The organism is Mariniflexile aquimaris (assembly GCF_042676825.1).
GTDB classification, from domain to species: domain Bacteria; phylum Bacteroidota; class Bacteroidia; order Flavobacteriales; family Flavobacteriaceae; genus Mariniflexile; species Mariniflexile aquimaris.
Genome location: NZ_JBHTIB010000008.1, coordinates 115344 through 173014 on the forward strand (window position 1 = coordinate 115344; position 57671 = coordinate 173014).

The 57671-nt window shown below is 33.6% G+C and carries 49 protein-coding genes (2 of these 49 cut by a window edge); 22 read left to right on the top strand and 27 right to left on the bottom strand.

Annotated features, from left to right (window positions below):
- Window positions 1-12 carry the final stretch of a polyprenyl synthetase family protein gene (locus ACFQ0I_RS05515; protein ID WP_379940188.1) on the top strand. Its footprint begins 966 nt before the window's first position, so only the last 12 of its 978 coding nucleotides appear in the window; the start codon falls outside the window, past its left edge; the stop codon is at window positions 10-12.
- Window positions 13-39: 27 nt separating this feature from the next.
- Here ACFQ0I_RS05515 and ACFQ0I_RS05520 read toward each other — a convergent pair whose 3' ends face one another.
- The 5 genes from ACFQ0I_RS05520 to ACFQ0I_RS05540 all read right to left on the bottom strand — a co-directional run bounded on the left by ACFQ0I_RS05520 (window position 40) and on the right by ACFQ0I_RS05540 (window position 5545).
- Entirely contained in the window at window positions 40-414 is a 375-nt protein-coding gene (locus tag ACFQ0I_RS05520; protein ID WP_379940190.1) for a DUF7670 domain-containing protein, read from the bottom strand.
- Between the two features lie 31 nt (window positions 415-445).
- Complete coding sequence (locus ACFQ0I_RS05525; RefSeq protein WP_379940191.1) at window positions 446-2017, bottom strand: outer membrane protein assembly factor BamB family protein; 1572 nt, start codon at window positions 2015-2017, stop codon at window positions 446-448.
- A gap of 145 nt (window positions 2018-2162) precedes the next feature.
- Window positions 2163-3140, bottom strand: a complete 978-nt coding sequence (locus tag ACFQ0I_RS05530) for a transglutaminase family protein (RefSeq protein ID WP_379940193.1) — start codon at window positions 3138-3140, stop codon at window positions 2163-2165.
- 15 nt (window positions 3141-3155) lie between these two features.
- The gene (locus tag ACFQ0I_RS05535) at window positions 3156-4082 is read right to left on the bottom strand and encodes an alpha-E domain-containing protein (RefSeq protein WP_379940195.1); all 927 of its coding nucleotides are present in this window, start codon (window positions 4080-4082) and stop codon (window positions 3156-3158) included.
- Window positions 4083-4102: 20 nt separating this feature from the next.
- Window positions 4103-5545 carry a circularly permuted type 2 ATP-grasp protein gene (locus ACFQ0I_RS05540; RefSeq protein ID WP_379940197.1) on the bottom strand — a complete coding sequence of 481 codons (1443 nt, stop codon included), beginning with the start codon at window positions 5543-5545 and terminating at the stop codon, window positions 4103-4105.
- A gap of 334 nt (window positions 5546-5879) precedes the next feature.
- Here ACFQ0I_RS05540 and ACFQ0I_RS05545 point away from each other — a divergent pair, with 334 nt between their 5' ends.
- The 3 genes from ACFQ0I_RS05545 (at window position 5880) to ACFQ0I_RS05555 (ending at window position 8365) form a co-directional block, all read left to right on the top strand.
- Window positions 5880-6479, top strand: a complete 600-nt coding sequence (locus ACFQ0I_RS05545; RefSeq protein WP_379940199.1) for an RNA polymerase sigma factor — start codon at window positions 5880-5882, stop codon at window positions 6477-6479.
- Window positions 6466-7167 carry a hypothetical protein gene (locus ACFQ0I_RS05550; RefSeq protein ID WP_379940201.1) on the top strand — a complete coding sequence of 234 codons (702 nt, stop codon included), beginning with the start codon at window positions 6466-6468 and terminating at the stop codon, window positions 7165-7167. Before ACFQ0I_RS05545 ends, ACFQ0I_RS05550 begins: the two co-directional genes overlap by 14 nt.
- A gap of 103 nt (window positions 7168-7270) precedes the next feature.
- The gene (locus ACFQ0I_RS05555) at window positions 7271-8365 is read left to right on the top strand and encodes a hypothetical protein (RefSeq protein WP_379940203.1); all 1095 of its coding nucleotides are present in this window, start codon (window positions 7271-7273) and stop codon (window positions 8363-8365) included.
- A gap of 196 nt (window positions 8366-8561) precedes the next feature.
- On the opposite strand, the gene ACFQ0I_RS05560 is transcribed toward ACFQ0I_RS05555, so the two are convergent.
- The 5 genes from ACFQ0I_RS05560 to ACFQ0I_RS05580 all read right to left on the bottom strand — a co-directional run bounded on the left by ACFQ0I_RS05560 (window position 8562) and on the right by ACFQ0I_RS05580 (window position 15264).
- Entirely contained in the window at window positions 8562-10742 is a 2181-nt protein-coding gene (locus ACFQ0I_RS05560) for a peptidase domain-containing ABC transporter (RefSeq protein ID WP_379941041.1), read from the bottom strand.
- Window positions 10743-10770: 28 nt separating this feature from the next.
- The gene (locus ACFQ0I_RS05565; RefSeq protein ID WP_379940205.1) at window positions 10771-12966 is read right to left on the bottom strand and encodes an outer membrane beta-barrel family protein; all 2196 of its coding nucleotides are present in this window, start codon (window positions 12964-12966) and stop codon (window positions 10771-10773) included.
- Between the two features lie 178 nt (window positions 12967-13144).
- Window positions 13145-14653, bottom strand: coding sequence for a radical SAM protein (locus ACFQ0I_RS05570; RefSeq protein WP_379940206.1), 1509 nt, complete (start codon window positions 14651-14653; stop codon window positions 13145-13147).
- A 47-nt stretch (window positions 14654-14700) separates the two neighbouring features.
- Window positions 14701-14949: a hypothetical protein gene (locus ACFQ0I_RS05575; RefSeq protein ID WP_379940208.1), complete on the bottom strand. Its 249-nt coding sequence runs from the start codon at window positions 14947-14949 to the stop codon at window positions 14701-14703.
- 81 nt (window positions 14950-15030) lie between these two features.
- Entirely contained in the window at window positions 15031-15264 is a 234-nt protein-coding gene (locus ACFQ0I_RS05580; protein WP_379940210.1) for a helix-turn-helix transcriptional regulator, read from the bottom strand.
- A gap of 187 nt (window positions 15265-15451) precedes the next feature.
- On the opposite strand from ACFQ0I_RS05580, the gene dnaG reads away from it, so the two are divergent.
- Window positions 15452-17410 (top strand): DNA primase, encoded by a 1959-nt coding sequence (gene dnaG / locus ACFQ0I_RS05585; protein ID WP_379940212.1) that lies wholly within the window; start codon window positions 15452-15454, stop codon window positions 17408-17410.
- Here dnaG and ACFQ0I_RS05590 read toward each other — a convergent pair.
- Together ACFQ0I_RS05590 and nadE are read right to left on the bottom strand one after the other, a co-directional pair.
- A complete protein-coding gene (locus ACFQ0I_RS05590; RefSeq protein ID WP_379940214.1) occupies window positions 17405-18037 on the bottom strand; it encodes a response regulator in 633 nt (210 codons plus the stop codon). The genes dnaG and ACFQ0I_RS05590 overlap by 6 nt on opposite strands.
- Window positions 18038-18154: 117 nt before the next feature.
- The gene (gene nadE / locus ACFQ0I_RS05595; protein ID WP_379940216.1) at window positions 18155-18943 is read right to left on the bottom strand and encodes an NAD(+) synthase; all 789 of its coding nucleotides are present in this window, start codon (window positions 18941-18943) and stop codon (window positions 18155-18157) included.
- Window positions 18944-19034: 91 nt separating this feature from the next.
- Between nadE and gldB the strand changes: the two genes are divergently transcribed.
- Window positions 19035-19997, top strand: a complete 963-nt coding sequence (gene gldB, locus ACFQ0I_RS05600; protein WP_449288674.1) for a gliding motility lipoprotein GldB — start codon at window positions 19035-19037, stop codon at window positions 19995-19997.
- On the top strand, window positions 19997-20335 hold the full coding sequence (gldC, locus tag ACFQ0I_RS05605; protein WP_379940218.1) for a gliding motility protein GldC: 339 nt from the start codon (window positions 19997-19999) through the stop codon (window positions 20333-20335). The genes gldB and gldC overlap by 1 nt, the downstream gene beginning before the upstream one ends.
- A gap of 41 nt (window positions 20336-20376) precedes the next feature.
- Here gldC and def read toward each other — a convergent pair whose 3' ends face one another.
- From def to ACFQ0I_RS05645, 8 genes are all read right to left on the bottom strand, one after another.
- Complete coding sequence (gene def / locus ACFQ0I_RS05610) at window positions 20377-21003, bottom strand: peptide deformylase (protein ID WP_379940220.1); 627 nt, start codon at window positions 21001-21003, stop codon at window positions 20377-20379.
- A 26-nt stretch (window positions 21004-21029) separates the two neighbouring features.
- Window positions 21030-22304 (bottom strand): rod shape-determining protein RodA, encoded by a 1275-nt coding sequence (gene rodA / locus ACFQ0I_RS05615; RefSeq protein WP_379940222.1) that lies wholly within the window; start codon window positions 22302-22304, stop codon window positions 21030-21032.
- A 40-nt stretch (window positions 22305-22344) separates the two neighbouring features.
- Window positions 22345-24327: a penicillin-binding protein 2 gene (gene mrdA / locus ACFQ0I_RS05620; protein WP_379940224.1), complete on the bottom strand. Its 1983-nt coding sequence runs from the start codon at window positions 24325-24327 to the stop codon at window positions 22345-22347.
- Window positions 24324-24830 carry a rod shape-determining protein MreD gene (locus tag ACFQ0I_RS05625; RefSeq protein ID WP_379940226.1) on the bottom strand — a complete coding sequence of 169 codons (507 nt, stop codon included), beginning with the start codon at window positions 24828-24830 and terminating at the stop codon, window positions 24324-24326. The genes mrdA and ACFQ0I_RS05625 overlap by 4 nt, the downstream gene beginning before the upstream one ends.
- A complete protein-coding gene (gene mreC, locus ACFQ0I_RS05630) occupies window positions 24823-25647 on the bottom strand; it encodes a rod shape-determining protein MreC (protein ID WP_379940228.1) in 825 nt (274 codons plus the stop codon). Before mreC ends, ACFQ0I_RS05625 begins: the two co-directional genes overlap by 8 nt.
- Before the next feature lie 11 nt (window positions 25648-25658).
- Window positions 25659-26687, bottom strand: coding sequence for a rod shape-determining protein (locus ACFQ0I_RS05635; protein WP_132217861.1), 1029 nt, complete (start codon window positions 26685-26687; stop codon window positions 25659-25661).
- 327 nt (window positions 26688-27014) lie between these two features.
- The gene (gene purH / locus ACFQ0I_RS05640; protein ID WP_379940230.1) at window positions 27015-28547 is read right to left on the bottom strand and encodes a bifunctional phosphoribosylaminoimidazolecarboxamide formyltransferase/IMP cyclohydrolase; all 1533 of its coding nucleotides are present in this window, start codon (window positions 28545-28547) and stop codon (window positions 27015-27017) included.
- A 130-nt stretch (window positions 28548-28677) separates the two neighbouring features.
- Window positions 28678-29136, bottom strand: coding sequence for a GAF domain-containing protein (locus ACFQ0I_RS05645; protein WP_379940232.1), 459 nt, complete (start codon window positions 29134-29136; stop codon window positions 28678-28680).
- 94 nt (window positions 29137-29230) lie between these two features.
- Between ACFQ0I_RS05645 and xrtF the strand changes: the two genes are divergently transcribed.
- The 9 genes from xrtF (at window position 29231) to ACFQ0I_RS05690 (ending at window position 42355) form a co-directional block, all read left to right on the top strand.
- The gene (gene xrtF, locus ACFQ0I_RS05650; protein ID WP_379940235.1) at window positions 29231-29773 is read left to right on the top strand and encodes an exosortase family protein XrtF; all 543 of its coding nucleotides are present in this window, start codon (window positions 29231-29233) and stop codon (window positions 29771-29773) included.
- A 2-nt stretch (window positions 29774-29775) separates the two neighbouring features.
- Window positions 29776-30204: an exosortase F system-associated membrane protein gene (locus ACFQ0I_RS05655; RefSeq protein WP_379940237.1), complete on the top strand. Its 429-nt coding sequence runs from the start codon at window positions 29776-29778 to the stop codon at window positions 30202-30204.
- 58 nt (window positions 30205-30262) lie between these two features.
- Window positions 30263-30676, top strand: coding sequence for an HYC_CC_PP family protein (locus ACFQ0I_RS05660; RefSeq protein WP_449288675.1), 414 nt, complete (start codon window positions 30263-30265; stop codon window positions 30674-30676).
- Window positions 30677-30754: 78 nt separating this feature from the next.
- Complete coding sequence (locus tag ACFQ0I_RS05665; RefSeq protein ID WP_379940240.1) at window positions 30755-33250, top strand: heavy metal translocating P-type ATPase; 2496 nt, start codon at window positions 30755-30757, stop codon at window positions 33248-33250.
- 5 nt (window positions 33251-33255) lie between these two features.
- Entirely contained in the window at window positions 33256-35532 is a 2277-nt protein-coding gene (locus tag ACFQ0I_RS05670; RefSeq protein WP_379940242.1) for a TonB-dependent receptor, read from the top strand.
- A 49-nt stretch (window positions 35533-35581) separates the two neighbouring features.
- Entirely contained in the window at window positions 35582-35935 is a 354-nt protein-coding gene (locus ACFQ0I_RS05675) for a heavy-metal-associated domain-containing protein (RefSeq protein ID WP_379940244.1), read from the top strand.
- Between the two features lie 152 nt (window positions 35936-36087).
- Window positions 36088-38301 (top strand): S9 family peptidase, encoded by a 2214-nt coding sequence (locus ACFQ0I_RS05680; RefSeq protein WP_379940246.1) that lies wholly within the window; start codon window positions 36088-36090, stop codon window positions 38299-38301.
- A gap of 127 nt (window positions 38302-38428) precedes the next feature.
- Window positions 38429-40294: a DUF4139 domain-containing protein gene (locus ACFQ0I_RS05685; protein ID WP_379940249.1), complete on the top strand. Its 1866-nt coding sequence runs from the start codon at window positions 38429-38431 to the stop codon at window positions 40292-40294.
- A 219-nt stretch (window positions 40295-40513) separates the two neighbouring features.
- Window positions 40514-42355, top strand: a complete 1842-nt coding sequence (locus ACFQ0I_RS05690; RefSeq protein ID WP_379940251.1) for a glycoside hydrolase family 2 protein — start codon at window positions 40514-40516, stop codon at window positions 42353-42355.
- A gap of 80 nt (window positions 42356-42435) precedes the next feature.
- Here ACFQ0I_RS05690 and groL read toward each other — a convergent pair whose 3' ends face one another.
- The 7 genes from groL to miaB form a co-directional block, all read right to left on the bottom strand.
- Window positions 42436-44064, bottom strand: coding sequence for a chaperonin GroEL (groL, locus tag ACFQ0I_RS05695; RefSeq protein WP_379940253.1), 1629 nt, complete (start codon window positions 44062-44064; stop codon window positions 42436-42438).
- Window positions 44065-44164: 100 nt separating this feature from the next.
- Window positions 44165-44440, bottom strand: a complete 276-nt coding sequence (locus tag ACFQ0I_RS05700) for a co-chaperone GroES (protein ID WP_379940255.1) — start codon at window positions 44438-44440, stop codon at window positions 44165-44167.
- A 170-nt stretch (window positions 44441-44610) separates the two neighbouring features.
- Window positions 44611-44961, bottom strand: coding sequence for a preprotein translocase subunit SecG (secG, locus tag ACFQ0I_RS05705; protein ID WP_379940258.1), 351 nt, complete (start codon window positions 44959-44961; stop codon window positions 44611-44613).
- Window positions 44961-45905, bottom strand: a complete 945-nt coding sequence (locus tag ACFQ0I_RS05710; RefSeq protein ID WP_379940260.1) for a hypothetical protein — start codon at window positions 45903-45905, stop codon at window positions 44961-44963. The genes secG and ACFQ0I_RS05710 overlap by 1 nt, the downstream gene beginning before the upstream one ends.
- Before the next feature lie 4 nt (window positions 45906-45909).
- Window positions 45910-46419: an LptE family protein gene (locus ACFQ0I_RS05715; protein WP_379940262.1), complete on the bottom strand. Its 510-nt coding sequence runs from the start codon at window positions 46417-46419 to the stop codon at window positions 45910-45912.
- 120 nt (window positions 46420-46539) lie between these two features.
- Window positions 46540-47808: a sigma-54 interaction domain-containing protein gene (locus ACFQ0I_RS05720; protein ID WP_379940264.1), complete on the bottom strand. Its 1269-nt coding sequence runs from the start codon at window positions 47806-47808 to the stop codon at window positions 46540-46542.
- 43 nt (window positions 47809-47851) lie between these two features.
- Entirely contained in the window at window positions 47852-49300 is a 1449-nt protein-coding gene (gene miaB, locus ACFQ0I_RS05725) for a tRNA (N6-isopentenyl adenosine(37)-C2)-methylthiotransferase MiaB (RefSeq protein ID WP_379940266.1), read from the bottom strand.
- A 152-nt stretch (window positions 49301-49452) separates the two neighbouring features.
- On the opposite strand from miaB, the gene ACFQ0I_RS05730 reads away from it, so the two are divergent.
- The 6 genes from ACFQ0I_RS05730 to porK all read left to right on the top strand — a co-directional run.
- Entirely contained in the window at window positions 49453-50148 is a 696-nt protein-coding gene (locus tag ACFQ0I_RS05730; RefSeq protein WP_379940268.1) for a hypothetical protein, read from the top strand.
- Window positions 50149-50173: 25 nt separating this feature from the next.
- A complete protein-coding gene (locus ACFQ0I_RS05735) occupies window positions 50174-51415 on the top strand; it encodes an LVIVD repeat-containing protein (RefSeq protein ID WP_379940269.1) in 1242 nt (413 codons plus the stop codon).
- A 136-nt stretch (window positions 51416-51551) separates the two neighbouring features.
- The gene (locus ACFQ0I_RS05740) at window positions 51552-52319 is read left to right on the top strand and encodes a hypothetical protein (protein WP_379940271.1); all 768 of its coding nucleotides are present in this window, start codon (window positions 51552-51554) and stop codon (window positions 52317-52319) included.
- Between the two features lie 136 nt (window positions 52320-52455).
- Window positions 52456-54960 carry a type I DNA topoisomerase gene (gene topA / locus ACFQ0I_RS05745; RefSeq protein ID WP_379940273.1) on the top strand — a complete coding sequence of 835 codons (2505 nt, stop codon included), beginning with the start codon at window positions 52456-52458 and terminating at the stop codon, window positions 54958-54960.
- A 169-nt stretch (window positions 54961-55129) separates the two neighbouring features.
- Window positions 55130-56296 carry a formimidoylglutamase gene (locus ACFQ0I_RS05750; RefSeq protein WP_379940275.1) on the top strand — a complete coding sequence of 389 codons (1167 nt, stop codon included), beginning with the start codon at window positions 55130-55132 and terminating at the stop codon, window positions 56294-56296.
- Window positions 56297-56458: 162 nt separating this feature from the next.
- On the top strand, window positions 56459-57671 hold the 5' portion of the coding sequence (porK, locus tag ACFQ0I_RS05755; protein WP_449288677.1) for a type IX secretion system lipoprotein PorK/GldK. The gene runs 149 nt beyond the window's last position; only the first 1213 of its 1362 coding nucleotides appear in the window; its start codon is at window positions 56459-56461; the stop codon falls past the right edge of the window.

The following is a 57671-nucleotide window of genomic DNA, read 5'->3' on the forward strand; positions in this document are numbered from 1 at the left end:
AGAAAGAAATAGTGCTTTATAATTCAAGGGTTTAGCCTGCTAAAGATTCTTTTTTCGATGACTTTTTATAAATAGAATTTCCACTAAAACAAAAGGAAGCGTAATCATGCAAATAATGCCTAGACTTAGCCATACAGAATGGTTTATATTGTAATTAATTTTAAAAACTATCGGACTAAACCCTAGCGCAATTAAGATAAATAGTATTCCGCCAATATATTCCCATTTCCAAGCTATCATGAGTATGGCAATTAAAATAAATGATGGTATAAGATGAATTAAAAACCCAGTCCATTGTTGCCAAAAACTTAGTGTAGAATTAAAAGAATCAAAAGCAAATAAACTAATAAATAGGATTGCGATGATACATATAATTCGAGGTAACCAATGATAAACCTGGACAGACTTTTTCATGTTAATTAAATTTTGATTAACAAACACTTACTTAAGGATTGGGTTTTGCTCCAAACAGATCATCTAAATTAACTACAAATAAACTATTGTCTTTAAAGTCGTAAAATGTGTTTCCAACAATAACAGAATTATAGGATAAATCTAACCTTGCCATTTCTTGATTTGTTTCGTCCAAAATTATGGTTTGATCGTCTTTAGCTAATAACAAACATTTATTGATTGTGCCGTAGCTGTAATAGAGATCATCAAAATCAAATTGCTTAGTAATAGTTAAGTTTAAATCCAGCATAAGCGCCTTTCTATTGCTGGTTTGAATAAAATAGTTCGTTGAATCTAATGTTATAAGTTGGCTGAAGCTGTTATTGTTATCTTTTATGTAAATGTGATTGCCAATAAAATATTTAAGCTCTCCAAGGTTATCAGTATCAAAAATCTTTGAATTTATTTCAGAGCCGTCGCGTAAGGAGTATGTGCTTAGTTTGTTTTTAAATGAAATTACTAAGGTGTCATGATGGGTTTTAAAATCAGAAATGGGCTCGTTTTTCTCGCTTATGGTGTTATAAAAAATTTGTTCTCCAGTGTTTTTGTTCACACCCATAATAAACGGAACGCCAAAATCTATTTTTTTATTACCCCAATACGCATAACCATAATTAACCATATATAACAAACTGTCTTTAATGAATATAGAAGATTTACTGGTTGCGTCTTCAGGCAACGGATTTGTCCATGCTATTTCTCCGTTGTGCTTATAAATGTTAGAAATGCTTTCTTTGGAAGCAACATAAATAGTAGAACTATCAATAATGATATTAGAGACTACATCTCTCACAACATTGGGTCCAGATGATGTTACATAGGTACCAGTTAAAATTCCTAAAGTAACACCCGTAATATTTTTAGCAATGGTTTCTGTATAGTCTTTTTTCCCGGTTACCGTGGTATAATCCCAACCAGAACCATTGTTTAAATTAATGCTGTGTAATCCTGAAGATGCAATAAGTAAGGTAGAATCATTTAATTTTATTATTTTGTTCCAACCAAATGTTCTGTTCAATTCTTTCTCCCAAAGGGCATTGCCATTCGTTAAATTTATTGCTTCAAGCGTATGGATATTTCCTGCTAAACCTTTGTATTGATAACCAATGCCAATTTTTTTAATAGGGTCCACATAATACAAGTCGTTTTTTATATCCCAATTATGTTCTCCGGTATTGTTGTTTAAGTTTATTAATTTATTTCCAACATACTGGGTAATAATAGTGCCATACTGATGGATGTTACCTTGAGAAAAATCAACTTTTTTATCCCATTTTACCTGCTTGTTGTTAAGGTCAAAAACCAAAATGTCTCCAGTGGTACTTAGTATTTTGCCATTTTTGCTAAGTTTTCTCAACTTTAATGTCATGTAATTCGATATCGTGTCCAGATATATTTCATGAATTCTATTTGGAAATATATATTCTTTCGCAATGATGTTTTTTTGAGATTTAATATCGAGGCCAATAGCCTTGTCATTATAGGACACCTTAACCTTTGAAGACTGAGCCATAGATGTTATGGCAATCAGAATCAATAACCCAAATAATAGTCTATTTTTCATAATGCTAAATTTTACTTGTTTAAAGGGTCAATTTTAATAAGGCGTATGGACCATTAATGAGAAAAATTAAAACTAAAATCCCTAATACACAATGATATAAATCATTATGCATCAGGGATTTTCTAGTTGTTTATTACCGCTAAAGTTATTGCTGCTGCTGCTGGTTTTGTTGAACCTGCTGTTGCTGATGCTGTATGCGGTCTAAATTACGCTGATAACTGTTGTTGGTTTTAGAGCCTGTAAAAGTATTAGGTGGCACTTCAATAGCTTCCTTAGTTTTTGTAGAACTAATTTCTACATTAACAAACAGGTCAGATTCTACTTTTCTTTTAAATACACCTTTTACGGGCGAACAATCGGCATAGCTTCGTCCGACGGCTAAGCGCACATGGTTTCCGTTAGCAATGGCATTGTTTGTTGGATCGACTCCAAACCAGCCATAAAACGGGATGTAGGCTTCAATCCACGCATGGGTGGCGCCTAAACCTCGTGTATTATCTTCTGCAGGGCATATATAGCCACTAACATAACGCGCAGGAATACCAGCCATTCTTACCATTTGGAGCAAGATATTTGTAAAATCTTGACAAACACCTGCTTTTAATTCCCAGACCTCGTCTAAAGTAGAATCTACATTAGTGACGCCTTTAGTGTATTTAAAGTTATTATAAACATAATCGCAAAGTTCTAAAACGACTTTATAAGGTGTTTTTGTAGCGAGATTTTTTGAATTTATTAAGTTTAACACTTCTTCAGAGCCACTAAAAGGCGCGGGTTTTACAAAATCGATAATATCCGCATCGTATTTTTTAGTTTTTAACTCCTCCCATTGTGTAGTTGCGTCAACGGTATCTTCAGGAAATATTTTGTCGTAAATTATTACTTCAACATCCGAAGTGATTGTTAATTCGTCATGAGGTTCCGTAATCAAAAAAGTGCCAACGCGATTGTTATAAAAATCGTTAAACGTTTCTACATACGGATTGTTTGTAACCGAAATAAAATGGGATATAACTTTTTGATACTCATCATTTATAGGGTGCAATCTAATTAAATTGGCACCGTCAATTACAGTATTGCTATAACTGAATTTAGTAACATGTTTGATAAAAAATGTTCGCATAATTTATTTTTAAAATCAGTTAATGTTTGAAAGGTATACGGCATTAATATTCATAGATATATTTCTAATATCTTGTTTAATACCATCTATATAATTATGTAAACCTTGTTCTTTTATACTTTCAATAGTGGTATATTTAATAGTACTTTCGAGCTTCCCGATTAAAAATTCCAGATTGGTTTTTTCAAGTTCATCGGCATCAATAAGTTTTTCAATATACCAGCTTAATTTTTTTACACAATAATAAACCGATCTGGGGAATAGCTTATCTTGAAAAACCATGCGAATAACGTGTTCTTCGTTGAACGTCGATTTATGAGTTTTTAAATATAACTGATATCCACCAATAGAAAGTAATAGGTTTTTCCAGTAGAAACTTTTTTCTAAGCTATCGGAAGAACTTCCAATTTCCATAAGTTTAAAAGATGTAAAATCTGATATTTGAATAACACGTTCTAAAAATTTACCAATACTCATAAAATAATAGGAAGGCCCACGTTCTTGAGTTACTTCAGAAGTGCCATAATATATTAAATGATGTTTTCTTAAGTCTTCTAAAAACTGCACAGGATCTTCTTCTCTTAACCTTCTGGGTAAATCTTTATCTGTAAGGTATAAATAGTAATTATTAATACAGAGCCAAAGTTCTCTCGAGATGTGTTCTTGCACACTTCGGGCGTTTTCTCTTGCTTTTGTTACAATATTTAAAATGGAATTAGAATTTCCAGTATTAAACACCATAAAGTCGATACACTCAATAGCATCTTCAGTATAAAATTCGTTTTCTGAAGTGGTGAAATTTTTAATTATTGGTGTCCATGAAAATAGTTCGGGAGAGTCTTGATTTGCAATAAAATTTACTTTTAGTAAACTTAAAATTCCGTTGCCTCGCTCCATATATCGGTCTAACCAAATAAGGTTATTTGCTACTCTACTTAACATATTTTAAATGTTTTTTTAAATTATTGTAATACCCATGTGTCTTTACTGCCGCCTCCTTGTGAACTATTTACAACCAACGAGCCTTTTTTAAGGGCGACACGGGTTAAACCACCAGGACAAATATCGATACCATCTTTTCCAGAAAGCGCAAACGGACGTAAATCGATGCATCGAGGTGATAATTGACCGTTTATATAACACGGCGCTGTAGATAATCTTAAAATAGGTTGCGCTATAAAATTTTCTGGTTTCTTTTTTACATTATCCAGATAGTCCTTTATTTCAGCTTCACTCGCTTCATGCCCCATTAACATACCATAACCACCGCTGCCATCGGTTTTTTTAATTACCATATCTTTTATGTTTTTGGTAACATAATCTAACTCGTCTGGTCTGCCTAATTGGTAGGTTTCAATGTTTTTTAGTATTGGTTCTTCGTTCAGATAATATTTTATCATGTCTGGCACATAAATATAGATGGCCTTATCATCTGCAATTCCAGTTCCAGGAGCGTTTACAATATTTACGTTGCCTTTTCTGTAGGCAGCCATAATACCTGCGACACCTAAAACACTCTGTGCGTTAAATTCTAAAGGGTCTAAATAATCATCGTCAACACGTCTATAAATAACATCCACTTGTTTTAAGCCGTTAGTGGTTTTCATGTAAACAAAATGATTTTTCACAACCAAGTCACTTCCTTCAACCAACTCTATACCCATTAATCGGGCTAACGTGGTATGCTCGTAATACGCCGAATTATAAATACCAGGAGTTAAAAGCACAATATTTGGGTTTTCTTTATTAGAAAGCTCTTTTAACTTTTTATAAAGCATGTTGGGATAATTGGATACCGATCGCACCTGATTTTTTGGTAAAATACCAGGAAATAGTCGTTTAGATATTTCTCGATTTTCGAGCATGTAACTAACGCCAGAAGGTGTTCTTAAATTATCTTCAAGTACATAAAACTCCCCATCGTTATTTCTTATTAAGTCTACCCCAGAAATATGCACATACACATCATAAGGCACTTTTACGCCTTTCATTTCCCGTAAAAAATTAGGGCACGAATAGATTAAATCGGCAGGAATAAGGCCGTCTTTTATAATGAATTGCTCATTATAAATATCTTTAATAAATAAGTTTAAAGCTTTAAGACGTTGCTTGATGCCGCGTTCAATTTTATCCCATTCTTCGGCAGTTATTATTCTAGGAACAATATCGAACGGAAATATTTTTTCAATACCTTCATTGTCATTATAAACTGTAAAGGTAACACCTTGACTCATGAATAATTGCTTAGAAAGGTCTTCTTTTTTTGTTAGTTTTTCTGGTGATGTTTTTTTTAGATACTCAATAAATCCTGAATATTGACTTCTAAATTCTTCATTGTCAGAGTACATTTCATCCCAAGTGCTTGGAAGTTTTTCGTAAGTAGAGAATAGGTCAGTGTTTTTCATATGTTACAGCTATTAAACCAAATATAGTAAATTGTTAAAAAATATTGATTGATTTAACTTTTTAAGTAAATATAAATTAAGCTTTATTTTAATTTGTTAAAAATTATTCGAAATTTTATTAAGAAACTCTTTTTTTTGGTGTTTAATTGTGTACTAAATAATTTGTAGGATTAAATGTGCGTGATTAATTTACTGTTTTTTTTAAAATTAATAGAGTATCAGGCAACCATGCGCATAAAAATAGCGTCTTTACAAGTAGAAGGTTAAATGAAACATTCCTAATTAAGAATTGTAATGACAAAAGAAATAACGACATGAATGTTAATTCTAACCTATGAAAAGCAATATTAATCAACAGATAAAATCATTTTTGAAGGTTATACAACTCCATAACAACGAATCGGCTCTCATAGAAAGAGCCATTAAAAACGATCGAGAAGCACAACGCGTTTTGTATGACATGTATGCATCAAAAATGTTGAGTGTTTGCCGGTATTATATTAAAGATATGCAACATGCTGAAGAGGCGATGCTAAACGGATTTTTTAAAGTATTTTCAAATTTAGGGAGTTTTAGATTTGAAGGAAGTTTTGAAGGTTGGATACGACGTATTATGATACGCGAATCTATTTCGTTTTTGCGGCAACAAAAACATATTGAGTTTCCTGTTGAAGATATTGAATATAATAACGATTACGATAACACGCTACAAATAAATGTTGAGGTAGACCAATTACAACACCTTATAGATTCACTTCCTGAAGGCTATAAAATGGTGTTTATAATGTATGCCATAGAAGGGTATAAGCATCACGAAATTGCGAGTGTGTTACAGATTACAGAAGGTACCTCGAAATCGCAATTGTATAAAGCGCGAAAAATGCTTCAGGAAAAATTACAGCAATTAAATAAAACAAGCTATGGAACAAAATAAATTTGATGAACAGGTAAAAGCAAGTCTAGAAAACAGGAGGTTGCAGCCATCAACCGATGCTTGGGAAAAACTTTCAAACCGTTTAGATGCAGGCGCTAAAAAGAAACATAACAATGCTTTCTGGTATATAGGAATTGCAGCAAGTATTATTGGAATTTTATTAGTAGCACTTCCCATTTACAACACAAAGCCGGTGGTTGTACCTGTAATAGTAGACACGCCGCTTGAAAAACAGATAAAGCGTTCAGAAGTTGCCGTTGAAGCTATTCAAGTTGCAAACGATGTTTCAAAATCAACAAAACCAATAGAGCAGGTAGATAGGGTTAATGATAATTCGGTTTTGAATGAAAGTGAAACTACTAATGTAGTCACCAAGAAAACAGTATTGAAGCAGGAAGTTTTAACTTTTGAAGACCAAAAAATAAATGAAGTGGTAGCTAAAGTTGAAGATTTAAAATCAAAAAATCAAGTAGTTACAGACGAGGTTATTGATGCCTTGCTACTTGAGGCTCAAAAGCAAATCAGGTTTAAAAAATCATATAATAATAGTACTGGAATTGTGGATGCTAACATGCTGCTACAAGAGGTGGAAACCGATTTAGATCAATCGTTTAGAAGCAAAGTTTTTGATGCTATAAAAGCCAGTTTCGGAACCGTAAAAACAGTAGTAGCACAACGCAATGATTAGTTGTCATTCCTACGAAAGCAGGAATCTCATTAATAAAAAATAAAAATTTTCATCAATAAATCAATCATTAATTAACACCCGAAAGGGCAAAAAACGAACAGTTATGCAAACAATTATTAAGTATTTAGCTTTAATCACGCTAATTTTAAATGTGCAACTAATCAAGGCGCAAGACTCGATTCAGAATCCAAACAATAAAAACAAAATTGAAACTTTACAGAAAATTAAGGAGCAAATTCAAAATGAAGAACGCGACTATTTGAAAGTAGAAGTAGAGGCTATAAACAGTCGTTTGGAAAAAGGCGAAATTACGAACGCAGAAGCAGAACTATTAAAAAAAGAAGTGGCGAAAAAGCGTGCGTTAAATATTGAAAATAGAATTGCTATTATAGAAAATAAATATGCGCTTTCAGAACGTAATGAAGAAGGCTATGAATTTGTAGGTGAGCATGCTATTAATGGAATTGTAAGAGTTGGAGGCGCTAACGAGAACACAAGCGAAAGCTTCATTTTTGTCGGTGATAAAGCAAAAGACAAACCAAAAAATTTAAAATATGATCGACGTACTACCAGCGATTTTGTGCTAGCCTTTGGCCTTAACAACGCCATAATAGAGGGCGAAAAGTTAGATGATTCTCCCTATAAATTTGGAGGTTCACGCTTTTTCGAAATCGGGTGGGCGTGGAAAACCCGCGTGTTTAACGAGTCTAATTTCATGCGTTTAAAATATGGATATTCATTTCAGTTTAATGGATTAAAACCAACCGACAATAATTATTTTGTGCAAGATGGAAACCAAACGATTTTACAAGAATTTCCCGAAGAACTAAAAAAATCAAAATTGGCAATTACCAATTTAGTATTTCCTGTTCATTTTGAATTTGGACCTTCTAAAAAAACAGAAAAAGACACCTATTTTAGATATTCAACCGATAATCAATTTAAAATTGGTATTGGTGGGTATGGCGGATTTAATATTGGAACCCGTCAAAAATTAAAATACGAGTTTGATGGCGAGCGCATTAAGGAAAAGCAAAAACAAAGTTTTAACACCAGTAATTTGGTATATGGTTTAAGTAGTTATATTGCTTTTGACGATGTGGCATTGTATGTTAAATACGATTTGTCGCCCATTTTTAAAGACCAAGCAATTAAACAAAATAACATATCAATCGGGTTAAGATTTGATATGGATTAGTAATCAGTAAGTAAAAAAGAGACTGTCTGAAAGGAATTTTTTCAGGTGGTTTTTAATATTTTGAAGTTGATTTTTGGGTTCAAAAGTGTAGCTTAAAAATTGTTATTTGAACCTAGATGTTTTTTTTCATATTCTTTCTAATTCATGCTATATTGAATGTTTTAAAATTAACGATGAAAATAGTTGATTTTAGTGTTTAATTCCCAAGTTCAAGTTGATTTTTAACAAGATTATAATATTCAGTCTTTTTGTTTATTAACGTTTGATGTGAACCTTGTTCTACTATTTCTCCTTTTTTAAGCACTACAATATTATCTGCATTTTTGACAGTACTAAGGCGATGTGCAATAATGACTACAGTTTTATTCTTAAAAAATTCTTGTAAATTGTCATGGATTATTTTTTCGTTTTCGGCATCAAGAGCAGAGGTTGCTTCATCAAAAAATATAAAATGTGGATTTTTGTAAACAGCTCGTGCAATGAGTATTCTTTGTTTCTGACCACCTGAAAGACCATTTCCTGCGGCTCCAATTTTTGTATTATATTGTAAAGGTAATGTTTCTATATATTCTTTAATATGAGCAATTTTAACTGCTTTGTTTAATTTTTTATTATCAATTTGTTTGTCTTTTGTGGCGATATTTCTTTCTATAGTGTCTGAAAATATAAAACCATCTTGCATTACTATACCTGTATTTTTTCTGATGCTCTCTGGAGAGAGTGTTAAAATATTTTCTTTGTTGTAGTAGATTTCTCCCTGAATAGGATTGTAAAACCTTAGCAATAGTTTCATGAGGGTTGTTTTTCCACTGCCACTGGCACCGACAATAGCCGTTATTTTACCATCGGGAATGAATAAGTTAATGTTTTTTAAAACAAAAGGAGAATTAGGTCCTTCGTATTGAAAGGAAAGGTTTTTTAAAGTAATTCCGATTTTATTGTCTTTTTTTGGAAGATCATTTTGAATACTTAATTGTTTTAATTTTTCTGATTCTTCCAGTTGATGATTTTGAACTTCATTAAGTCGCTCTAAACTCAATTTGGCATCTTGTAATGAACGAATAAAGCCGATTAGTTGATTGACCGGAGAGTTCATCTGTCCAATAATATAAGATATGGAAAGTAACATACCCAAAGTCATTTTACCTTGTACTACATAGGTTGCAGCAAGAAATGTAACTAAAATGTTTTTGAGTTGATTGAAAAATTCAAATCCTGATAATTGAATTTGGTCAAGTTTTAAAATTCTTGTGTTAAGTCTGAATAGTTTTTGTTGGATATTCTCCCATTCATTTATCTTAAATTCTTCAAATTGATTCAGCTTCATCTCTGTAACACCGTTGAGCATTTCGTAGATAGATTCTTGATTTTCACTACGATGTTGAAAACGAAAATAGTCTAAAATTTTTCTTTTTCTCAACCAGTAGAATGACCAAATAATTGAAATGATAGTTAGGGTCAGATATACAATCAAAATTTTAAAGTCATAATACCATAATACTCCAAAAAAAACTGAAAAGGTAATAATGGAAAAAAAGGTTGTTAAACTTTGTGAAGTAAGAAATTCTTCTATACGGTCGTTATCTTGAATGCGTTGCTGAAAGTCTCCCATTAATTTTGTGTCAAAGAACTTGATAGGGAGTTGGAGCATTTTTTTAAGAAACTGTGAAATAATAGTAATACTCAAATGAGTACCTACATATAACATGAGCCAGTTGCGAAATATATTAATAATAATTGACCCGAGAAACAAAGTAAGTTGAGCTAAAAGTATTAGGAAAATAAAATGGAGGTCTTTTGCATTTACTCCTTTATCTATCAATGCTTCTGTAAGAAATGGAAAAATTAAGGTTAAACCACTTCCCAATAAAAGCAACAAAAACATGATGATAAGTTGCTTTTTATAAGGCTTTAAGTAATTAAGTAGAAATTTTATTGTTAGTTTTTCTTCTTTTTGCGGTTGTTCTTTGTAGAATTTTTCTGTTGGATTAAGAAACAAGGCTACGCCATGTTCATCATCGGAAAGCCAAGATTTTTCAAATTTTTCTTGGGTTAATTTTATTATTCCGTGGGCAGGGTCTGCAATGTGAAATACTGGTTGTTTTGTGAATAGTGTTTTTGATATTTTATAAAGAACTACAAAATGGTTTTGATTCCAATGTAGAATAGCGGGGATGTTAGATTTGCTTAAAATTAAGTCTGATACTGAAAGTTTTAAGGTTACTGACTCTAAACCAATCTTTTGAGTAGCCTCCGAAATTCCAAGTAGAGAAACTCCGTGGCGAGTTAAAAAGGAGTTTTCTCTTAAAAACTGAATTGAGTACTGTTTACCATAATACGATGAAATCATAGCTATGCACGCCGGACCACAGTCCATTTGGTCATGTTGTGGATAAAATTTTATGCTATTCCACATTTTTCCCCATTCTGTTTTTTTCGTTTTCAATAATGGATTCTTTCTGTTCTAAATCTCTTTCTTTGCCTGATTGGAAAGAATAACTAATACTAAATATAAACCTGTGAGTATTGATTTTAGAGTAAATGGTTTTTTCTATTCCGAGAAAATCATAGTGGTAGTTTGTTCTACTCGTATCAAAAATATCATTAAGTCCAAACGACATTTTTAAATTTTCATTAAAAATAGGAATATCTATATAGGTATTAGCTACAAAGTTCTCTTTGTAGTCGTAACAAATATTTTGGTTTGGGTTAGTATAATTCCAGTTAAAGTTAAGCTTTATCCCGTTTGGGAAATTTATCAAGTTGGTCGAATTTATGTTAAATCTAATACCTTCATAATTTTGATTATCTAGAGAATACTTTGCATATGATGTTGTTATTTTATTTTGAATATTCCACCAGTTTGCTATTTTTATAGGTAAACTTGCATAAAATTTAAGAATAGATAAAATACCTTCATTTTGATAAGTGGAGGTTGTTATACCTGTTTGATTATCGTAAATAGGTTTTGCAAAAAAGTAATCGTTAGAGTAGGTGTAGGATAATTGACTCACATATTTTGACTTATAAGCGTATTGAATCCCAGTTCTGTAATTCGTATAGGCTTTTATGTCTGGATTTCCTTTATATTGATTGGTTGCATCGATAATAGATAGCGTTGGATTAAAATAGTAATAACTTGGTCTTTCTATATATAAATTAGTAAACAATGTTAGTACTTTAGTATTTTCGATAAACCTTTTATAATTAATGCTTGGTATTAAATTGTTATAACCTGATTTAGTATCGGGTTGTTCAAGGGTGGTAAAAGTATTATGGGTATATTCGTCTCTTATTCCAAAATTCCAAGCATTTCTTTTATTTATTACATTATAACTTGCATAAAAGGAAGTGATTACTTCTGAAAATTTAAAACTATCTGAGTATTCATCAAGTATGGACCAATTATTTGATATGTTCTCTTCTGTTAAGGAATTATTAGATATTTTAGTATTAACTATTTTAATCCCTAAGTTTAAATTGTTATCATTAAGAAAGATTTTACTTAAATCGGCTTGTAAAGAAAATATTTGGTTTTGAGTATAGTTATCTGTCCTTAATTCTTCCGAATCGAAGAGAGTATTACTTTTATAATATTGATTATTAATGTTTAACGGGCTTTTCTCTGTATTGTACGCGTAGGAAGTGGTTAATACAAAATTGCTTTCTAAAGAATCCAATTTTCTTTCGTAAAAGGCAGAATAGGTATGGTACAAATCTTTTGAACTCGCTAATTTTTGGGTAAGAATAGAATCCAATGTTTGGGAGTTTGTAATGATGTTTTTTTCAATAGGGTTTAAATCTAACGCAACATCATAGAAATAATTATAAAGAATGCTTATAGTGTTTTTATCGTTTAACAAATAATCAATACCTAAATCTGCTGCCAGTTCTCGTCTTTTAATATCTGGTGTATTTCTATTAATTGTGTATATAATTTTGTCAGGGAAAAGGTCTGTTTCGTTACCTATTATTTGATGGTTGTGTCTTCGGGTATAAAAATCTGTTGAAAACCTGAACTTATTGGTTCTATGATAAATAGAGATGTCTCCTCCACTGTTTTCAGTAAATTTATCCGCAAGATTTAAATTGATATAATTCAAATCTATGTTGGTTCCCACATCCTTTTTTAAAATAATGTTTACAAAGGCATCTGTTTCAGCATCCATTTCGGCCATTTTCACATCTGTGATAACAATTTTTTGGATATTGCTGGGATCTAAATTGTTAAGGTAATTAATCAAGGCTTGGTCTGAAATTATTAATTCTTTATTGTTTACCTTTACAATAACTTTATTACTTCCCAAAACAGACAAACCTTCATGCGTACTGACTGTGGGGGCATAATTTAGAACTTCCATGGCGCTTTTCTTATTGGATAGTTCTGTTCCTTCTACATTCAATGTATTTCCTGTTGCTGTGAACTGAACGGTTTTTTTAGCACTAATCACAACTTCGCCAAGTGATTCAATGGGTTTTAGTTCTATATCATGGAAAATGTAATCGTCTTTGACCCCAAATTCAAATTCAAAAGATTGAAAATTGGGGTCTTCAATGTTTATAACATAGTTACCGTTATTAATGGATTTGAATACAAACACACCTAGGCTGTCAGTTTGGGTATATGACAGTAATTTGTTTTGAGAGAATAGTTTAATGTATATTTCGTTAAGGGGTTGTTTAGTTTCTGAATTGATCAAGTTTCCTTTTATTGAATTTTGGGATAAGGAAAAAAAAGGAATAAGTAAGATAAGTATGTAGTATATCTTCATAGTTAATTTATTCGTGATATAAACTATAGATGGGTTTAGGGGCATTTGGGCATGCTGGGTCTGGGAAATCCCAATTGTTTTCTCCATAAGCTTGCAAAACTTCACTATAACAAACACCTAATCCATTTCTGCATTTTTCAAATTCAGAGCAAGTTTTACAGGGGCTTTGATTGGAAAAATCAATTCTTTTTAAATCATTTAAATCCTTGGCTTTGCGAGAGTTCCAAACGCTTTTAATGCTTTCCTCTAGTACATTTCCTATAATAAAGTTTTCATTCCAATATAGTTGGTCGCAAATTGATACATTCCCATCGGGTAAGATATGTATTTTACTTAAATTCGCACTACAATAAATTCTACCTTCAAATTCGCTTTTTTTTAATTCAATATCTTGAACATATCTTTCTCTGGTGTTTAATCCAGATACAATTATATTAAAATGATAATCTTCAATATTTTTTTGGTTATTAAAGTAATTTTCTAATTTATTATAAGATTCTAGAGAAATTTTAAAATTGTTAAATTCAGATTCACCTTTATAAATGGACCTGCCAGCAGGATTAAGTGAAATCTCATAAACTGAAGGGAATCCTTTTAAAAAGTTTAAAACATTTACTATTTCTTCAATACTATCATTGTATTTTGTAAGCACAATATTTACTCTTAATTTGAAGCCGTGTTTTGTAAATTTTGATATGCTTTCTCTTATTTTATGAATATAATTACTATTTAGAATTCTATTAATCTTTATAATTTTTGAGGAATCAATGGAGTCAATAGAAAATTGAAATCTTTCAAATCCGAGATGTTTAAGTTTGATAATATCTTCCTCTCTCAATGGTATTTTTGTTGATAGGTACGGTTTATATCCAACAGAACTTAATGTTTCTAAAAATTCATACCAATATTTATATAAGAAAAGTTCAGTTCCAGAAATATCAAAATTCGAAACACCCAAACTTTTTGCTTCATATATAAGTTCTTTAAGCCTGCTAATAGGAAAGATTCCATTGTTTTTTTTTCTGTTATCAACATAACAATAGATACAATCTGTAACACAATTTGTGTTTATTAACATTTGAATTTCAGTAGGGCCGATAAAATTTCTTTTAGAAAATATATCAATGTCATTGAAATTATATTTTTTTAGGTCAATAATATCTCTTTTACTCTTATTTGGGTTTTTTAATAAAGTGTTTTTTGGGAATGCAAATAAAGAGTTATCGTATTCAATCCAAACTCTTTCATTATTTTCAAGTAAAGGTTTAATTGCTTGCAATATTTCAGTCTCATTTATATCCATATGTGTAGAAATATCTTTTAAAGTGGCTTTTAAGTTTTTAGCTCCTGTAAAAAAGGAAAGAATGATAGCATATGCAGGATGAATTTTTGATTCAAAACTTGTTTCAGCTATGCCGTCTTCTTGGAACTGATTTTGTGGTGCATGCAATAAAACTCTTTTTTCATCATAAAATAATGAATAAAATTCATTTAGTTTGTAGTACTGATTTAACATTTCTAGAAATTATTTAAAGAGCCCTATGGTGATAGGGCTCTATTTAATTAAAGATTATTATTAATTGTATCTCCTTTTTTAGAAGTTACACATACTCGGCATTGTGTACAACCATCTGGTTCAGCCGTTCCTCCAAAGATTTCTTTTGCTTGTATTTTTGTTAAAACCTTTGCCGTTGTTAATTTAGGGAAATTCATGATTAAATATTTAAATTTACGAAAAAACTCTTCATACATTGCGTGAAGTCGCACAATTTGATCAAACTCAAACAAAGTAAATAATATAGAATTAAGCATACCATACCTTTTTTTTCTAAATTATACTTGTGTAGTATAAAGCGTAAACTTATTAATTAATTAAAACGAAGTATTTACCTACTATTCAATAGAAGTATTGCAGTTGCAATAATTCGATAGAGGACATATTGTATCTGGAGTTGTATCAAGTATTCTTGCTAGCGAAAGTATCGTAGAATGTTTTAGTTCAGTTTTTCCATTTTCAATATCAGAATATGATTTTTGCGAAATACCAAGTTCAAAAGCAACATATTCTTGCGAAAAATATTTTTGAAGTCGAAGACTTCTTAGTTTGTTAGGTTTATTTTTTTTCATTACAATTTAGTTTTTTGGGGTAGATTAAGACTTTGTTTTTCTTTACGAGGCTTACATTTTATAAAATCTTTGATTGCAATTATTTATGTTGATACTTAAACGAAATTAACTCTTTTTTCTTACAAATACAAATTTCAAAAATCAATAGTTTATAATTATCTTTACATTCAAAAATAATTTTCCAAAATTGATTTCACAATCATCCATAGATCTAGTTTTTGAAACCGCTCGGGTAGAAGAGGTTATTGGCGATTTTGTAAATCTGAAAAAATCGGGCAGTAACTTTAAAGGCTTAAGTCCGTTTAGCGACGAGCGTTCACCAAGTTTTATGGTGTCGCCCGTTAAGCAGATTTGGAAAGATTTTTCCAGTGGCAAAGGCGGTAATGTTGTGGCCTTTTTAATGGAACACGAACATTTTACCTATCCGGAAGCTATAAAGTATCTTGCTAAAAAGTACAATATTGAGATAGAAGAAACAGAGCAAAGTAACGAGCAAAAAGATCAGGCAAACGAGCGCGAAAGTTTGTATTTGGTAAGTGAATTTGCAAGTTCGTATTTTCAGAAAATATTGCATAAAACAGACCAAGGAAGGTCGATAGGCTTAAGTTATTTTAAAGAGCGCGGATTTACAGAAGAAACTATAAAAAAATTCGATTTGGGTTACTCGCTTAACGAGTGGCAAGCGTTTACCGACGAAGCTTTAAAACAAGGCTACAATATCGATTATTTAGAGAAAACTGGCCTTACCATTGTTAAAGAAGATAAACGATTCGATAGGTTTAAGGGGCGCGTTATGTTTCCTATAAAAAGTATGAGCGGTCGTGTGTTGGGTTTTGGCGGGCGTATATTAATTAACGACAAAAAAGCGGCTAAATATGTAAACTCACCAGAAAGCGATATTTATCATAAAAGTAATGTTTTGTACGGTATTTTTCATGCCAAACAAAGTATTGCCAAAGAAGATAACTGTTATTTGGTGGAAGGATATACAGATGTTATTCAGTTTCATCAAACGGGAATAAAAAATGTGGTATCTTCTTCCGGAACTGCCTTAACATCAGAACAAATACGCCTTATAAACCGACTAACAAAAAACATCACAGTACTTTTTGATGGTGATGCGGCGGGTTTAAGAGCCTCACTTCGAGGTATCGACCTTATCTTAGAACAAGGTATGAATGTAAAGGTTTGTACATTTCCCGAAGGAGAAGATCCAGATAGTTTCGCGAAACAAAATACCCTTGAAGAGCTATCCATTTATTTAGAAAATAACGCCAAAGATTTTATACAATTTAAAGCCTCTGTGTTATACGAAGAATCTAAAAACGACCCTATAAAAAAGGCCGAAACGGTTCGCGAAATTGTTAATAGCATAGCTAAAATACCTGACCGAATTAAGAAGGAAATCTATATACAGGAGTGTGCCCGTATTATGGATATTAGCGAGGAAGTGTTATTTAGCACCCTTGCTCAAATTAATAAAAAGGAGTTTCAAGAAGAAAATAAACAATTTAAAAGCGAGCAAAAAGCATTTGAAGTTATTAGACATCAACAACCTGTAGAGAAAGTTAATGTTCAGTATATTTTAGAGAAAAAAATAATAGAAGTGTTATTGCTCTATGGGAACAAAACCGAACGTTTTGAAGATTTAGTTTTAAAAGAAAACGAGCAAGGAAATTTGGTATTAGAGCCAGTAGTTAATGAAGCTAAAGTATTCGAAAAAGTGTTTTTAGATTTGCAGGAAGATGAAATGGAATTTACGAATGCCAATTTTAAAACATTGTATTATACCATTATAGATAAGCTTAATCAAAACCCAGATTTCGAGCTTAAAAACTTTATTAATTCTGTCGATGCAGAAATGGGTAACGAAATATCACATATCTTAATGGAAGATGAGCGTTACACTTTAGATAACTGGCAGCGCATGAACATCTACCCAAAAGAAAAAATGCACAGTGTAGCACAATTGGTAAGCGAGACCATATTAAGTCTTCGCTGTTTTTTAATCGACCAAAAGGTTAAGGAGTTTCAGCAGGAAACATTACACAAAAAGATAGACACGAATAGAAATATACTTGAAGAAGTAAAAGACTATTCGGGTCTAAAAATGTTGTTGTCTAGAAAACTTAATCGTGTATTATAACAACGATTCGTTAAGTTTTGCTTGATTTACTAAATCAACTAAATTAGTAACTTTTAATTTACGCATTAAACGTGCTTTGTAAGTACTAACTGTTTTCTCGTTGATGTCTAGCTCTTTCGAAATTTCTTTGTTTTTTCTTCCAATAGTTAGAAGTTTTAAAACTTCTGCTTCTCTGGTAGAAAGTTTTTTGTAAAAAGTACCGCTTTTATTAACTCTGTTTCCAAAAGCTAATTGTTGCGTTAAATCGTTACTTAAATAAATACCGCCATCATTAACTTTTAAAATCGCTTCATTAATAGTTATTACATTAACCGATTTGTGAATAAATCCATGCGCACCAGCTTTTATGGCGTTAATGGCATACACTTCTTCTGGTTGTGCACTAAAAATAATGGTTTTAATGTTAGGGTAATCGTGTTTTAAGTGACGTAAAACTGTTAAGCCGTTTAATTTAGGTAGGTCGGCTTCAGTTAAAATAATGTCTACAGGGTTATTCTTGATGTATTCTAAAATGGCTTCGCCATTATCAACACTCGCTACAATTTTGATGTTTGACGAGGCCGAAAATAATACTTCAAGTCCTTTTCTTGTGATTGGGTGGTTGTCTGCTATTAATAATTTAATCATAATGTTTTTAAGCTTATATTTTATGGTTTATTGTTAGAGAGATAATTATTGAGAGATAATTATTTGAGAGAATAAGCTTGCTGCGAAAGTAGTAAATTTTTAAATAATATGCAAAAATTATAGTAAGTTCTTGGGAATTTCGCAAACAGGTATGGGAATCATTTTATGTTTGTTGGCGGAATTAAATCGTTTGTATATTTTAAAAACTTCCAGGTCTCTGCCACTAAAGTCTTCAGCCTTTTTGCCTGCATCATGCATTTTCATAGCCCATTCAAGTTCGGGATAAGTGGCGCCAATTTGGTCTTCGTCTGTTCTGTCGTCGCCCCATAAACCGTCTGTTGGAGCAGCTTTTATAATCTCATTATTAATACCTAAATGTTTTGCAATCGTGTAAACCTCAGTCTTAAGTAAATCCGCTATCGGACTTAAATCAACTCCGCCATCGCCATATTTGGTATAAAAGCCAACACCAAAATCTTCAACTTTATTACCAGTTCCTGCTACTAAATAACCGTTTAGTGCAGCAAAATAATATAAAGACGTCATACGTAATCGAGCTCTCGTATTTGCTAAAGACATAAAGCGATCTTCTTCGTTATCCACTTTAGGCAATGCAGCTACTAAACTATCGAAAACTGGCGTTAAGTTCACTTGAGTCATGCTAACTTTTGGATATTGCTTCTTTAACCAATCAATATGGTTTAATGCTCTGTTTACTTGAGATGGTGCCTGATGTATAGGCATTTCTAAGCAAAGAAGCGGGAATCCCGTTTTTGCACATAAGGTAGATGTTACGGCAGAATCTATACCACCAGAAATGCCAATAACAAATCCTTTAACACCTGCATTTGTAGCATAATCTTTTAGCCAGTTAACTATATAATTTATAACTTTTTCTGTATGCATAATAAATGAATTTAATTCTAAGAATAGTACCTTTGCTAACAAAAATAAACGAAACACTCAATTAATAAAAATTTATAGCCTTAAGTTTTGTATGAAAAATGTATTATTTTTTTTAGTTTTTACAATGTTGTTTTTTTCGTGTAAAAATGAGAGCAAATTAGAAAGTACAATAGCCAAGATTAATACAAAGGTTAAAGTAGAAAGATTCGATTTGTTATTTGCGAATATTACTTATAAAACGTTGCCGGATTTAAAAAAAGCATATCCGTTTATGTTTTCAGAAAAATATACGGATACCTTCTGGATTGCTAAAGTTTCAGATACTTTGCAAAGACATTTGTTTAAAGAAGTTGAAAAAACATTCGTAAATTTTGATGACACTCAACATGATATTGAATCTTTGTTCAATCATTTAAAATATAATTTCTCTGAATTTAATCCGCCAAGAGTTATCACTACAACAAGCGATGTTGATTATAGAAACCGGGTTATTGTAACCGATACGATTGTAGTAATTGGATTAGATAATTATTTGGGATCGAATCATGAGTTTTACGAAAATATTCCAAAATATATTCGTGAAGACTTAAAAAAGGAACAAATTGTAGTTGATTTAGCGGGTGCATATGCTGAAAGATATATTTATCAAACTCAAAGTAAAACCTTTTTAGATGAAATGATTTATTTTGGAAAGCAGCTATACTTTAAAGATGTGATGATTCCTTTTAAATCGGAAGCTTCTCGTATTGGCTATACCCAAGCGCAAATAGACTGGGCCATAGCCAATGAAAATGATGTTTGGCGTTATTTTGTAGAACGCGAATTGCTATTTAGTACCGACACCAAATTATCAGGACGGTTTATTACACCGGCGCCATTTTCTAAATTTTATCTAGAAGATATTGATGGCGAATCGCCAGGGCGTTTGGGTCAGTATATAGGTTGGCAAATTGTAAAGGCGTATATGGATCGTAATGAGGTGGAGTTAAAAGATATGTTAATTACAGATGCTGAAGAAATATTTAATAACTCGAAATTTAAACCGCGGAAATAATGTCTAAAAAAATATCTTCCAAAATTGAATTAAATGTTGAACTCGATGAAAATCGTATACCAGAAAAATTATTTTGGACTGCAGAAGATGGTGGCATCACTAATGAAGAAGCAAAAGCCATGATGCTTGCCGTTTGGGATTCTAAAGCACAAGAAACCTTGCGTATCGATTTATGGACAAAAGATATGCCTGTTGATGAAATGAAAGTGTTTTTTCATCAAACCTTGGTAGCTATGAGCGACACATTTAATAGAGCGACTCAGGATGAAAAAATGACAGCCACTATGAAAGATTTTTGTGATTATTTTGCTGAAAAGCTGGAGATTAAAAGAGATTAAACAAAAGTCAGGTCGGGCGTAGTCGAGACCTATTTACTTGTTTATTTTGTAGCATCATTTATTTCCTTTTCCAAATGGTCTAAATACAAAATACCATTTAAATGGTCTATTTCGTGCTGGAAAATAACCGCTGTAAACCCGTCCACAGTTTCACTTAAGTGTTCTCCTTGCATAGTATCATAACTTATAGAAATAAATAATGCTCGAGAATTTACAATGTCGGAGCGGTTTGGAATAGATAAACAGCCTTCTTTATATGTTTGTTTTTCTTCAGAATATTCAGAAATAATGGGGTTTAAGTAAACTTCAAACGGAAAATCCTCCTTGTCGAATCTTTGAACCCAAATAATATTCTTTAAAATCCCCACCTGTGGCGCAGCAATACCAACGCCTAAAGACGAACTATCTCTTACAGTTTTGTAGAGTCTGTTTACAAATTTTTGTAAAAGCTTGTCTTTCGGGTCTGCTTTAATATAGTCGCTTTTCGTTCGTAATAAGAGAGAATCCGTTTTACTTGTTATTTTAAAAACGCGCATAGATGTGAGCGAATCGGATGCATTAATAAGAGAAATCTGGTCTTTTGTAAAGGAATTAGATTTTGAGGCCTTTATCGCAGAACATCCGCAAAAAAGCAACAACAACAGACCAAGAGTATTGGTTGTTTTCATTAAAACAATTCGTTTTAAAGGTGTGGTTACCATTGGTTAATTCGTTCAGAATCCAATTTAATAAAAATAAATATTAAAATAGTAAATCCCCAAAGACCTGAGCCACCATAACTAAAAAGCGGCAACGGAATTCCAATAGTAGGAATAATGCCCATTACCATGCCGATATTTATAAAAAAGTGCATAAAAATAATGGATGCCACACCATAACCATACATGCGACTAAATTGCGATCGCTGTAATTCGGCTAAATGCAAAATTCGTAAGAGCAGCAAAATAAATACAATAACAACTGCAGTGCTTCCAATAAAGCCCCACTCTTCACCTACGGTACTAAAAATATAATCGGTATGTTGCTCTGGTACAAATTTCCCGGTAGTTCTGGTGCCTTCTAAAAAGCCTTTACCTCTTAAACCACCCGAACTTATAGCCTTTTCAGATTCATTTAAATTGTAAGCAATTGTTTTTTTCATCCGCTCCAATTTTATAGGGTCTTTTTCTAGACTTAGCCAAATCGTTATGCGGTCTTTTTGATGAAAAGGTAAAATGTTATCGTAGAAATATTTCACCCCAAGGGCTATTAAAATACTAATAATTATTAGTGAAATTGGCTGAATTAATAAAGGTTTTCTTCTTCTAGTAAAATGGTATCCTAGAATAAATACGGTAGATAAAATGGCAGTAATTAGCACGCCAAATTTTAAAGAAATAAGACAAATGGCTACTAGAACAGCGACAACAGTTAAATAAATTGGATTCAATCCTTCTCTATATAAAACAAAAATAAAGCATCCATAAACCAAGGTACTACCCGCATCTTTTTGCAACAAGACTAAAATGGCTGGAAGTGCTATAATTCCAAACACATAAAGTTGGTCTTTAATTTTATGAATATCGGTGTTTAAATCGCTTACGTATTTTGCAACCGCCAGTGCTGTTGCTGCTTTAGCAAATTCGCTTGGTTGCAAGGTCATGCCACCAATGCCATACCAAGAGGTAGCGCCATTCACACTTTTTCCAAACACAAAAAGGCCGACTAACGAGAGCATAGAAATAATGTAAATAACACTCGAAAAGCGTTCGTAAAACTTGGCTTCTATGGCTAAAATTAGAATAATTAACCCGACGGTTAAAAAGATAAACATAAGTTGTTTTCCGTATGGTTGCGAAAAATCGAAGTAATTTACAGTGTCGCCAGAGTGCGATGCCGAAACAATGTTTAACCAACCAAACCCCACAAGCAATAGGAAAAGAACAATGGTAATCCAATCAAATTTGTAATATCTACCTGCTTCTACCATCTTATTATTCAGCTTCTTTTTTTAAGTTTTTTAGTTTCATTTATAAATTAGCGCCTTGGTTCTTTTTTAGTTCTTCTGGATTACCCATTATTTTAATGTTAATCTGCTTTAATAGTTCTTTTAGGTGTTGGTATTCTTTTTCGTCAACTAATTCGAGTGTGGTATTCTTATTAATTCCAAAAGGCTTTCCAGAATAAGGCTTCGCGTACTCGTGTTCTAAGGTGTGCCATAAAATCCAGTCTTCCATATCTTTTCTGCTGGTTTCGCCTTTAGTAATATATTTCTCAATCATTAAACTGGCAATTTTACCAGCAAATCTGGCACCCCAGTAGCCGTTTTCAACAAATACAGCCATGGCAATTTTAGGGTTGTCTTTGGGAGCAAAAGCAACAAATATAGAATGGTCTGTTAGCTGCATGCGTACACCGTTAACTTTTACAAAGTTTTCGGCAGTTCCTGTTTTTCCACATATTTCAATACCCTTAATTTGAACACTCGCTGCCGTTCCATGATTATATACATCAAACATTCCTTGTACAATAGGTTCAAAATGTTCTTTGTTTATAGTTGTGTGTATAGGCGTCGTATATTTCGCATCTATGGTATGATCTTCGATATGTTTAATAATATGAGGGGTGTAATAATACCCGCGATTCGCAATGGCTGCGGACATATTTGCCAATTGTATAGGGGTTGTTAAAACCTCGCCCTGACCGATAGAATTTGATAAGTTAAAGGTGCTTCCCCATCTGTTTTTGCCATAAACTTGATCGTAGGTTTTACTGGATGGGATTTTACCTGGTTGCCCTACCGATAAATCGTTATTCAAATAATTGCCCAGACCGAAACTCTTAACGTGGTTGCTCCAAATATCCATGCCTTCGCTAGGTTTTTTCGTTTTATCAATGATGCGTCGATAAACATTGGCGAAATACGCATTACATGAGTTGTAAATACCTCCATTCATTGCTAACGGACTCGGGTGTCCGTGACAGCCCATTTTTCTTCCGCCATAGCTATATCCGTGGGCACAGGAAAATCTGTCTTCGGTAGTTACAACACCTTCTTGCAAGCCAATAAGTGCATTAATAATCTTGAATGGCGACCCTGGAGGATACATGGCTTGAAGTCCCCGATCGTACAATGGTTTATTGATACTGTCGTTATAGAGTTTTGAAAAATTAACCGAGCGTTGGCGACCGACTAATAAGTTTGGGTTATAGGTCGGAGTAGAAACCATTGCCAAAATCTCTCCTGTTGCAGGCTCGATAGCAATAATACCGCCATGCTTGTTTTGCATTAGGAGTTCGCCGTAAGCTTGTAAATTGGCATCGATAGTAATAGTAACATCGCTACCTGGCTTTGGTAAGGTGTCGAAAATACCATCTTTATAGGGGCCTAAATCTCTATTAAATCTATCTTTCTGAATAAATTTTATTCCCTTTACACCGCGCAGTGTTTTTTCATACGATAATTCAATTCCTTGTTTCCCAATTAAATCTCCCATCTTGTAATAAGGATCTCGGGCAATAATGGCATCATTAACTTCTCCAATATCACCTAGTACATTGGCACCAATGGTGGTTTCGTAATGTCTTAGGGAACGCTTTTGAATATAAAAACCTTCAAATTTGCGCATTTTTTCCTGTAAACTGGCGTAATCTTCTTTAGATAAATGCGGCACAAATACAGATGGCAGCCATGGTGAATAATGGTATGCTTTTTCAAAGATATTATCAAAAGTCTGTTTGGTAATTTTCAATAAAGAACAGAATTCTAAAGTATCGAAAGGTTTAACTTCTCGAGGAATAAACATAACATCATACGATGGTTGGTTCGATACCAGCAATTCGCCGTTTCTGTCGAACACAAAACCACGTTTAGGATAATCGTATACCTTTCGTATCGCATTATCTTCAAATAAGTTACGGCTTCCGCCTTCATAAATTTGAAGATAAAAAAGTCTTGATATAAAGATTAGCCCAACAACTCCGATAGAGATAACAAGCAAAAATCGTCTCATTTTGTTCTTTTACTAAATATAATGGTTATTAAAATAATTAATAAAATAGTAAAAATACTTGAATATAAGGTTTTTTGGAGGATCAAAGTTATTTTAGAAATGCTAAAAATTTCTAAATAAAATAAAACAAAATGATGTATCGCTGTAAGTATTGATATGTAGGTGAGTTTTTCTCCAAATTCAACCGTATTAAATTTTATGGTTTGATGTTCGTAAATCATTCCGAAAGAGAATTTTAAAATTACGGGTCGTATGTAGGCTACGAAAACACATGCAGCAGCGTGTATGCCACCGGTATCTGAAAATATATCGACCGATAAACCAATTAAAAAACTTAGAAATATAATAATAGCACGGTTGTTTTTTACAGGGAATAATGCAATAAACATTAAGTAGATATACGGATTTATATATCCTAAAAAATTAATATTATTAAACAGTAATACTTGTAATAAAACAAGTAAAATGAATCGGAAGGTATGTGTAAAAACAGAATTATTCATTAATGCTACTATTTAATAATTTATTAATTTCTGTGGCATCAATATTTTCAATGGTATAAACATGCTCGATATTCGTCATGTCATTGAAAAGTTTTATATTAATTTCATAATAATTTTCGGCGGCATCCAGTTTAAAATCATAAATGAGTCCAATTGGAATTCCTTTAGGGAAAATAGACGAACGGCCAGATGTTATTATGGTATCTCCTTTTTTTATTGGAGCAATTTTAGGCACATCGATTAGTTGAACAAAGTAGGGCGATTTAGCATTCCACGACAGGGTGCCAAAATGATTTGTTTTTTTTAACTGTGCACTTAGTTTGTTGGCAGTGTTTAAAACAGAAATAACCGTAGCGTAATGCTTGCTTGTTTTGTCTATTACCCCAACAATCCCTTTAGAACTTATTACTCCTAAGTCTTGTTTTAATCCGTCGTTTTTTCCTTTATTTAAAAGCAGTACGTTGTTGGCTCCAGAATAGGTATTTCTAATAACATTTGCCATAGTAAACTTGTAGGTTCCGCTATAAGTAATGGTATCTAAATATGTAGAATCTTTTTTGTTTTCAGCATTAAAAAGAATCATTTTTAAGCGATTGTTTTCTTCTGCTAACAACTGGTTTTGTGATTTTAAATTTAAATACCCCGTAAAGTTATTTACAGAACTATAGATGCCTCCGGTTAAAAAATTCGCAGAATTAAAAAACTTACTTTTATGGTAACTATGAGTTTCGATTGTGAAAACAAAAGCAATAGAAAACAGCAACAAGAATAACAAAAAGTTTTTGTTTCTTATTATGAAGTTAATAATTTGTTGCATGTTTTATAAGCCTATTTAATCAAAACGCTTTTATATTTCGCTAAATTTTTAAGAGTAATTCCGGTACCGCGTACAACTGCACGAAGCGGATCTTCGGCAATGTAAACAGGTAAATCTGTTTTTTGAGATAAACGTTTATCTAAACCGCGAAGCATCGAACCACCACCCGCTAAATAAATACCTGTATTATAAATATCGGCAGCTAATTCTGGTGGCGTTTGCGATAAAGTTTCCATAACCGCATCCTCTATACGTAAAATAGATTTATCTAAGGCCTTAGCAATTTCTCTAAACGAGATGGAAACTTGTTTAGGTTTGCCAGTTAATAAATCACGTCCTTGAACGCTCATATCTTCTGGAGGTAAATCTAAATCTTCCGTAGCAGCACCAATTTGAATTTTTATTTTTTCGGCAGTTCGCTCACCAACATATAAGTTGTGTTGTGTACGCATGTAGTAAACAATATCATTTGTAAATACGTCTCCCGCAATTTTAACCGATTTATCACATACAATTCCACCTAAAGCAATTACAGCAATTTCGGTAGTACCACCACCTATATCTACCACCATATTACCTTTAGGTTGCATAATATCAACCCCAATACCAATAGCCGCAGCCATCGGTTCGTGTATTAAATAAACCTCTTTTCCGTTAACACGCTCTGCACTTTCTTTTACCGCACGCATTTCCACCTCTGTAATTCCCGAAGGAATACAAACCACCATTCTAAGCGCTGGCGTAAAAAATTTCTTTTTTAACGCAGGTATATTTTTAATAAACATACTTATCATTTGCTCTGACGCATCAAAATCGGCAATAACGCCATCTTTTAGCGGACGAATGGTTTTAATATTTTCATGCGTTTTTCCCTGCATCAAACTTGCCTCTTGTCCAACGGCAATTATTTTTCCAGAAATTCTATCGCGAGCAACTATCGATGGTGCGTCAACCACAACCTTGTCGTTATGTATAATAAGAGTATTTGCAGTACCTAAATCTATTGCAATTTCTTCGGTTAAGAAGTCAAAAAAGCCCATAAGCTATAAGTGATATTAGAGGTTTTATAAACGGATTCCGTAAATGTAATAAAAGTTAATAAATATTTTAATGTTTAATAGGACTCTTATTTTTTTTAAAAGTCACTATTCAATTCTTTTCATGCGTTTTAGCACAACTTTTTGGGCGCTACCCTATCGGGTCGGGCTTTCCGTTACAAGTCCTCGCGCCCCTCGATACCTCGGGGGTCGCTGTGGGCTTTCCACTGCAATCCCTAGCGCAACCTATCAGCTAAAATCCAGCAATACCAACGTTTTTAATTATCAGCAAAAACCAGTTTTTAAGATTCCTGCTTTCGCAGGAATTTGTTAATGTTTAAAATGACGCGTTCCCGTCATAACCATCGCCACATTGTTTTCGTTGCAATAATCAATACTCAATTGGTCTTTAATAGAACCCCCTGGCTGAATAACCGCAGTTACACCAGCTTTTTTTGCAATCTCTACACAATCCGGAAACGGAAAAAATGCATCACTTGCCATAACAGCACCATTTAAATCAAACTTAAAGGTTTTAGCTTTATGGATAGCTTGTTCTAACGCATCTACACGACTGGTTTGTCCTGTTCCGCTAGCCAATAATTTTTTGTTTTTCACTAAAACGATGGTATTCGATTTGGTGTGTTTGCAAATTTTAGAAGCAAAGATCAAATCATCTAACTCATTTTTTGTCGGTTTATTGTTTGTAACATACTTTAAACCTTCAATAGTATCGGTAACATTATTTCTGTCCTGAACTAAAATACCATTTAAACAACTTCTTACGTTGGTTTGTGGTAATTCAACATCATTTAAAATTAAAATGATTCTGTTCTTCTTTCCTTTTAAAATTTCTAAAGCTTCGGCATTGTACGAAGGTGCAATGATAACTTCACAAAACAGACTGCTAATTTCTTCGGCAGTTGCTTTGTCAATTTCTGTATTACTTATTAACACGCCACCAAACGCAGAAACTGGGTCGCCAGCCAACGCGTCTACATAAGCTTGGTGAATGGTGTTACTTTGAGCAAAACCACAAGCATTGTTATGTTTTAAAATAGCAAATGTTGGCGCTTCACCCTTAAATTCGTTTATTAAGTTTACAGCGGCATCAACATCTAATAAGTTGTTGTAACTTAATTCTTTACCGTTTAGTTTTGTAAACATGGCATCAAAATCGCCAAAGAAAAATCCTTTTTGGTGCGGATTTTCACCGTAACGCAATACGTTACCATTAGTTTCGCTTATTTTTAAAACCGTTTCTTCATTATTTTTGTTGAAGTAGTTAAAAATAGCAGTATCATAATGCGATGATACATTAAAAGCTTTAGCTGCAAAACGCTTTCTGTTTTCTAAAGAAATGCTTCCGTTGTTTTCTGAAATCAGATTTAAAAACTCAGCATAATCATCTACAGAAGCTACACAAATAACATCGGCATAATTTTTAGCTGCAGCGCGAATTAACGAAATACCACCTATATCAATTTTTTCAATAATATCTTGTTCGCTAGCGCCAGAAGCGACTGTTTTTTCAAACGGATATAAATCAACGATAACCACATCTATTTGAGGGATTTCAAATTCCTCTAACTCTTTAATATCGCCGGCATGGTTTTGTCTGTTTAAAATACCACCAAATACTTTTGGGTGTAATGTTTTTACGCGACCGCCAAGAATAGATGGGTACGATGTAATTTCTTCTACAGGAACCACATCAATACCTAAGTTGTTAATAAAAGTTTCGGTGCCACCGGTAGAATAAATAGTTACCCCTTGCTCGTTTAGTTTTTTAACAATAGGCTCTAAACCGTCTTTACTGAATACCGAAATTAATGCTGATTTTACTGTTTTTTCGTTGCTCATTTTAGTTGTGTCATAATAAGTTGCAAAAGTAGTTATTTCAACTAGAATACAACTGTTTAAAAAGCAAAAAACAAGGCTAGTTTTTAACTAAATCTTCGAATTATTAACAAGATTTTTAAAATACTTAAATTTAGTTAAGTATTGTAGCTACTTGAGCACAAACATATTCTAAAAACCGCTCGTCTTTTTCTGTAAAAGGGTCGGGTGTATTAGAGTCGATATCTATCTGCCCAATGTTTTCGCCATTCACAAAAATAGGCACTACAATTTCTGCTTTTACGGTGATGCTGCAGGCTATATAATTATCTTGTGCCGTTACATCGGGCACTACAAAATTTTGGTTGCTAACGGCTACTTGTCCGCAAATACCTTTTCCAAAAGGAATTACGGTATGGTCTGTTGGAGCGCCAACATATGGTCCTAAAATAAGCTCCTCTTTTTTGCCATTTCTAAAGTAAAAACCCACCCAATTGTAATAAGGAATATGTGTTTCTAGTAGTTCGCAAATATTTAAAAGACGCTCGTTTACTGGTTTTTCAGTATTTAAAACGATGGTATCTACTAAGGGTTTTAGTTGTTCAAAAGTCATAAAATCAAAAAGTTTTGGTAAAAGTATTTAAAAAGCCATGAATTATATATTTGGAATGCATAATTTTAACCATCTAAACTAAAATTTGTTTTGTTTGAAGGCACTTTTTGTAAAATACAAATTAGTTATCAAGTTTATCGCGACGTTTTTACTTGTTTATATAAGCTTGTCGGTGGTATATAAGTTTTACTTGCAATTTTCGGATGGGTCTAAATTTTATCCGGATTACATGACGCATTTAGTAGCAAAACAAACCGAAGCCTTATTAAATGCATTTGGATATAATGCGCAAATATTACCGCATCCAGATGAGCCATCTATGAAACTATATTTAAATAATACGTTTTTGGCTCGGGTTATTGAAGGGTGTAATTCTGTTAGTGTAATTATTTTATTTGTCTCTTTTATTGTTGCTTTTGCTACAAAATTTAAAACGACTTTTTTATACATACTTTCGGGTAGCGTTTTAATATATTCTGTGAATTTATTACGAATTGTGTTTTTAACAATAGGATTGTATCATTATCCTAATCAGCAGGATGTTTTTCATACGGTTGTTTTTCCTGCTATTATTTACGGATTGGTATTTTTATTATGGGTATTTTGGGTACGTCGATTTTCTAAAATAAGTAAATAGCCATGAAAAATTCGTTTAAATATATACTGCTTTTTCTGTTGTTTTCATTGTTGATTTTAATTCGTGTTTTTGAAGATGAATTGTTTTACGACCCGTATTTAATGTTTTTTCAAAACGACTATTTGTATATTGATAGTCCGCGTCGCGAAGTTTTAAAAGTGACTTTATTTACAACGCTTCGGTATGTGTTAAATAGTGCTATTTCATTAGGAATTTTATATGTTATTTTTAAAGATAAAAGCATCATAAAATTCTCGGCGATTATTTTTGCTTTAGCTTTTGTAATACTCATTGCTATTTATTTGTACTTCGTGGTTAACCCAAGACAAGAAGACTACTATTTGTTTTTTAATGTGCGTCGTTTTATCATTCAACCCATAATTTTAATGGTGCTGCTTCCTGCCTTTTATTATCACAAACTAAAGAGTTAAAGTGTTAATCATTATTTAAAAGCAGGGTTAAGATCTTGATTTTTTGTATTTTTGCAGCGTGATAAAACAATTTGTACATAAAAGTTTCTCAGTGCTCTTAGCATTACTTGTATTGTTTTCAACAGTATCATTTACTATTGAAAAGCATTTTTGTGGTGATGTTTTAGTAGATGTGGCTGTGTTTTCTGAAGCCCAAAAATGTGGCATGGAAGCTTATGAAAAAGATCAAGAAGCTATCACAAAAAAGTCTTGTTGTAAAGATGAAATGAATGTTGTGCAGGGTCAAAAGGAATTGAAACATGCTACTTTTGACGATTTAGATTTTCAGCAACAATTATTTATAACTTCATTTACTTATACCTTTATTAATCTTTTTGAAGGATTACCAAATTTAATAATACCTCATAAAGATTACTCTCCACCAAACTTGGTTGCCGATATTCAGGTTTTAGACCAGGTTTTTATAATTTGATACTATTTTAGTTTGTCCTTTGCGAGTGGGTTCCTGTCTGCGCAGGAATGACAAGTTAATTTAATATCAAAAAAAATCATGAAACATACATATCATATACATGGAATGTCCTGTAACGGTTGCAGGAGTCATGTTGAAGAAACGCTTTCAAAAGTGAAGGGTGTTACAAAAGCATCTGTTAATTTAGAAAAAGCCGAAGCTGTTCTGGAAATGGCATCTCATATTCCAATTGAAACATTTCAAGAGGCTTTAAAAAACGATGGAGGAAGCTATAGTATTCATAACCATGGAGACCATCATCCTTCCACAGAAAAAAAAGAAGAAAAACCTAAAGGTAAAGGCACAGGAATCTTTTATTGCCCCATGCATTGCGAAGGTGAAAAAACATATAATCAGTCTGGAGATTGTCCCGTATGCGGAATGGATTTGGTGGAAGAGCGAACAATTGCCTCTGCAAGTGTGCAATTTACTTGCCCCATGCATCCCGAAGTCGTAAAAGATGAACCTGGTTCTTGCCCTATTTGCGGCATGGATTTAGTGGCATTAGAAGCCGCGGTTTCAGAAGAAGATAAAACCTTTAAAAAATTATTAAAAAAGTTCTGGATTGCAGTGGCGTTTACATTGCCTATTTTTTTGATAGCGATGTCCGAAATGATAAGCGGTAATCCGTTATACCATATTCTAGACCAAAAATATTGGAATTGGATTCAGTTTACATTGTCTATTCCAGTGGTGTTTTATGCAACCTGGATGTTTTTTGAACGTGCCTGGGCATCCTTAAAAACCATGAACCTAAATATGTTTACATTAATTGGTATTGGTTCTGGAATTGCCTGGGTGTTTAGTGTGTTTGCCATGTTATTTCCGGATGTGTTTCCCGAAGCATTTAAAACATCACACGGCAATGTGCATGTTTATTTTGAAGCGGCCACGGTTATTTTAACGCTGGTTTTATTAGGACAACTATTGGAAGCAAGAGCACATAGTCAAACCAGTGGTGCTATAAAGGAATTGCTAAAATTGGTGCCTTCCACAGCAACTTTAGTTGATGATGGAAAAGACAGCGTTATTGCCATCGATAAAATTCAGCAAGGAAATTTATTAAGAGTAAAACCTGGGGAGAAAATCCCGGTAGACGGTGTTATTGTTGAAGGCGGAAGTAGTGTCGATGAATCGATGATTTCTGGTGAACCTATTCCGGTTGATAAGTCAGTTGGTGATCAAGTGAGTTCTGGAACGATTAATGGCAACAAATCATTCATTATGAAAGCCGAAAAAGTAGGTTCTGAAACCTTGCTTTCTCAAATTATTCATATGGTAAATAATGCAAGTCGTTCTAAAGCACCCATTCAGAAATTAGCAGACAGAATTTCAAAATATTTTGTTCCCATTGTTTTACTGGTATCGGTCATCACGTTTATTGCTTGGTCTATATTTGGTCCAGAACCCGCTTATGTTTTTGCATTTGTTAATGCCATAGCGGTATTGATTATTGCGTGTCCGTGTGCCTTAGGGCTGGCCACACCCATGTCTGTTATGGTGGGCGTTGGTCGAGGCGCACAATCTGGTGTATTGATAAAAAATGCAGAGGCTCTAGAAAAAATGAATAAAGTTGACACGCTTATTGTTGATAAAACGGGAACTATTACTGAAGGTAAACCATCGGTTGAAAAAGTTATTTCTACAGCTAATCTTGATGAAGAGACTTTGCTTCAATATATTACTTCGCTAAATCAGTATAGCGAACATCCTCTAGCTGAAGCTGTTGTAAATTATGGCAAATCGAAGCATATTTCAATTACTAAAGCGAGTGATTTTGAAACCATTGCTGGAAAAGGGGTTGTTGGAATCGTTGGAAGTAATAAAATAGCCTTAGGCAATGCAAAGTTGATGGAGCAATTATCAATTTCAATTTCCGAAGATTTATTCAAAAAAGTAGAAAACGAACAACAACAAGGAAAAACAGTTTCTTATATCGCAGTTGATAATGCTGCCGTTGGATATGTTACCATTTTTGATGCTATTAAAATAACCAGTAAACAGGCTATTCAAGAATTGCAATATTTAGGTGTTGATGTAATTATGCTAACGGGCGATAATACAAACACAGCAAAAGCCGTAGCAGAGCAGTTAAATTTAAAACACTATAAAGCGGAATGTCTTCCAGAAGACAAGTTAAACGAAATTAAAAAACTTCAAAACCAAGGAAAAACTGTTGCCATGGCGGGCGACGGTATAAACGATGCGCCTGCATTAGCGCAATCAGATGTTGGTATTGCTATGGGAACTGGCACCGATGTGGCTATTGAGAGTGCATCAATTACGCTGGTAAAAGGCGATTTGCAAGGCATTGTTAAAGCAAAGAAACTAAGTCATGGCGTTGTTAAAAATATTAAGCAAAATCTGTTTTTTGCTTTTGTTTACAATGTTTTAGGAGTACCCATTGCTGCAGGCGTATTATATCCAGTTTTTGGTTTGTTATTATCACCAATGATTGCGGCATTGGCTATGAGTTTTAGCTCGGTTTCTGTAATTACCAACGCTTTGCGATTAAGAAAAATAAACATCAATTAAAAAGAATGAAAAATCTATTATATATATTATTAATGCTTCCTGCCGTATACTTTTCACAGGAAAAAATTACGGGTATGATTATGGAAGCTAACGAACAAAACGAACACAGAGGTTTGGCAGGGGCAAATGTTTACTGGCTTAATACCAGCATTGGTACGGTAACAGATATCGATGGGAAGTTTAGTCTTTCCTACGCTAAAGAACGCACAAAACTTGTAATAAGTTATGTGGGTTTTAAGACGGATACCTTAAGCATTACAAAACCACAGATGGTGCATCACTGGTTGCAACCTATCGATAATTTAGATGCGGTAACAATTACATCAAGAAAACAAGCCACATCAAAATCGTATTTACAATCGGCAAACGTCTTTACGGTTAGTAGCGACGAACTTTTAAAAGCAGCATGTTGTAATCTGTCTGAAAGTTTTGAAACCAACCCGTCTATCGATGTGAATTTTGCCGATGCGGTTACGGGTACAAAACAAATTAAAATGTTAGGATTAACAAGTCCGTATATTTTAATTGCTACCGAAAATATCCCCTCAATTCGAGGTGCATCACAAGCATTTGGGTTGAGTTTTATTCCAGGAACTTGGGTAGAAAGTATTCAAATTACCAAAGGTGCAGGAAGTGTTGTGAATGGTTACGAAAGTATCGCAGGCCAAATAAATGCCGAATTAGTTAAGCCTTCAACCGACGATAAATTGTTTGTAAATCTGTACACAGGAAGCAATCAGCGTTTAGAATTAAACACACACGTTAATACGGAGTTAAGCGAAAAGTGGCACACGGGGTTGTACCTACATGGAAGCACGCTTAATGAAGCACACGATGTGAATGATGATGGTTTTTTAGACATGCCAAAGTACAAGCAAATAAATATTATGAATCGCTGGCAGTACACCAATCCCCAAAAAGGCTTCGTAAGTTTTATAAACTTAAAATTCTTAAATGATGAAAAGCAAGCAGGAGAAATAGACTTTAATCCTGAAACCGATAAATTAACAAACAATGAACCTGTACTGAGCGGAGACGAAGTGTGGGGAAGTGAAATTGATACGCGGCGTTATGAGGTGTCGGCTAAATTAGGCTATGTAAACCCAGAAGTGCCATGGCAAAGTTTAGGGGTTCAAACGGCTTTTAGTAGTCATAAACAAGACTCTTATTTTGGTTTAAAGCAATATGATATTTTGCATAACAGTTTGTATTCTAATATTATTTACAATTCTATTATTAGCGATTCTAGGCACAAAATAAAAACAGGAATAAGTTATACCTACGATCATTACGATGAGTTTTTAGTTACGCCCAATTTAAATTCAGATTACGAACGAACCGAGCGGTCTGTGGGTGCTTTTTTTGAATACAATTACGACAATTTAGATAAATTGAATCTAACAGCTGGTGTGAGAATCGATGAGCATAATTTATTAGGAACCTTTGTAACACCCAGAATTCATGCCCGTTATACACCTTGGGAAAAATCAGCCTTAAGAGCGTCTATAGGTCGTGGTAAACGCAGCGCGAATATTTTTGCCGAAAACCAGAATATGTTTTCAACTTCAAGAGACATTAACATTTTAAATACAGCAGGAAAGGTTTACGGACTAGATCCAGAAATTGCATGGAATTATGGTGTTTCTTACCTGCAAGGGTTTAATCTTTTTGGAAGAAAAGCCGATATTACACTAGATTACTATAAAACCGATTTTACAAACCAAGTGGTGGTTGATTTTGAAAATCCTCAAGAAGTTAATTTTTATAACCTTGACGGAAAAAGTTACGCAAACAGTTTTCAAACAGAAGTAAATTATAATGCATTCGAAAATTTTGATGTTCGTTTGGCATACAAGTATTACGAAGTCAAAACCCAATATAATTCCGGTTTACTAGAAAATCCACTTACGCCAAAACATCGGTTATTTGCTAATGCGTCTTTCGAAACTCACATACGCGAAGGCGCCACTGGATATTGGAAATTTGATGCTACTTACAATTGGTTGGGTAAGCAGCGGTTTTCATCTACAGAAACAAATGCATCTGCATTTCAACTGCCTGAATATACACCAACCATCGGCACTTTAAATGCCCAAATAACAAAAGTGTTTTCTAACAGATTTGAAGTATATTTAGGCGGAGAAAATATCACTAATGTGAAACAAACCAATCCGATTTTAGATGCTGAAAATCCTTTTGGTTCAAATTTTGATACTACTTTTGTGTATGGCCCAATATTTGGAAGCATGTATTACGCAGGATTAAGATTTAAAATAAAATAGAAATTGTTTAACTAAAAAAGAAATTCCCGTTTTAGCGGGAACTAGAATTATGAAAAAACTAATAATTGTATTTACCGTATTAATGGCAACGGCAACATTCGCACAAAACAAAAACGCCAAAGCAACCTTAGAAGTAGATGGCGTTTGTTTAATGTGCAAATCGAGAATCGAAAAAGCTTGTTTAGGCACTAAAGGTGTAAAAAGCGCTAATTGGGATGTGAAAACGCATCAGTTAAGTTTGTTTTTCGACGAAAATAAAACCAACTTAAAAACCATTCAAAAGAATATAGCGGCTGTTGGGCACGATACCAAAGGCCTAAAAGCAACCGACGAAGCATATGCAACGGTACACGGATGTTGTAAATATCGCGATGACGATGTAAAAGACGATCATAAAGATTAAAATTCAATAAAGTAAAATTTAAACCCAAGCAATTTGTTTTGGGTTTTTTTGTTTTTAGAGATGTCTTAAGATTCTGTTAAACGCTTCGAAAGTTATAGCAGAATTGAATAAAAATAGTAATATTGAGAAACTTTCAAATTAAACACTAGTATATGCGTATTTTCAAATTTAAGAGGGCATTTAAATCGGTATTGGTTGTAGCCTTTTTTGTTTTTATTTCAGTTAAAAGTTATTCTCAGGGCTCTTTTAAATGGTCTAACGATGGGAATTCTTATTATAAAATTCAAAGCGAAGGCATAGTTCAATATACCTTGCCTACCAACGATTATAAAATACTTTTTTCAAAAGAACAATTAACTCCGGCAGGGAGCAAAACACCTTTAAATGTTAGTTATTTTGACATATCAGATGATGAGCAAAAAGTATTGCTATTTACAAATACCAAACGTGTTTGGCGCATTAATACCAGAGGCGATTATTGGGTGTTAAATATTGCTTCGGGCAAGTTGCAGCAACTGGGTGTAAATTTACCCGAATCGTCGCTTATGTTTGCTAAATTATCTCCCGATGGTACACAGGTAGCATATGTAAGTGGTAATAATATTTATGTGGAAGATTTAAGCAGCTCTAAAGTAAAAGCACTTACAACCGATGGAACGTCTACCTTAATTAACGGAACTTTCGATTGGGTTTATGAAGAAGAATTTTATTGTCGCGACGGATTTCGATGGAGTCCAGACAGTAAATCGATTGCCTATTGGCAAATTGATGCGAGCAAGACCAAAACCTTTTACATGGTAAATAATACCGATTCTATTTACTCTAAAATTATTCCAATTGAATACCCAAAAACAGGAGAAACGCCTTCAGCTTGTAAAGTTGGCGTGGTAACTATTGATGATGCCAAAACCACATGGATGCAAATTCCTGGTGATGCACGTCAACATTACTTAGTGCGCATGGAATTTATTCCTTCAACCAAAAAATTATTAATTCAGCAATTAAACAGAAAACAAAATCATAGTAAACTGTTTATCGCTGAGCCAAACACAGGAACTTCAAAAGTAATTTACGAAGAAAAAGATGCGGCATGGATTAATGTGCATGTGCAAGAAAATTTAAAATATGGCGTGTATTTCACCAATAATTTTAATTGGCTAAATAATGGCGATAATATATTATGGGTTACCGAAAAAGATGGTTGGAGACATTTATACAACGTATCGCTAACAGGAAACAAGGAACAACTTATTACCAACGGTGCGTATGATTTTATCGATTTAAAAAACATCGATTACAAAAATAATCAGGTGTATTTTATGGCGTCGCCAGACAATGCTACGCAAAATTATTTGTACAAAACCAAGCTAAATGGCAAAGGTTCTTTAGAATTGGTTAGTCCGAAAACTTTAAAAGGAACACACGATTATAATGTGTCGCCCACAGGAACATTCGCCACACATTCTTTTTCTAATAATTTCACAAAAGCTGCGGCTGAATTGATATCGTTTCCTAACCATAAACCAATAAATGAAGCGTATGGTATTGAAGCTAATTTAGATAAACTGGAAGAAGCCAAAAAAGTAGAATTTATAAAAGTAACTACGGTTGATGGTGTAGAAATGGACGGATGGATGGTAAAACCTACCAATTTTGATGCTACCAAAAAATATCCGGTAGTATTTTATGTGTATTCAGAACCTGGTTCAACTACGGTAACGGACGAATATGGCGCAGGAAACAATAGAAATTACATTGGCAATATGGCCGATGACGGGTATATTTATATTTCTTTAGACAACCGCGGAACACCAGCACCAAAAGGTAGAGCTTGGCGAAAAAGCATTTATAGAAAAATAGGGCAAGTAAATATTCACGACCAAGCCATGGCTGCTAAAGAAATCTTGAAATGGGATTTTGTAGACCCAGAGCGCATTGCTGTTTGGGGATGGAGTGGTGGCGGTTCTGCGACTTTAAATTTAATGTTTCAGTATCCAGAAATTTATAAAACAGGTATATCTGTGGCGCCGCTTACAAATTTATTGACCTACGACAATGTATACCAAGAGCGTTTTATGGGCTTGCCACAAGAGAATATGAACGATTATTTAAAGGGCTCGCCGATTACTTATGCCAAAAATTTATCGGGTAATTTGTTACTGATTCATGGCACCGGCGATGATAACGTGCATTACCAAAACACCGAATTGTTAATAAACGAATTGGTGAAATATAACAAACAATTTCAATTAATGTCTTATCCAAATCGGACTCACGGAATTCGAGAAGGCGAAGGAACAACCAAACATTTAAACACCTTGTTCACGAATTATTTGAAAATGTATTGCCCACCAGGAGGTAAATAAAAAATATCAAACAGATTAAAAAAACTCCAAAGTAAAAGGCTTTGGAGTTTTTTTGTGTAATTGATTTGCTCTGTGAGAAAAATACACTAAATTCGAATAACAACAAAAAGACAAAAGTATCAAGCAAATGAAAAAATTATTGATTTTAATGCTTTGCTTAATTGGAAGCAAAACCTACTCACAAGAAATTGCTGAGAAGAAAGTTATAACCGAAGTTAATGAAGTAACTGTTTTTATTAGTGATGCACAAATTACTAGGAAAAAATCGGTTGAATTAAAACAGGGCATAACCATATTAAAATTCATTAATTTATCACCGTTTATAGATGCTAAAAGTATTCAAGTAAAAGCTAGTGGCGATATCACAGTTTTATCTGTCAACCATCAACAAAATTATATCGATAAGCTTGAAAAACAACAAGAATTGTTGGATTTAGAATCGAAATTTCAAGGACTTGAAAATAAAATTAATCTTGAAAAAACCTATTTAGATATACTTAAAGAAGAATTGGTGTTTTTACAAGAAAATAGAGCAATTGGGGGGAAAAATCAGGAATTGAGTGTTACAAACTTAAAGGAAGCTTCTAATTTTTACAGTACTAAATTAACTTCTTTAAAGCTTAAGGAGATTGAGATTAACAACAGGTTGCATGATTTATATAAATCTAAATCAGATTTAGACAATCAGATAAAAACCATTACAAGTAAAAGAGATTTTCCTAATGGCGAAATATTGGTTAAAGTTGATGCCAAAAACTATACAAAAGCAAATTTCGAACTGTCTTATTTAGTGGGTAATACAGGTTGGTTTCCAACGTACGACATCAGAGCCAAAAATGTAAACTCACCCATTGATATTATTTACAAAGCAAATATTAAACAAGACACAAAAGTTGATTGGAATAATGTTAAATTAAAATTATCATCGGCAAACCCTAATGTTTCTGGCGTTGCTCCAGAATTAAGAACGTACTTTTTAAACTATAATTCATTACCTCCTAGTTATAATATTACCTCTAATGAGGTTAGAGGCAAGGTGGTAGACGAGGCACAATTACCACTTCCTGGAGTAAATGTTATAGTAAAAGGCAGCACCATTGGTACAACCACAGACTTTGATGGTAATTATTCCATTACCATACCTAATAATTCAAGCCAATTGGTGTTTTCATATATTGGGTATGTAAGCCAAACTTTAGCTGTAACGAACTCTAATTTAAATGTGTATTTAAAAGAAGATAATCAAACTTTAGACGAAGTTGTTGTGGTTGGATATGGAAGTAGTAAAAGAAAATCTATATCTTCAACTTTAGATAGTAAAGTCCCAGGATTGCGAATACAAGAATCGAGCAGTCTTCAAATTCCTTCAGAGCAAGTTGTAAAACAAACTACAATAGATTTTGAAATAGACATTCCCTATTCTATAAAATCAGATAATAAAAGTTATGCTGTAGATATGGTGGGCTACAATCTGCCGGCAGAATACAAATATTATTGTGTTCCTAAAATTGATAAAGATGCTTTTTTAATTGCGAATATTTCAGATTGGGAAAAATATAATTTGCTGGAAGGCGAAGCAAATATATTTTTTGAAGACACGTATATTGGTAAAACCTTGTTAGATGTTAGGTACGCAAGTGATACTTTAAAGATTTCTTTAGGGCGCGATAAAAATGTGACTGTAAAGCGTGAAAAAGTAAAAAACTTCACTACAAAACAGTTAATTGGAAGTAAAAAAGAAGAAAACAGAGTTTGGTCAATAGATGTGAAAAATAATAAAAAGCAAAAAATAGATATGATTATTTTCGATCAGGTTCCAGTATCTACATTAGAAGAAATTAAGGTTGATGTTTTAGAAATTTCGGGCGCAAAACACAATGTTGAAACGGGCGAAATTAAGTGGGATTTCTCGATTAATCCGAATGAGCTTAAAAAATTTGAGTTAAAATATTCAGTAAAATATCCAAAGAATCGCAATTTGATTATTGAATAAAATGTTAGCGACCAAGCCGAATTATTAAAAAGCTACACTTCATAAGGAAGCTAGTTAACGATAAAGAATAAAAAACTCCAAAGTTGATAGCTTTGGAGTTTTTACGTTTAAATTTAAGGCTATTTGATTTTGTCATCTACAAAATCTTACTTAGTTTGCAATACACATAAAATTTGCTGGCAATTACAAAGTGAGTTGCTGGATTTAACAATTATTTCAATGAAAAACCATTTCTTTTTATCCTTCCTATTTCTTGCTATTACCAGTATTTCTGTTGCTCAAGAAAATTTAATTATCAATGTGTATAACAGAGAATCTCAATCTTTAAACGGACACTGGAAATACATTGTAGATCCTTATGAAAATGGTTATTATAATTACCGTTTAGAACCCTTCGATAAACAGGAAAATCCAGATAAAGCGGCTTTCTTTATGAATTCTAAACTGGATAATAATTATGAGCTATTAGAATATAATTTTGATAAAAGTGATAGCATTTCTGTCCCTGGCGACTGGAATACTCAAAAAGAAAACCTGTTCTATTACGAAGGAACCGTTTGGTATAAAAAATCTTTCGATTATCAAATCAGGAAAAAATCGAATCGTGTTTTTGTGTATTTTGAGGCGTCCAATTACCAAACAGAAGTTTACTTTAATGGAAAAAAACTAGGCATGCATGTAGGTGGCTTTACACCTTTTAATTTCGAAATTACTTCGTTTATAAAAGAAAAGGAAAATTTCCTAGTTGTTAAAGTCGATAATAAAAGAAAAAAAGAAGGCGTTCCAACCCTTAATACCGATTGGTGGAATTACGGCGGATTAACCAGAGACGTAAAGCTTATTGAAACTTCAGAAAATTTTATTGAAGATTATTTCATTCAATTAGATCCGAAAAACAATAAATCAATCAAAGGGAATATTGTTTTAAATGGCAAAAATATTACAGGAAAGAAAGTTGAAATCAAGATTCCAGAACTTGGTATAAATAAAACATATACGTCTGATGATGGCGGAATGGTATCATTCGAAATCCCTTCAAACAAAATCACATATTGGTCTGTTGAAAACCCATTTCTTTATAAGGTATCTATCAGTTCTGATGAAGATGTAATTGAAGATCAAATAGGTTTCCGCTCGATAAAAACCGAAAATTCTAACATATTATTAAACGGTAAAAAAGTTTACCTAAAAGGAATCTCGATTCATGAAGAAAGTCCAATTAGAGGCGGAAGAGGTCACTCAAAAGAGGACGCTAAACAACTGCTAGAATGGGCTAAAGAATTGGGATGCAACTATGTTCGCTTAGCGCATTATCCACACAATGAACATATGCTGCGTTTAGCAGATAAAATGGGAATGTTAGTGTGGGAGGAAAACCCGGTTTATTGGACGATTTCTTGGGAAAATGAAGAGACTTTTTTAAATGCCAAAAACCAATTAACTGAAGTTATAAATAGAGATAAAAACCGAGCGTCTGTTATAATTTGGTCTATGGCGAACGAAACACCTGTAAGTGATGCCAGAAATTCTTTTTTAACACGGTTGGCAAATTTAACAAGGCAACTGGACCCAACGCGATTAATAAGCGCAGCGTTGGAGCAAAGTAACTATCAGAATAATCCAAATATTCGAACCATAGACGATCCGTTTGCTGAGGTGGTTGATGTTTTAAGTTTTAATCAGTACATAGGCTGGTACGACGGTCTTGTTGATAAATGCAGCAACATAAGTTGGAAAATAACTCAGAATAAACCGGTTCTTATTTCGGAGTTTGGTGCTGGTGCTAAACAAGGTTTACATGGCGATAAAGAGGCTAGATGGACTGAAGAATATCAAGAAAATCTGTATGTTGAAACATTAAAAATGGTTGATAAAATAGAACAGATTCAAGGATTTTCACCTTGGGTATTAGTCGATTTTAGATCGCCAAGAAGGATTTTGCCCGAAATACAAGATGGTTTTAACCGAAAAGGGCTTATCTCTGAAGATGGCAAGAAAAAGAAGGCGTTTTTTGTTCTACAAGATTACTATAAAAAGAAAACCAGCGCCAGTAAAAAATAGTCGGTACATAAAATAAAATAATAAAAAAACGCTTCAAAATTATTTGAAGCGTTTTTTATATGTATGTATCGAACTCTCGATTACATCATTCCTGGCATACCGCCACCCATTGGAGGCATTGCCGGAGCATCTTCTTTAATATCGATTAATGCACATTCTGTGGTTAAAATCATTCCTGCAACCGATGCTGCATTTTCTAATGCGATACGTGTTACTTTTTTAGGATCGATAATACCTGCTTTTAACATGTCTACATAGGTTTCAGACTTCGCATCGTAACCAAAAGAGCCTTTGCCTTCCATAACTTTAGAAACTACTACGCTACCTTCGCCACCAGCATTTTCTACAATAGTACGCAATGGTGCTTCAATAGCACGTGCTACGATTTGTATACCAGTAACTTCGTCAAGATTTTCTGTAGTTATTTTTTCTAAAACCGATTTTGCTCTTACTAAGGCAACACCACCACCAGCAACAATACCTTCTTCAACGGCAGCTCTTGTAGCGTGTAATGCATCATCAACACGGTCTTTTTTCTCTTTCATTTCAACTTCAGAAGCAGCACCAACATAAAGAACCGCAACACCACCAGCCAATTTAGCTAAACGCTCTTGTAGTTTTTCTTTATCGTAGTCGCTTGTTGTAGTTTCAATTTGTGCTTTAATTTGGTTTACACGCGCTTTAATAGCTTTAGCATCACCAGAACCGTTAACAATAGTTGTATTGTCTTTGTCAACTGTTACTGTTTCAGCAGTACCTAACATGCTTAAATCGGCATTTTCTAAAGTGAAACCTCTCTCTTCAGAAATCACAGTTCCACCAGTTAAAATAGCGATATCTTCAAGCATCGCTTTACGTCTGTCGCCAAAACCAGGTGCTTTTACAGCAGCAATTTTAAGTCCGCCACGTAATTTGTTTACCACTAAAGTAGCTAAGGCTTGTCCGTCAACATCTTCAGCAATAATTAATAATGGACGACCAGATTGTGCTACAGGCTCTAATATTGGAAGAATTTCTTGTAAGTTAGAAATCTTTTTGTCGAATAATAAAATGTATGGATTGTCTAAATCGGCAATCATTTTATCAGCATCAGTAACGAAGTAAGGTGATAAATACCCACGGTCGAATTGCATACCTTCCACAACGTCTACATAAGTATCCATTCCTTTAGCTTCTTCAACTGTAATAACACCTTCTTTACCAACTTTACTAAAAGCTTTTGCAATTAAGTCGCCAATAGTATCATCGTTATTCGCTGAAATAGATGCTACTTGCTGAATCATTTCAGAAGAGTTACCTACTTTTTTAGCTTGTTTTTCTAAATCGGCAACAATAGCTTCTACAGCTTTGTCGATACCTCGTTTTAAATCCATTGGATTAGCACCGGCAGCCACATTTTTTAAGCCTTCTTTTACGATTGCTTGCGCTAAAACGGTAGCAGTTGTTGTACCATCTCCAGCTAAATCGTTGGTTTTAGAAGCAACTTCTTTAACCATTTGCGCACCCATGTTTTCAAGGGCGTCTTTTAATTCTATTTCTTTTGCAACGGTTACACCATCTTTAGTTACTTGTGGTGCACCAAAACTTTTACTAATAATTACGTTACGTCCTTTAGGACCTAAAGTTACTTTTACTGCATTTGCTAATGCATCAACACCACGTTTTAAACCGTCGCGTGCTTCAATATCAAATTTTATATCTTTTGCCATTTTTTTTAGTTTAAAGTTCCTGTTTAAAATTTTTGGAACGATTAATATTTAATTAAGTTTTTTTGTTCCCTCCCCATGGGAGGGTTAGGGTGGGCTATTATTAGATAATCGCCAATATGTCGCTTTCGCGCATAATTAAATAATCTTTACCGTCTAATTTTAGTTCTGTTCCAGCATATTTACCATATAAAACAGTGTCGCCAATTTTTACGGTTATAGGCTCGTCTTTAGTGCCTTTTCCGGCAGCAACAACAGTTCCTTTTTGTGGTTTTTCTTTAGCGTTATCTGGAATGATAATTCCTGAAGCTGTTTTGGTTTCAGCAGCAGCAGGTTCAATTAGAACGCGGTCTGCTAATGGTTTAATGTTCAATGCCATTTGTAATATATTTTTAAGTTTAAAAATTAATGTTAACGCCTTTCTATTATTCTAAAATTGTGCCATGAGTGATTAACTGACAAACTTGCAGCCCTGTTTACTGGTTCGTAGAAATAAAAAATGCCAACTATGTAAGCTGGCATTTTTTTAGTTTTTATTTTAGCTGCAAATTATTCGGCAGGAGTCTGTACTGGCGCCGTTTCGTTTGTTGTTTTAGCTGGTGTTGGTAATGGCTGACTTGTAGTAGCATCTAAATCTAATGCTTTCGAGTCTGCACTTTCAGCACCTCTGTTAATCGCTACATTTGAAAGTAAAATTAGTGCCAACAAAAGTGTTGCTAAATACCAGGTGCTTTTATCTAAAAAGTCTGTGGTTTTTTTCACGCCACCTAATTGTTGCGTACCACCGCCACCAAATGAAGATGATAATCCACCGCCTTTTGGGTTTTGAACCATTATTACCACAACTAGCAAAAATGCTACGATAACTATTAAGGCTAAAAATATTGTAAACGTACTCATTATTTCTTATTATTTTGTTCTTGTAATTGTTCTATTGCTTTTATTTGGTTTGCAAAGAAACTACTTTTTTCTGGATATTTCAAACTTAATATTTTATAAGATTGAATTGCTTTTTTGAAGTTTTTTTGCTCTACATAAATACGTGCCAAAGTCTCTGTCATTAATGCTTCGGGTTGTATCATTTGTGCTTCGGCAATATTTATTTTGGATGATGTGGCAGTTATTGGATTTATCTTTGGATTTTCAGCGATAAATTTCTCGATTAATTCGAATTTTTTGTTTTTATCTGGCGTGGTGGTTGTTTCAGATTGTGTAGTGTCTTCACTTTCGTTTTCATTCCTTTTAATAGGATTGAAGGTTGCTAATTTTAACCATTCGTTAAACGAATGTGTTTCTTTTTTATCGAATTCAAGAGGTTTTCCAATTTCCAGAATTTCACTTGCCGAGGTTTCTTGAGGCGTGTTGTCTAAAGATTCTTCTTCAACATCTTCAGAAGTGTCGAAATCAAAATACGCTATTTTGTTATGTAATTTATGCTTTGGTTCAAATAAAACGGGATCTAAAATATCGGAGCTTTCAGAAATTTGTCGGCTTAAATCATCATCTATAATGACTTTTTTATTTACCGAAATGTCTTCCACATCAATTTCAATATCGTTTAAACGTCCTGTGTTTTGTTTAATATATTGAGAGATTTCATTTTGTTTAAAATCTTCTGAAGTTATAAAATCGAATAAGATACTTCTATCGGTGGTGTATGCTGCCGTAGTTTTTAATTCTTGATTGTATTTGTAACTACCTTCATTTTTTAACCCTTTAAGATAAATGGCGCGTGCCGATTGAAAATAGGGGAATTCATCGATAATAGATTTTACTCCATCGGTTTGCTCCAGATTAATAGCTTGTGGTTTTTGTAATAAGTATGTGAACTCTTTTGGATTCATTAAATTACCATTTTGCTAAGGTTGCATTAAAAATATCTTGTGTGAGGCGTTCAAAAATTTCTTCGTGGGCAGTTGTTTTCTGTGAACCAACAAGTTGTGCGCTTGCGGCATAGTCATAGAAAAAGGAAAAGGTTTGTTCTAAATCGTCATCCTCTTTTTTTCTGTTAAAAAAACGCACTTTAACGCTTATGGTTAACCTGTTTTGAGCTGCCGTGTTTTCTGAAGTAGCAGTTGTTGGAGAAATACGGTAGTCTGTAATTTCACCTTCGTAAACCAAATCGCCATTAGAGGTTACTAAATTTAAATTGGTTTGATTCTGAATTAAATCTTCTAAGGCGATTTTAAAATCGCGTTCTAAACCTGGTTCTATTAAAAGGGCATTATTTTCGAATCGATTTACCTGAAATGTTTTAGTGCCTGCAGGCACCGACGCTCCAGTAAATGAGTAAAAACCGCAACCTGAAAGTGAAAAGCTGAGTGTTAAAAGTAAAAAGTAAATTATTGTTTTTTTCATATGCTATTGTTACTCTAAAACTGGACTGAGTGCTATTTTTTTATTTGTTTTAAACGACTTGTTGATAGTTTTGTTGCATTAATCTAAACTGTTAGCTGTAACTTGGAACTGTCAACTTTTTTAAAGATCGTATTGTTTAATTTTTCTATATAAGGTACGTTCGCTTATGCCCAATTCTGCAGCAGCTAATTTACGTTTTCCACCGTGACGTTCAAGCGATTTTTTAATTAATTCTAATTCTTTATCGTGTAGCGATAAGGTTTCTTCTTCTTCAATTTCTTCGGCAAAGTGGTATTTATCTACTTGAGAATCTGTATTAATATTGTTTGCATGGTGCTCTGCTATAGATAAAACCTCATTATTCTCAATGGCATCTTCTTCATAATCGGTTACCTCGTCGTCGTTTCCGTAAATTTTCTGAATCAAGCTTTCATTATTTTTTTCAACATCTTTGGTGTTGCCATGTTTCATGAGTTCTAATGTTAGCTTTTTTAAATCGTTTAAATCCGCTTTCATATCGAACAATACTTTATATAGTATTTCGCGTTCGCTACTAAAGTCGCTTTCAGATTTAGATGTTTTAATAACCGCAGGTAAATTGGAACCAGATGTAGGTAGATAACTTTTTAAGGTTTCGGCTGATATGGTTCTATTGTGTTCTAAAACAGATACTTGTTCAGCAATGTTTCTTAGCTGTCTAATATTTCCGCTCCAGCGATGATTTAAAAGCACTTGCACAGCAGAATCTGAAAGTTTAACCGTTGGCATTTTGTATTTTAGAGCAAAATCGCTTGCAAACTTTCTAAATAACAAATGAATATCTTCTTGTCTTTCGCGTAATGGCGGTAAATGGATATCTACGGTGCTTAAACGATAGTATAAATCTTCTCTGAATGTTCCTTTTTCTATAGATTGAAACATGTTCGCATTGGTGGCGGCAACAATGCGGACGTTGGTTTTTTGTACTTTACTAGAACCTACTTTTAAAAACTCGCCATTTTCTAAAACGCGAAGTAATCGTACTTGTGTTGTTAATGGCAGTTCGCCTACTTCGTCTAAAAAAATAGTACCACCATCGGCTACTTCAAAATAACCTTCGCGCGTTTGTGTAGCGCCTGTAAATGAACCTTTTTCATGTCCGAAAAGTTCACTGTCGATGGTTCCTTCTGGAATGGCACCACAGTTTACGGCTATATATTTGTTATGTTTTCTATGTGAAAGTTGATGAATTATTTTTGGAATACTTTCTTTACCAACACCACTTTCGCCAGTTACTAACACCGAAATATCGGTTGGAGCAACCTGAATCGCTTTTTCTATGGCACGATTTAGAGCTGGCGTATTACCAATAATACCAAAACGTTGTTTTATAGCTTGTACTGATTCCATAGTGTCGTACCTGCGTAGGCAGGGAGCTTGTTATTTATTGTTGTTAATTATTCTCTGATAAACCAATAGCTTCACCAATAAGTGTGGCGCTCGTGCAATCTGTAACTTTTACATTCACGAAATCTCCAACTTTATAGTGTTCTTTCGGGAAAACAGCTACTAAATTTTGGGAGGTTCTTCCAGACCAGTGTAAATCAGATTTTTTTGATTCTTTTTCAATTAAAACTTCTACAGTTTCGTGTAAAAATGCTTTAGTTCTAATTTCGCTGTGTTCTCTTTGTAAATCTACAATATCTTGTAATCGTCGTTTTTTAACTTCTTCGGGCACATCATCTTCCATCTTGCGTTCGGCCAAAGTGCCAGGTCTTTCAGAATAGGTAAACATGTATCCAAAATGGTATTTAACGTAATTCATTAAAGATACGGTATCTTGAAAATCTTCTTCGGTTTCGGTAGGGAAACCAACAATCATATCTTGACTAATGGTACAATTTGGAAGGATACGACGGATGTTATCAATTAATGTCATGTATTCTTCACGCGTGTGCAAACGGTTCATTTCTTTTAAAATACGATTGCTTCCACTTTGAACTGGTAAATGAATATGGTCGCAAATATTTTGATATTTTGCCATAGTTTCAACCACATCTAAGGTTAAATCCTGCGGATTTGAAGTTGAAAAACGAATACGCATTTTTGGTTGTGTTTTCGCGCAAAGTTCCAGTAAATTAGCGAAATTTACAGCTGTCGCTTTTTGCATATCGCTGGCTTTTTCAAAATCCTTTTTTAGTCCGCCACCATACCATAAATAGCTATCTACATTCTGACCGAGAAGCGTAATTTCTTTAAAACCTCTATTCCATAAATCGTTTACTTCTTCTAAAATACTTTGTGGGTCTCTGCTGCGTTCGCGTCCTCGGGTAAATGGAACCACACAGAACGTACACATATTATCGCAACCACGTGTAATGGACACAAAGGCTGTAACACCATTGCTATTTAAACGCACTGGCGAAATGTCGCCGTAGGTTTCTTCTTTAGATAGAATCACATTTATAGCGTCTCTGCCTTCATCAACTTCGGCTAACAGATTTGGTAAATCTTTGTACGCATCTGGTCCAACAACCAAGTCTACTATTTTTTCCTCTTCCAGAAATTTTGTTTTTAAGCGTTCTGCCATACAGCCTAAAACGCCTACTTTCATTTTTGGATTGCTGTCTCTTTTTACAGCATTGTATTTTTCTAAACGTTTGCGTACCGTTTGTTCTGCTTTATCGCGTATGGAACAGGTGTTTACCAAAACCAAATCGGCATCTTCTAGGTTTTGGGTGGTGTTAAATCCTTGATCTGCTAAAATAGACGCCACAATTTCGCTATCACTAAAATTCATAGCACATCCATAACTTTCAATAAAAAGTTTACGAACGTTGCCTTCTTTTTGCTCAAGAACTAAAGACTCACCTTGTTTATTTTCGTCAATTATTTTTTCCATATAAACTTTCTAACTTCTATTGGCTTCAAATTCAATAAGTGTGCAAAGATACAATTAATTTATATTTTGTGACAGAATGACAGTTTATATTTTGCGCTTAGTCAACGCAACCTTTTTCCGATTTATGTATCTTTAAATAAAACAATTACAACATGATTAACAAGTACCTTTTATTGTGTTTTTTTCTTTTAAGTATGGTTTCATGCACTAGTAATGATGCCGAAATACCATTATCTGATAATTTATTAATTGGTAGTTGGGTTAATCCTATTTACGATGGTGAAACAACAACTTTTAAAAGAGCCTCTGCTTTACCCGACAAAGATTATGGGATATCGTTTAAATTAAACGGTGTATTGGTAGAACGTTCTTCTGGCTGGTGTGGCACGCCTCCTTTAAGTTTTTTCGATTATACAGGACAATGGCAGTTAGAAGATTCATTGATTTTAATATCACAAGAACATTTGTATCCAAATAATTACGCGTGGCGAATAATTTCTTTAACTAAAACGGAATTGGTTGTAAAAAGAGAATTAACCGAACAGGAAATAGATTATAGAGATTTAATGGACTTATTTGACGACTTGTACGAATTGAAAGTAAACTTTACATGTAATAATGCCAGTAATTGGACCTACACAGCCTATGGCTCGAAAGCATGTGGAGGTCCGCAAGGATACATAGCTTATCCTAAAGAATTAGAAGCCGCTTTTTTGCAAAAAGTCAATGCCTATACTGAAGCAGAGCGCGCTTATAATTTGAAATGGGAAATTATTTCAACTTGCGATGTTCCTCGAGAACCAATTGGTATAGAGTGTTTAAACGGATACCCTGTTTTAAAATATTAATCGAAAATAATTTAATCAAACCATCATGAAATTAAAATACCTTTTATTAACTCTTGTGTTTGTTACGGCATTCTCTTGTGATAAAGACGAAAGTAATTACGAACTCGTAGATGTTGCTACGCCACAAATAATGAGTAAAGCTGAATTTAGAAAATCGGTTTCAATTACTACCCCTAGGGCAATTGAAAATGCCGGTAAAATTTATGCCTATAAAGATTATATTTTTGTGAGTGATTTAAATAAAGGAGTTCATGTTATTGACAATTCTAATCCTAAATTTCCAAAAAAAATTAAATATTTAAAAATACCAGGTAATGAGGATATTTCTGTGAAGAATGATTTTTTATTTGCAGATAGTGCCACCGATTTGTTAGTTTTCGATATTTCGAATATCAATTCAATTTCGTTAAAAGAAAGGTTGGAAGATGTGTTTTATGTCTATAATTTTCAAATTCCGTTAGGCGTAAGTTTTGTGGATTATAAGGAATTTAATAGTCAAACTGAGATAATTGTAGGATGGACCGTTACAAAAGAACGAAGAGAGAAAATAGATACTCGTTTTATAGATATGATGTTCGACGGTGTCGCACTTAATTCTGCATCTGAGAGTTCTACAACAGGTCAAGGCGGTTCATTAGCCCGTTTTCAAATAGTTAATAATTATTTATATACCGTTGGGTCTCACGAAATGATTATTTTCAATATTAGTAACCTGTCGCAACCCACATTAGCGAACACGCTTTATGCTGGGAATAACATTGAAACCTTATTTCAGGCAGCCGGTTATTTGTATATAGGTAGTACAGATGGCATGTATATTTACGATTTAGTGAATCCTGAAAATCCAGCGCGTTTATCTGAATTTGTGCATTGGACAGGCTGCGACCCCGTAGTTGTTGATGGTGATTATGCCTATTTAACATTGCGTGGTGGAAATAATTGTGGACAGCAGGAAAGTGTGCTGGAAGTGATAGATATTAAAGACAAAACAAAACCAACTCTAGCCGCTAGATATACTTTAGATAACCCTTATGGTTTAGGTATAAAAAACAATACCTTATTTATTTGTGATGGAACAGCGGGTTTAAAACTTTTTAATAAAGAAGATCCTTTAAACCTATATATGACAAATCAATTTAAAAATATTCAGTCTAAAGATGTGATTCCGTTAGAAGATAAATTACTGATGATAGGTGGCGAAACGTTATACCAATATATATATGTGCAAAATGGTGTGCAACTAATAAGTTCATTAGACTTAAAATAGTGATAAGTACAATAATTAAAAGAAAAAAAATCCTGCATAGAGTAGGATTTTTTTGTTTTAATAGTAATTTTAGTGCGTTGAATTAAAATAATTTTACTTTTAGTATCAGTAACCAAAATTAACCAAACCAATTAATATGAATGCCATCGATACACTTTTAGAAAAAATAGAACGTGCTCCAAGTTTAGATTTCGGAACTATTTTTAATCAATCAATCGAATTATTTAAAAAAACTTGGGTGCAAGGTTTAGTCATGCTACTATTAACCATGTTGTTAATGATACCTTTTTATGTCATTATGTATTTACCAATGATTGCTATGGGCTTATTCGATCCAGAGTCCTTAAACAATATGGAAGAATTTAATGTGCTACTCATGATTCCTTTTATATTATTTATGATTCTATTTGTAATTTTCGCCATGGTAGTTGCGTTTGGGATGAAAGCTTCTTTTTATAGAATCTGTAAGATTAAAGATTTGAATAAAGCCACAGCCGACGATTATTTTTTCTATTTAAAAAAACCGTATTTAGGAAAAGTTATAGGCTTGTCTTTAGCCACTTTTGGCATCACTTTGGTAGCCGTATTATTATGTGTACTTCCTGTTTTTTATGTAATAGTTCCGGTAACGCTAATGAATGTGATATTTGCATTTAACCCCGAATTAAGTACATCAGAAATTGTAAAAGCTGGATTTAAATTAGGAAACAAAAAATGGTTGTTAACGATCGGATTAATTATAATCTCTGGGTTAATTGCCGAAATTATAGGATTATTAATGTGTTGTGTTGGTATTTTTGTAACAGCATCTTTCGCGTATTTACCAGCATATTTTATTTATAAAGAATCTGTTGGGTTTGATGAAAATAACGATAACGAAGCCTATGGAATGTCTTACGAATAAGTAACAATTTATTTAAAAAAGCCTGTGATTTAGTTTAAAAACGCAGGCTTTTTTATTTATATAGAATCCAGATAGTCCCTAAAATTAGGCAGATAAACTTTTTTTCATATACATTTGTACCTTCAAAAAATTAAGTATGGCGAAGAATTTAGTAATTGTTGAGTCACCTGCAAAGGCAAAAACTATCGAAAAATTTTTAGGTAAAGATTTTAAGGTAGAATCTAGCTTTGGGCATATTGCCGACCTTCCTTCGAAGGAATTGGGTGTAAATGTAGAAGGTGATTTTAAACCAAAATATGAAGTTTCAAAAGACAAAAAGGCAGTAGTAAAAAAACTGAAAGATTTAGCTAAAAATGCCGATATGGTATGGTTAGCAAGTGATGAGGACCGTGAAGGAGAGGCTATTGCGTGGCATTTGGCAGAAACTTTAAAATTAGATAAAGAGAAAACAAAACGTATTGTTTTTCATGAAATTACTAAATCGGCTATTCAAAAAGCTATCGAAAACCCTAGAGGTATTGATTACGATTTAGTAGATGCACAACAAGCACGTCGTGTGCTAGATAGAATTGTAGGGTACGAGTTGTCGCCCGTTTTATGGCGAAAAGTAAAAGGAGGTTTATCGGCAGGTCGTGTGCAATCCGTTTCGGTACGTTTAATTGTTGAGCGCGAACGCGAAATACAAGATTTTACTGCAGAGGCATCTTATAGAATCGATGCAGAGTTTTCTAATGAAGCAGGACAGACTTTTAAAGCAAAACTACCTAGAAATTTTGCAACTAAAGAAGAAGCTCAGAAATTTTTAGAACAAAATGCAACGGCAAATTTCAAGGTTTCAGATTTAGAAAATAAACCAGCAAAGAAATCGCCAGCAGCCCCATTTACAACATCAACATTACAACAAGAAGCATCGCGTAAACTGTATTTTTCAGTAAGTAAAACCATGACCATGGCACAACGCTTGTATGAGGCGGGGTTAATTACTTATATGAGAACCGATAGTGTGAATTTATCTGATGAAGCACGAAACGGTGCGAAAGCAGAAATTGAAAGTGCTTACGGTTCAAAATATAGCAAGCCTAGAAATTATACAGGAAAAGCTAAAGGCGCTCAAGAAGCGCATGAGGCCATTCGTCCAACAGATTTCGCACTGCATTCAGTAGATATCGATAGAGATCAAGCACGTTTGTACGATTTAATTTGGAAACGCGCCATCGCATCACAAATGAGTGAAGCCGAATTAGAACGTACCAATGTGAAAATTAGCGCATCAACACATAACGAATTGTTTACAGCAAATGGTGAAGTTATTACGTTTGATGGGTTTTTAAAAGTGTATTTAGAAAGTACAGACGATGAAGACATCGAGCAAGAAGGCATGTTGCCAGCTATGAAAGTAAACGAAAAGTTACTTAATAACTACATCACAGCAACCGAGCGCTATACCAGACCACCTTATAGATATACCGAAGCGTCGTTGGTAAAGCAATTAGAAGAACTGGGTATCGGTCGTCCATCAACCTATGCACCAACTATTTCTACCATTCAGCAAAGGAATTATGTTGAAAAAGGAACAGTTGAAGGTGTAGAACGTAATTACACACAATTAACCTTAAAGAAAGGGGTTGTTAAAGATAAGTTGTTAACCGAAAAAGTAGGTTCAGATAAAGGGAAATTAGTGCCAACAGATATTGGAATGATTGTAACCGACTTTTTGGTAAATCATTTTGAGCATATTTTAGATTACAATTTTACGGCTAAAGTTGAAGAAGATTTTGATAACATTGCCGAAGGTAAAGTGAACTGGATAAGCTTGATGAAAGAGTTTTATGAAGATTTTCATCCACAAGTTGAAAATGTTCAGGAAAATGCCGAAAGAGAATCTGGTGAGCGTGTGTTAGGAACCGACCCCAAAACTGGGAAACAGGTAAGTGTGCGTTTAGGGAAATTCGGGCCCATGGTTCAAATAGGAACTCCCGATGATGAAGAAAAACCTCAGTTTGCGAGTTTAAGTCCAGACCAACAGTTAAATACCATTACATACGAAGAAGCTATGGATTTGTTTCAGCTTCCAAAAATGTTAGGTAAATATAAAGGTGAGGAAGTGGAAGTTAATAACGGACGATTCGGTCCATACGTTAAGTTTGGCGATTCGTTTGTGTCTTTACCAAAAGGGGTAGAAGCGTTAAGTGTAGAGCTTGAAGATGCCATCGCTTTAATTAAGGAAAAAGAAAAGGCCGACGCACCAATTTATACCTATAAAAAACTACCTGTTCAAAAAGGGAAAGGTCGTTTCGGACCCTTTATAAAATGGAACAACATGTTTATTAATGTGAATAGTAAATATGATTGGGATAATCTGTCAGATGATGATATCGTAGAACTAATTGAAACCAAAATTCAAAAGGACATCGATAAAGTTATACACAATTGGGAAGCAGAAGGTATTCGCGTAGAAAAAGCTCGTTGGGGAAGGCACAACGTGCTAAAAGGGAAAATTAAAGTAGAACTCGACAAATCTGTTGATGTTTCAAAAATGACTCTTGAAGAAGCAAAAGCTATTATTGAAGCAAAAACACCAAAGAAAAAGGCTGCAAAGAAAAAGACAGCAACCAAAAAAACAGCAACCAAAAAAAAGTAATATAGTATATATTTAATAATTAAATACTTTTCTTTCAATAGAATTAATACATTCTGATTTTATTGTTGATTAATTTATGAAATAGGCATATTGTAAGTCATAAATTCTTTCGATATTTGTCTTTAATCTTAATGAATATTAAGTTGGTAGATAAATCCGTTACACTTTTATGAATTTTAATTTTCTCTCTCCTGTTTCAGAAATTGTTTTAGCTCATAACGAATTACTTTCTTTACAAGCCTTAGGTAGAAAAATTAGAATTCATTCTTCGCAAAATGGCATTCCAGAATTAGAGGGTGTAGATATTGCAATCCTCGGGGTGTTAGAAAATCGCAATGATGTAAATTATATTGGAGAAGAATTTCAATTAAACGAAATACGCAAGTCATTTTATAGCCTGTTTCCAGGAAGTTGGAATTCCGTTATTGCAGATTTAGGCGATATTAATAAAGGCGAAAGTGTTGAAGATACGTATTTTGCCTTAAAAACTACCATTGCTATATTAATCAAAAAAAATATTATACCTATTATTATTGGTGGCACGCAAGATCTTACATACCCTAACTACAGGGCTTACGATACGATAATGCCTATGGTTAATATTGTGAATGTAGATTGCAAGTTCAATTTAGGAGATTCTGCGAAGCCTATTAAAAACGACAGCTTTGTGGGAAAAATAATTTTAGACAAACCTTACAATCTGTTTAATTATGCCACGATTGGTTATCAAACCTATTTCAATTCTCAAGAAGAAAAAGATTTAATGGATAGCCTGTATTTTGAATCTTACAGACTGGGAGCCGTATCTAAAGATATTACCATAGCAGAACCTGTTATGCGAGATGCTAATATTGTAAGTGTCGATTTAAGTTCGGTAAAAGCTTCAGAGGTAAGTTTAAATCAAAAGTACTCGCCAAACGGGTTAGATGGAAAAGAGATTTGTGCTATTGCCCGATATGCGGGGATAAGTAATAAAGTATCTTCTTTTGGTATTTATGAATACAAACCGTCTAAAGACGACGAGATAACATCTATGTTGGCATCGCAAATATTATGGTACTTTATTGAAGGTGTTAACTTTAGAGTAAAAGACGACGATTTCTCAGACGATCGAAGCTATCAAAAGTTCATAACTTTAATTGATTCTCAAGAATTAGTATTTTATAAAAGCAATAAAACCGGAAGATGGTGGATTGAAATCCCTTTTTTAACAGAAATTAATACTAAATTAAAAAGACATACGTTATTACCTTGCATGCATCAAGATTATTTAGATGCGTGTAATAATAAAGTGCCTGATAGATGGTATAAGGCATTTCAAAAAAATTGCGTTTAAGCACAAAACAAGGTTTAAACGTTGATTTCATCGGTAAAATGTAATTTTTTCACGATGAAATGTAAACTTTTTTCTAAAAAAGTTGTTTTTTAAAAAATATATAAATATGTTTACGCTCTCAAATAAAGCTTATAAATAATTAACCTCGAGTTTTCTATGGATATGAAGAAGTTTATTTTATTAACCGCAGTATTAACATTACTTGCTAGTTGTGGCTCTAACGATAAGGGCGAGCTAGTTGGTGTTAAAGGAAAAAAATGGCACCCAGAAAAACCTTATGGGATGGAACTTATACCTGGTGGTGCATTTATAATGGGTAAAGGAGATGACGACCTTGCTGGAGTACAAGATGCACCTGCAAAAACCGTTACCGTTCGAGCCTTTTATATGGATGCGACAGAAATAACAAATAGCGAGTACCGCGAATTTGTGCATTGGGTGAGAGACTCAATAATTAGAATGAAATTGGCTATTTTGGCAGATGAGGTTGGAAAAGTACCAGAAGATGGAGGTATTGGAGAGTATGCATTTAAAGATGCCGACACCGCTAATATGTCTGTTTATGAAAAGTATATGTTTGAAAACTATACCGGATTAGGACCAACTGGTTACGAGGGAAGAAAAATTAATAACAAGATTAAACTAATTTTTGATACTTCCGAATATCCAGATGAGTATTACACCGAAGTAATGGATACCATGTATTTACCGTTAGAAGATTCTTATAATGGGCAACGTACCTGGGACGTTAAAAAGTTTAAATTCCAGTATAGTTATATGGATATCCAGGAAGCTGCTAAAAACAGAGGTATAAAACGTAGAGATGCTATTGTAAAAGAACAAATAGAAGTGTATCCAGATACAGCTGTTTGGATTAGAGATTTCGCATACTCGTATAACGAACCAATGCATAACGATTATTTTTGGCACGATGCTTACAGCGAATATCCAGTAGTTGGAGTCACTTGGAAACAAGCAAAAGCATTTTGCGAATGGCGTACCATCAAGAAAAATTCGTATCAAAAATCAAGAAAAGGTGCGGCTATGGTAAACACGTTTAGATTACCATCTGAAGCAGAGTGGGAATACGCCGCTCGTGGAGGTCTGCAAGCTGCAACCTATCCATGGGGTGGACCATACACTAAAAGCGACAGAGGTTGCTTTATGGCAAACTTTAAACCTGTAAGAGGAGATTATGCTGCAGATCAAGCATTGTATACTGTAGAGGCTAAATCTTACGAACCGAATGATTATAACTTATATAATATGGCTGGTAACGTAGCAGAATGGGTAAATGCATCATACGATCCATCATCCTATGAGTATACGTCAACCATTAACCCAAGTGTTAACGACAACAACAACCAGCGTAAAA

Bases quoted from the DNA above. Each gene is read 5' to 3' on its own strand.
- ACFQ0I_RS05520 (WP_379940190.1), bottom strand. From the start codon at position 414: ATGAAAAAGTCTGTCCAGGTTTATCATTGGTTACCTCGAATTATATGT.
- ACFQ0I_RS05525 (WP_379940191.1), bottom strand. From the start codon at position 2,017: ATGAAAAATAGACTATTATTTGGGTTATTGATTCTGATTGCCATAACA.
- ACFQ0I_RS05530 (WP_379940193.1), bottom strand. From the start codon at position 3,140: ATGCGAACATTTTTTATCAAACATGTTACTAAATTCAGTTATAGCAAT.
- ACFQ0I_RS05535 (WP_379940195.1), bottom strand. From the start codon at position 4,082: ATGTTAAGTAGAGTAGCAAATAACCTTATTTGGTTAGACCGATATATG.
- ACFQ0I_RS05540 (WP_379940197.1), bottom strand. From the start codon at position 5,545: ATGAAAAACACTGACCTATTCTCTACTTACGAAAAACTTCCAAGCACT.
- ACFQ0I_RS05545 (WP_379940199.1), top strand. From the start codon at position 5,880: ATGAAAAGCAATATTAATCAACAGATAAAATCATTTTTGAAGGTTATA.
- ACFQ0I_RS05550 (WP_379940201.1), top strand. From the start codon at position 6,466: ATGGAACAAAATAAATTTGATGAACAGGTAAAAGCAAGTCTAGAAAAC.
- ACFQ0I_RS05555 (WP_379940203.1), top strand. From the start codon at position 7,271: ATGCAAACAATTATTAAGTATTTAGCTTTAATCACGCTAATTTTAAAT.
- ACFQ0I_RS05560 (WP_379941041.1), bottom strand. From the start codon at position 10,742: ATGGACTGTGGTCCGGCGTGCATAGCTATGATTTCATCGTATTATGGT.
- ACFQ0I_RS05570 (WP_379940206.1), bottom strand. From the start codon at position 14,653: ATGTTAAATCAGTACTACAAACTAAATGAATTTTATTCATTATTTTAT.
- ACFQ0I_RS05575 (WP_379940208.1), bottom strand. From the start codon at position 14,949: ATGCTTAATTCTATATTATTTACTTTGTTTGAGTTTGATCAAATTGTG.
- ACFQ0I_RS05580 (WP_379940210.1), bottom strand. From the start codon at position 15,264: ATGAAAAAAAATAAACCTAACAAACTAAGAAGTCTTCGACTTCAAAAA.
- ACFQ0I_RS05590 (WP_379940214.1), bottom strand. From the start codon at position 18,037: ATGATTAAATTATTAATAGCAGACAACCACCCAATCACAAGAAAAGGA.
- nadE (WP_379940216.1), bottom strand. From the start codon at position 18,943: ATGCATACAGAAAAAGTTATAAATTATATAGTTAACTGGCTAAAAGAT.
- gldB (WP_449288674.1), top strand. From the start codon at position 19,035: ATGAAAAATGTATTATTTTTTTTAGTTTTTACAATGTTGTTTTTTTCG.
- gldC (WP_379940218.1), top strand. From the start codon at position 19,997: ATGTCTAAAAAAATATCTTCCAAAATTGAATTAAATGTTGAACTCGAT.
- def (WP_379940220.1), bottom strand. From the start codon at position 21,003: ATGAAAACAACCAATACTCTTGGTCTGTTGTTGTTGCTTTTTTGCGGA.
- rodA (WP_379940222.1), bottom strand. From the start codon at position 22,304: ATGGTAGAAGCAGGTAGATATTACAAATTTGATTGGATTACCATTGTT.
- mrdA (WP_379940224.1), bottom strand. From the start codon at position 24,327: ATGAGACGATTTTTGCTTGTTATCTCTATCGGAGTTGTTGGGCTAATC.
- ACFQ0I_RS05625 (WP_379940226.1), bottom strand. From the start codon at position 24,830: ATGAATAATTCTGTTTTTACACATACCTTCCGATTCATTTTACTTGTT.
- mreC (WP_379940228.1), bottom strand. From the start codon at position 25,647: ATGCAACAAATTATTAACTTCATAATAAGAAACAAAAACTTTTTGTTA.
- ACFQ0I_RS05635 (WP_132217861.1), bottom strand. From the start codon at position 26,687: ATGGGCTTTTTTGACTTCTTAACCGAAGAAATTGCAATAGATTTAGGT.
- purH (WP_379940230.1), bottom strand. From the start codon at position 28,547: ATGAGCAACGAAAAAACAGTAAAATCAGCATTAATTTCGGTATTCAGT.
- ACFQ0I_RS05645 (WP_379940232.1), bottom strand. From the start codon at position 29,136: ATGACTTTTGAACAACTAAAACCCTTAGTAGATACCATCGTTTTAAAT.
- ACFQ0I_RS05655 (WP_379940237.1), top strand. From the start codon at position 29,776: ATGAAAAATTCGTTTAAATATATACTGCTTTTTCTGTTGTTTTCATTG.
- ACFQ0I_RS05665 (WP_379940240.1), top strand. From the start codon at position 30,755: ATGAAACATACATATCATATACATGGAATGTCCTGTAACGGTTGCAGG.
- ACFQ0I_RS05670 (WP_379940242.1), top strand. From the start codon at position 33,256: ATGAAAAATCTATTATATATATTATTAATGCTTCCTGCCGTATACTTT.
- ACFQ0I_RS05675 (WP_379940244.1), top strand. From the start codon at position 35,582: ATGAAAAAACTAATAATTGTATTTACCGTATTAATGGCAACGGCAACA.
- ACFQ0I_RS05680 (WP_379940246.1), top strand. From the start codon at position 36,088: ATGCGTATTTTCAAATTTAAGAGGGCATTTAAATCGGTATTGGTTGTA.
- ACFQ0I_RS05685 (WP_379940249.1), top strand. From the start codon at position 38,429: ATGAAAAAATTATTGATTTTAATGCTTTGCTTAATTGGAAGCAAAACC.
- ACFQ0I_RS05690 (WP_379940251.1), top strand. From the start codon at position 40,514: ATGAAAAACCATTTCTTTTTATCCTTCCTATTTCTTGCTATTACCAGT.
- groL (WP_379940253.1), bottom strand. From the start codon at position 44,064: ATGGCAAAAGATATAAAATTTGATATTGAAGCACGCGACGGTTTAAAA.
- ACFQ0I_RS05700 (WP_379940255.1), bottom strand. From the start codon at position 44,440: ATGGCATTGAACATTAAACCATTAGCAGACCGCGTTCTAATTGAACCT.
- secG (WP_379940258.1), bottom strand. From the start codon at position 44,961: ATGAGTACGTTTACAATATTTTTAGCCTTAATAGTTATCGTAGCATTT.
- ACFQ0I_RS05710 (WP_379940260.1), bottom strand. From the start codon at position 45,905: ATGAATCCAAAAGAGTTCACATACTTATTACAAAAACCACAAGCTATT.
- ACFQ0I_RS05715 (WP_379940262.1), bottom strand. From the start codon at position 46,419: ATGAAAAAAACAATAATTTACTTTTTACTTTTAACACTCAGCTTTTCA.
- ACFQ0I_RS05720 (WP_379940264.1), bottom strand. From the start codon at position 47,808: ATGGAATCAGTACAAGCTATAAAACAACGTTTTGGTATTATTGGTAAT.
- miaB (WP_379940266.1), bottom strand. From the start codon at position 49,300: ATGGAAAAAATAATTGACGAAAATAAACAAGGTGAGTCTTTAGTTCTT.
- ACFQ0I_RS05730 (WP_379940268.1), top strand. From the start codon at position 49,453: ATGATTAACAAGTACCTTTTATTGTGTTTTTTTCTTTTAAGTATGGTT.
- ACFQ0I_RS05735 (WP_379940269.1), top strand. From the start codon at position 50,174: ATGAAATTAAAATACCTTTTATTAACTCTTGTGTTTGTTACGGCATTC.
- ACFQ0I_RS05740 (WP_379940271.1), top strand. From the start codon at position 51,552: ATGAATGCCATCGATACACTTTTAGAAAAAATAGAACGTGCTCCAAGT.
- topA (WP_379940273.1), top strand. From the start codon at position 52,456: ATGGCGAAGAATTTAGTAATTGTTGAGTCACCTGCAAAGGCAAAAACT.
- ACFQ0I_RS05750 (WP_379940275.1), top strand. From the start codon at position 55,130: ATGAATTTTAATTTTCTCTCTCCTGTTTCAGAAATTGTTTTAGCTCAT.